Source organism: Rhodoferax sp., from assembly GCF_023700745.1.
Classification (GTDB): domain Bacteria; phylum Pseudomonadota; class Gammaproteobacteria; order Burkholderiales; family Burkholderiaceae_C; genus Rhodoferax.
On sequence record NZ_JAMPYG010000019.1, the window covers coordinates 1 to 56,475 of the forward strand.

At 58.4% G+C, this 56,475-nt stretch carries 57 protein-coding genes and 1 pseudogene (1 of these 58 only partly in view); 21 read left to right on the top strand and 37 right to left on the bottom strand.

The genetic code is table 11. The features are described from left to right. Positions 1-227: 227 nt before the first annotated feature. The 10 genes and pseudogenes from NDJ10_RS13175 to NDJ10_RS13220 all read left to right on the top strand — a co-directional run. Positions 228-440: pseudogene (locus NDJ10_RS13175) on the top strand (TRAP transporter small permease); the annotation flags it as partial. Beyond that, positions 437-1,720, top strand: coding sequence for a TRAP transporter large permease subunit (locus NDJ10_RS13180; RefSeq protein ID WP_296163017.1), 1,284 nt, complete (start codon positions 437-439; stop codon positions 1,718-1,720). The pseudogene NDJ10_RS13175 and the gene NDJ10_RS13180, both read left to right, overlap by 4 nt. A 65-nt stretch (positions 1,721-1,785) precedes the next feature. Beyond that, entirely contained in the window at positions 1,786-2,631 is an 846-nt protein-coding gene (locus tag NDJ10_RS13185; RefSeq protein WP_296163019.1) for a MaoC family dehydratase N-terminal domain-containing protein, read from the top strand. 9 nt (positions 2,632-2,640) lie between these two features. Next, entirely contained in the window at positions 2,641-3,822 is a 1,182-nt protein-coding gene (locus NDJ10_RS13190; protein WP_296163021.1) for a CaiB/BaiF CoA-transferase family protein, read from the top strand. Beyond that, positions 3,819-4,646, top strand: a complete 828-nt coding sequence (locus tag NDJ10_RS13195; RefSeq protein ID WP_296163023.1) for a CoA ester lyase — start codon at positions 3,819-3,821, stop codon at positions 4,644-4,646. Before NDJ10_RS13190 ends, NDJ10_RS13195 begins: the two co-directional genes overlap by 4 nt. A 23-nt stretch (positions 4,647-4,669) precedes the next feature. Next, a complete protein-coding gene (locus tag NDJ10_RS13200; protein WP_296163025.1) occupies positions 4,670-6,022 on the top strand; it encodes an adenylosuccinate lyase family protein in 1,353 nt (450 codons plus the stop codon). Between the two features lie 6 nt (positions 6,023-6,028). Beyond that, on the top strand, positions 6,029-7,489 hold the full coding sequence (gene tcuA / locus NDJ10_RS13205) for an FAD-dependent tricarballylate dehydrogenase TcuA (protein WP_296163027.1): 1,461 nt from the start codon (positions 6,029-6,031) through the stop codon (positions 7,487-7,489). Continuing rightward, on the top strand, positions 7,476-8,648 hold the full coding sequence (gene tcuB, locus NDJ10_RS13210; RefSeq protein WP_296163029.1) for a tricarballylate utilization 4Fe-4S protein TcuB: 1,173 nt from the start codon (positions 7,476-7,478) through the stop codon (positions 8,646-8,648). The genes tcuA and tcuB overlap by 14 nt, the downstream gene beginning before the upstream one ends. 1 nt (position 8,649) lies before the next feature. Beyond that, on the top strand, positions 8,650-10,683 hold the full coding sequence (locus tag NDJ10_RS13215; RefSeq protein WP_296163032.1) for a 4-oxalomesaconate tautomerase: 2,034 nt from the start codon (positions 8,650-8,652) through the stop codon (positions 10,681-10,683). Positions 10,684-10,931: 248 nt separating this feature from the next. Next, entirely contained in the window at positions 10,932-11,510 is a 579-nt protein-coding gene (locus NDJ10_RS13220; RefSeq protein ID WP_296163034.1) for an NnrU family protein, read from the top strand. A gap of 14 nt (positions 11,511-11,524) precedes the next feature. Here the strand turns inward: NDJ10_RS13220 and NDJ10_RS13225 are convergent, their stop codons facing one another. The 3 genes from NDJ10_RS13225 to NDJ10_RS13235 all read right to left on the bottom strand — a co-directional run bounded on the left by NDJ10_RS13225 (position 11,525) and on the right by NDJ10_RS13235 (position 13,217). Further along, on the bottom strand, positions 11,525-11,737 hold the full coding sequence (locus NDJ10_RS13225; protein WP_296163036.1) for a DUF2788 domain-containing protein: 213 nt from the start codon (positions 11,735-11,737) through the stop codon (positions 11,525-11,527). Positions 11,738-11,742: 5 nt separating this feature from the next. Next, positions 11,743-12,579, bottom strand: coding sequence for a DUF2189 domain-containing protein (locus NDJ10_RS13230; protein ID WP_296163038.1), 837 nt, complete (start codon positions 12,577-12,579; stop codon positions 11,743-11,745). A 95-nt stretch (positions 12,580-12,674) separates the two neighbouring features. Next, positions 12,675-13,217: a Spy/CpxP family protein refolding chaperone gene (locus NDJ10_RS13235; RefSeq protein WP_296163040.1), complete on the bottom strand. Its 543-nt coding sequence runs from the start codon at positions 13,215-13,217 to the stop codon at positions 12,675-12,677. Between the two features lie 186 nt (positions 13,218-13,403). On the opposite strand from NDJ10_RS13235, the gene NDJ10_RS13240 reads away from it, so the two are divergent. After that, positions 13,404-14,300 carry a recombination-associated protein RdgC gene (locus tag NDJ10_RS13240; protein WP_296163042.1) on the top strand — a complete coding sequence of 299 codons (897 nt, stop codon included), beginning with the start codon at positions 13,404-13,406 and terminating at the stop codon, positions 14,298-14,300. 1 nt (position 14,301) lies between these two features. On the opposite strand, the gene NDJ10_RS13245 is transcribed toward NDJ10_RS13240, so the two are convergent. Continuing rightward, positions 14,302-14,493 (bottom strand): DUF2892 domain-containing protein, encoded by a 192-nt coding sequence (locus tag NDJ10_RS13245; RefSeq protein WP_296163044.1) that lies wholly within the window; start codon positions 14,491-14,493, stop codon positions 14,302-14,304. Between the two features lie 54 nt (positions 14,494-14,547). Continuing rightward, complete coding sequence (locus NDJ10_RS13250) at positions 14,548-14,745, bottom strand: cation transporter (RefSeq protein ID WP_296163047.1); 198 nt, start codon at positions 14,743-14,745, stop codon at positions 14,548-14,550. A gap of 77 nt (positions 14,746-14,822) precedes the next feature. Here NDJ10_RS13250 and NDJ10_RS13255 point away from each other — a divergent pair, with 77 nt between their 5' ends. Next, a complete protein-coding gene (locus tag NDJ10_RS13255; RefSeq protein WP_296163049.1) occupies positions 14,823-17,039 on the top strand; it encodes a heavy metal translocating P-type ATPase in 2,217 nt (738 codons plus the stop codon). Positions 17,040-17,074: 35 nt separating this feature from the next. Here the strand turns inward: NDJ10_RS13255 and NDJ10_RS13260 are convergent, their stop codons facing one another. From NDJ10_RS13260 to NDJ10_RS13340, 17 genes are all read right to left on the bottom strand, one after another. Further along, positions 17,075-17,689, bottom strand: a complete 615-nt coding sequence (locus tag NDJ10_RS13260) for a c-type cytochrome (protein ID WP_296163052.1) — start codon at positions 17,687-17,689, stop codon at positions 17,075-17,077. A gap of 124 nt (positions 17,690-17,813) precedes the next feature. Then, on the bottom strand, positions 17,814-18,074 hold the full coding sequence (gene minE, locus NDJ10_RS13265) for a cell division topological specificity factor MinE (RefSeq protein ID WP_296163054.1): 261 nt from the start codon (positions 18,072-18,074) through the stop codon (positions 17,814-17,816). Positions 18,075-18,078: 4 nt separating this feature from the next. Beyond that, positions 18,079-18,894 carry a septum site-determining protein MinD gene (gene minD, locus NDJ10_RS13270; RefSeq protein WP_296163057.1) on the bottom strand — a complete coding sequence of 272 codons (816 nt, stop codon included), beginning with the start codon at positions 18,892-18,894 and terminating at the stop codon, positions 18,079-18,081. 24 nt (positions 18,895-18,918) lie between these two features. Then, positions 18,919-19,743 (bottom strand): septum site-determining protein MinC, encoded by an 825-nt coding sequence (gene minC, locus NDJ10_RS13275; protein ID WP_363318717.1) that lies wholly within the window; start codon positions 19,741-19,743, stop codon positions 18,919-18,921. A 418-nt stretch (positions 19,744-20,161) separates the two neighbouring features. Then, positions 20,162-21,508, bottom strand: a complete 1,347-nt coding sequence (gene ccmI / locus NDJ10_RS13280; protein WP_296163059.1) for a c-type cytochrome biogenesis protein CcmI — start codon at positions 21,506-21,508, stop codon at positions 20,162-20,164. Then, entirely contained in the window at positions 21,505-21,972 is a 468-nt protein-coding gene (locus NDJ10_RS13285) for a cytochrome c-type biogenesis protein (RefSeq protein WP_296163061.1), read from the bottom strand. The genes ccmI and NDJ10_RS13285 overlap by 4 nt, the downstream gene beginning before the upstream one ends. Further along, positions 21,969-22,493 (bottom strand): DsbE family thiol:disulfide interchange protein, encoded by a 525-nt coding sequence (locus NDJ10_RS13290; RefSeq protein ID WP_296163063.1) that lies wholly within the window; start codon positions 22,491-22,493, stop codon positions 21,969-21,971. Before NDJ10_RS13290 ends, NDJ10_RS13285 begins: the two co-directional genes overlap by 4 nt. Continuing rightward, positions 22,490-24,457: a heme lyase CcmF/NrfE family subunit gene (locus NDJ10_RS13295; RefSeq protein WP_296163065.1), complete on the bottom strand. Its 1,968-nt coding sequence runs from the start codon at positions 24,455-24,457 to the stop codon at positions 22,490-22,492. Before NDJ10_RS13295 ends, NDJ10_RS13290 begins: the two co-directional genes overlap by 4 nt. 46 nt (positions 24,458-24,503) lie before the next feature. Beyond that, positions 24,504-24,947, bottom strand: a complete 444-nt coding sequence (ccmE, locus tag NDJ10_RS13300; RefSeq protein ID WP_296163067.1) for a cytochrome c maturation protein CcmE — start codon at positions 24,945-24,947, stop codon at positions 24,504-24,506. 14 nt (positions 24,948-24,961) lie between these two features. Then, positions 24,962-25,135, bottom strand: coding sequence for a heme exporter protein CcmD (ccmD, locus tag NDJ10_RS13305; protein WP_363318719.1), 174 nt, complete (start codon positions 25,133-25,135; stop codon positions 24,962-24,964). After that, positions 25,122-25,859 carry a heme ABC transporter permease CcmC gene (ccmC, locus tag NDJ10_RS13310; protein ID WP_296163069.1) on the bottom strand — a complete coding sequence of 246 codons (738 nt, stop codon included), beginning with the start codon at positions 25,857-25,859 and terminating at the stop codon, positions 25,122-25,124. Before ccmC ends, ccmD begins: the two co-directional genes overlap by 14 nt. After that, entirely contained in the window at positions 25,856-26,551 is a 696-nt protein-coding gene (gene ccmB / locus NDJ10_RS13315; protein WP_296163071.1) for a heme exporter protein CcmB, read from the bottom strand. Before ccmB ends, ccmC begins: the two co-directional genes overlap by 4 nt. Continuing rightward, positions 26,548-27,183 carry a cytochrome c biogenesis heme-transporting ATPase CcmA gene (ccmA, locus tag NDJ10_RS13320; RefSeq protein ID WP_296163073.1) on the bottom strand — a complete coding sequence of 212 codons (636 nt, stop codon included), beginning with the start codon at positions 27,181-27,183 and terminating at the stop codon, positions 26,548-26,550. Before ccmA ends, ccmB begins: the two co-directional genes overlap by 4 nt. A gap of 68 nt (positions 27,184-27,251) precedes the next feature. Further along, positions 27,252-27,980: a rhodoquinone biosynthesis methyltransferase RquA gene (gene rquA / locus NDJ10_RS13325; protein ID WP_296163076.1), complete on the bottom strand. Its 729-nt coding sequence runs from the start codon at positions 27,978-27,980 to the stop codon at positions 27,252-27,254. A gap of 7 nt (positions 27,981-27,987) precedes the next feature. Continuing rightward, positions 27,988-28,257 carry a hypothetical protein gene (locus NDJ10_RS13330; RefSeq protein WP_296163079.1) on the bottom strand — a complete coding sequence of 90 codons (270 nt, stop codon included), beginning with the start codon at positions 28,255-28,257 and terminating at the stop codon, positions 27,988-27,990. A 76-nt stretch (positions 28,258-28,333) separates the two neighbouring features. Then, positions 28,334-28,942 (bottom strand): glutathione transferase GstA, encoded by a 609-nt coding sequence (gene gstA, locus NDJ10_RS13335; protein ID WP_296163081.1) that lies wholly within the window; start codon positions 28,940-28,942, stop codon positions 28,334-28,336. A 135-nt stretch (positions 28,943-29,077) separates the two neighbouring features. After that, positions 29,078-30,292, bottom strand: a complete 1,215-nt coding sequence (locus tag NDJ10_RS13340) for a 6-phosphofructokinase (RefSeq protein WP_296163084.1) — start codon at positions 30,290-30,292, stop codon at positions 29,078-29,080. A 173-nt stretch (positions 30,293-30,465) separates the two neighbouring features. Here NDJ10_RS13340 and mnmG point away from each other — a divergent pair, with 173 nt between their 5' ends. From mnmG to NDJ10_RS13370, 6 genes are all read left to right on the top strand, one after another. Further along, positions 30,466-32,508 carry a tRNA uridine-5-carboxymethylaminomethyl(34) synthesis enzyme MnmG gene (gene mnmG / locus NDJ10_RS13345; protein WP_296163087.1) on the top strand — a complete coding sequence of 681 codons (2,043 nt, stop codon included), beginning with the start codon at positions 30,466-30,468 and terminating at the stop codon, positions 32,506-32,508. Further along, positions 32,508-33,182, top strand: a complete 675-nt coding sequence (rsmG, locus tag NDJ10_RS13350; protein ID WP_296163089.1) for a 16S rRNA (guanine(527)-N(7))-methyltransferase RsmG — start codon at positions 32,508-32,510, stop codon at positions 33,180-33,182. Before mnmG ends, rsmG begins: the two co-directional genes overlap by 1 nt. Positions 33,183-33,212: 30 nt before the next feature. Then, the gene (locus NDJ10_RS13355) at positions 33,213-33,827 is read left to right on the top strand and encodes a LysE family transporter (RefSeq protein ID WP_296163091.1); all 615 of its coding nucleotides are present in this window, start codon (positions 33,213-33,215) and stop codon (positions 33,825-33,827) included. Between the two features lie 84 nt (positions 33,828-33,911). Then, positions 33,912-34,697: a ParA family protein gene (locus NDJ10_RS13360; RefSeq protein WP_296163093.1), complete on the top strand. Its 786-nt coding sequence runs from the start codon at positions 33,912-33,914 to the stop codon at positions 34,695-34,697. A 45-nt stretch (positions 34,698-34,742) separates the two neighbouring features. After that, positions 34,743-35,282 carry an alpha/beta hydrolase gene (locus NDJ10_RS13365; protein ID WP_296163139.1) on the top strand — a complete coding sequence of 180 codons (540 nt, stop codon included), beginning with the start codon at positions 34,743-34,745 and terminating at the stop codon, positions 35,280-35,282. Positions 35,283-35,295: 13 nt separating this feature from the next. Further along, positions 35,296-36,300 (top strand): ParB/RepB/Spo0J family partition protein, encoded by a 1,005-nt coding sequence (locus tag NDJ10_RS13370; RefSeq protein WP_296163094.1) that lies wholly within the window; start codon positions 35,296-35,298, stop codon positions 36,298-36,300. A 92-nt stretch (positions 36,301-36,392) separates the two neighbouring features. Here the strand turns inward: NDJ10_RS13370 and NDJ10_RS13375 are convergent, their stop codons facing one another. The 14 genes from NDJ10_RS13375 to NDJ10_RS13440 all read right to left on the bottom strand — a co-directional run bounded on the left by NDJ10_RS13375 (position 36,393) and on the right by NDJ10_RS13440 (position 51,510). Beyond that, positions 36,393-37,442 (bottom strand): Gfo/Idh/MocA family oxidoreductase, encoded by a 1,050-nt coding sequence (locus tag NDJ10_RS13375; RefSeq protein ID WP_296163096.1) that lies wholly within the window; start codon positions 37,440-37,442, stop codon positions 36,393-36,395. Between the two features lie 26 nt (positions 37,443-37,468). Continuing rightward, positions 37,469-38,401, bottom strand: a complete 933-nt coding sequence (locus NDJ10_RS13380; RefSeq protein WP_296163099.1) for a sugar kinase — start codon at positions 38,399-38,401, stop codon at positions 37,469-37,471. Positions 38,402-38,441: 40 nt separating this feature from the next. Beyond that, positions 38,442-39,242 carry a DNA-binding transcriptional regulator KdgR gene (gene kdgR, locus NDJ10_RS13385; protein ID WP_296163101.1) on the bottom strand — a complete coding sequence of 267 codons (801 nt, stop codon included), beginning with the start codon at positions 39,240-39,242 and terminating at the stop codon, positions 38,442-38,444. Positions 39,243-39,278: 36 nt separating this feature from the next. Beyond that, the gene (gene kduD / locus NDJ10_RS13390) at positions 39,279-40,040 is read right to left on the bottom strand and encodes a 2-dehydro-3-deoxy-D-gluconate 5-dehydrogenase KduD (protein ID WP_296163103.1); all 762 of its coding nucleotides are present in this window, start codon (positions 40,038-40,040) and stop codon (positions 39,279-39,281) included. Positions 40,041-40,058: 18 nt separating this feature from the next. Beyond that, positions 40,059-40,895, bottom strand: a complete 837-nt coding sequence (kduI, locus tag NDJ10_RS13395; protein WP_296163105.1) for a 5-dehydro-4-deoxy-D-glucuronate isomerase — start codon at positions 40,893-40,895, stop codon at positions 40,059-40,061. Between the two features lie 42 nt (positions 40,896-40,937). Further along, positions 40,938-41,273, bottom strand: a complete 336-nt coding sequence (locus tag NDJ10_RS13400) for a cupin domain-containing protein (protein ID WP_296163108.1) — start codon at positions 41,271-41,273, stop codon at positions 40,938-40,940. Between the two features lie 22 nt (positions 41,274-41,295). Then, positions 41,296-42,579 (bottom strand): TRAP transporter large permease, encoded by a 1,284-nt coding sequence (locus tag NDJ10_RS13405; RefSeq protein WP_296163111.1) that lies wholly within the window; start codon positions 42,577-42,579, stop codon positions 41,296-41,298. Further along, a complete protein-coding gene (locus NDJ10_RS13410; RefSeq protein WP_296163112.1) occupies positions 42,579-43,103 on the bottom strand; it encodes a TRAP transporter small permease in 525 nt (174 codons plus the stop codon). The genes NDJ10_RS13405 and NDJ10_RS13410 overlap by 1 nt, the downstream gene beginning before the upstream one ends. 64 nt (positions 43,104-43,167) lie before the next feature. Further along, positions 43,168-44,151, bottom strand: coding sequence for a TRAP transporter substrate-binding protein (locus tag NDJ10_RS13415; protein WP_296163114.1), 984 nt, complete (start codon positions 44,149-44,151; stop codon positions 43,168-43,170). Positions 44,152-44,258: 107 nt separating this feature from the next. Next, the gene (uxuA, locus tag NDJ10_RS13420) at positions 44,259-45,335 is read right to left on the bottom strand and encodes a mannonate dehydratase (protein WP_296163116.1); all 1,077 of its coding nucleotides are present in this window, start codon (positions 45,333-45,335) and stop codon (positions 44,259-44,261) included. Between the two features lie 39 nt (positions 45,336-45,374). Beyond that, positions 45,375-46,838: a mannitol dehydrogenase family protein gene (locus NDJ10_RS13425; protein ID WP_296163118.1), complete on the bottom strand. Its 1,464-nt coding sequence runs from the start codon at positions 46,836-46,838 to the stop codon at positions 45,375-45,377. Positions 46,839-46,854: 16 nt separating this feature from the next. Then, positions 46,855-48,276 (bottom strand): glucuronate isomerase, encoded by a 1,422-nt coding sequence (gene uxaC / locus NDJ10_RS13430; protein ID WP_296163120.1) that lies wholly within the window; start codon positions 48,274-48,276, stop codon positions 46,855-46,857. A 462-nt stretch (positions 48,277-48,738) separates the two neighbouring features. After that, on the bottom strand, positions 48,739-50,418 hold the full coding sequence (locus NDJ10_RS13435; RefSeq protein WP_296163122.1) for an alpha/beta hydrolase domain-containing protein: 1,680 nt from the start codon (positions 50,416-50,418) through the stop codon (positions 48,739-48,741). Positions 50,419-50,598: 180 nt separating this feature from the next. After that, positions 50,599-51,510: a LysR family transcriptional regulator gene (locus NDJ10_RS13440; protein ID WP_296163125.1), complete on the bottom strand. Its 912-nt coding sequence runs from the start codon at positions 51,508-51,510 to the stop codon at positions 50,599-50,601. A 203-nt stretch (positions 51,511-51,713) separates the two neighbouring features. On the opposite strand from NDJ10_RS13440, the gene NDJ10_RS13445 reads away from it, so the two are divergent. From NDJ10_RS13445 to NDJ10_RS13455, 3 genes are all read left to right on the top strand, one after another. Next, positions 51,714-53,228: an altronate dehydratase family protein gene (locus NDJ10_RS13445; protein WP_296163127.1), complete on the top strand. Its 1,515-nt coding sequence runs from the start codon at positions 51,714-51,716 to the stop codon at positions 53,226-53,228. 119 nt (positions 53,229-53,347) lie between these two features. Continuing rightward, positions 53,348-54,637, top strand: coding sequence for a glycerate kinase (locus NDJ10_RS13450; RefSeq protein ID WP_296163128.1), 1,290 nt, complete (start codon positions 53,348-53,350; stop codon positions 54,635-54,637). Continuing rightward, positions 54,637-55,029 carry a glutaredoxin domain-containing protein gene (locus tag NDJ10_RS13455; RefSeq protein ID WP_296163131.1) on the top strand — a complete coding sequence of 131 codons (393 nt, stop codon included), beginning with the start codon at positions 54,637-54,639 and terminating at the stop codon, positions 55,027-55,029. Before NDJ10_RS13450 ends, NDJ10_RS13455 begins: the two co-directional genes overlap by 1 nt. A 27-nt stretch (positions 55,030-55,056) precedes the next feature. On the opposite strand, the gene NDJ10_RS13460 is transcribed toward NDJ10_RS13455, so the two are convergent. Beyond that, positions 55,057-56,475, bottom strand: the 3' portion of a protein-coding gene (locus tag NDJ10_RS13460; RefSeq protein WP_296163141.1) for a transglycosylase domain-containing protein. 564 nt of this gene lie beyond the right edge of the window; only the last 1,419 of its 1,983 coding nucleotides appear in the window; its start codon lies off the right edge, out of view — the gene reads right to left on this strand; the stop codon is at positions 55,057-55,059.

The following is a 56,475-nucleotide window of genomic DNA, read 5'->3' on the forward strand; positions in this document are numbered from 1 at the left end:
CACCATGCGCCTGAGTTTGCTGAGGGTTCCCACGTCTATCACTCCTAATCACCCCTGCTCAAAAATGAAGCAAGAATTGTGGATAACGTGGCTCAGTTTTCGACTGGAATTCCTACTTTTTTGGCCCAACCTTCATTTGGAATCAACACGCTGTCATGCATGCGCTGGGTCTGGCCTCTGATGAGATGTTTCCCGGTCCGACCACCCCCGACCTTGAGTGGCAAACTTGGATCGTTTACTCGGCCATTCCGCTGGGGACGGCCCTGATGTGCTTCCGGTTTTTGCAGGTCGCCTACACCTTTGCCCGAACCGGCGAACTGCCGCACCACGACCACAGCCATGTAGATGGCTTGGACGACGTGGACGTCATCGATGAGTTTCATCCGCATGAGATATATACCGCTGGATCAGGCAAAGCCAATGGGAGCAACAAGTCATGAGTACCGCTGTCATTTTGTTTCTGCTTATCGCGCTCATGCTCACGGGCATGCCGATCTCCATCTCGCTGGGCCTTACTGTTCTTTCATTCCTCTACCTGTTTACCCAGGTGCCGATCGAGTCGGTGGCACTGAAATTGTTCACTGGCATTGAAAAGTTCGAGATCATGGCGATTCCGTTCTTCATTCTGGCGGGTAATTTCCTGACCCACGGGGGTGTGGCCCGGCGCATGATCCACTTTGCTACCTCGATGGTAGGCCATTTTTACGGTGGTCTGGGTCTGTCCGGGGTGGTGGCCTGTGCCTTGTTTGCAGCCATCTCAGGCTCCTCCCCGGCCACGGTGGTGGCGATTGGCTCAATCTTGCTGCCCGCCATGGTCAAGGCAGGTTACCCAATGAAGTTTGGTGCCGGTGTGGTCACCACCGCCGGTGGTCTGGGCATTCTGATTCCACCGTCGATCGCCATGATCATCTACGCCGTGGCCACCAATTCGTCGATTGGTGCGCTGTTCATGGCAGGTGTGATTCCGGGGCTGGTGCTGGCCTTCTTGCTCGGTGTCACCACCTGGTATGTAGCCCGCAAAAACAACTACCCACGCCAGCGCAAGGCCAGCTGGGTCGAGCGCTGGAAGGCGCTGCGCGAAGCGTTCTGGGGCGTGCTGCTGGTCTTCATCGTGATGGGCGGCATTTACTCGGGCGTGTTTACACCCACTGAGGCGGCAGCTGTAGCGGCGGTTTATGCGTTTGTGATTGCCATCTTTGTCTACAAGGACATGCAGCTCAAAGACGTGACCAAGGTTTTCGTGTCATCGGCCAACATGAGCGCGATGTTGCTCTACATCATCACCAACGCAGCGCTGTTTTCGTTCTTGATGTCGTACCAGCATGTACCCGAAGAAATGGCGGGCTGGATGTTGTCCCAGGGGCTGGGCCAGATTTCGTTCCTGCTGATCGCGAACCTGTTGCTGCTGGCAGCCGGCAATTTCATGGAGCCGTCATCGATCATCCTGATCCTGGCGCCAATTCTGTTCCCGATTGCGATCAAACTGGGCATCGATCCGATCCACTTCGGCATCATCATGACGGTGAATATGGAAATCGGCATGTGCCATCCCCCAGTGGGACTGAACCTTTATGTAGCTTCAGGCATCACCAAGATGGGCATTACCGAATTGACCGTCGCTGTGTGGCCATGGCTACTGACCATGCTGGCCTTCTTGGTACTCGTCACCTATTGGTCACCACTGACCTTGTGGCTGCCTAAAACGCTTGGAATGATGTGACAAAAGGGATTTATGTCCGAATTGCACAAGCTTCAGACGCCCCATTTTTTGGAAAAAAACCTCTGATGAAACTCACAAACTGGATTGGTCGCTCGGAAAGCGTGTGTGACACAGCCACCCCAACCCCCTACGCCGCACTCTCAGCCACCTTTGACCGCGAACCGACACATCCTGAAGTCGGCACACCGCTACCACCGCTTTGGCACTGGCTTTACTTTTTGCCCCTGTGCCGCCAATCGGGAATTGGGGCGGACGGCCATGCCAAGCGCGGTGGCTTCCTGCCTCCGGTGCCGCTACCACGGCGCATGTGGGCGGGTAGCCAGTTCACCTTTCACCAGCCATTGCGCATTGGCGACGCGCTGGAGCGCACCTCAACCATTGCCGACGTCTCTGAAAAAACCGGCCGCACCGGCAAACTGGTATTTGTCAAGGTGCGCCACGAAGTACGCCGTGAGCGTGAAGCCGATGTGGCGTTGACGGAGTTTCATGACATCGTATACCGCGAAGCCGCCCAATCCGCCGACATTGCCCCGCCACCCAAGGCAGCGCCAGCCAGCGCAGTGTGGGAAAAACGCTGGGTACCCGACGACGTGCTGCTGTTTCGCTACTCGGCGCTGACCTTCAACGGCCACCGCATTCACTATGACCGCAAGTACGTGACCGAGGTCGAAGGCTACCCCGGTCTGATCGTGCACGGCCCGATGGTGGCCACACTGCTGCTGGACCTGCTGCGCCACCAGATGCCCGATGCACAGGTGCTCAGCTACGAGTTCCGCGCCGTGCGTCCGGTATTTGACATCAACCACTTTTTTGTCTGCGGCGAACCGCAAGCCGATGGCAAGACCATCCATCTGTGGGCCAAAGACCATGAAGGTTGGCTGACCATGGATGCCACGGCCGTGATCGCCTGAGGAGTAAGTATGCAACCCCTCAAAGGCATCACCGTTGTGACTCTGGAGCACGCCATTGCGGCTCCGTTCGCCACCCGTCAGCTGGCGGATCTGGGTGCGCGTGTCATCAAGATCGAGCGCCCCGGCGTCGGCGACTTTGCCCGAGCTTACGACAACCGTGTGCGCGGCATCGCCTCGCACTTTGTCTGGACCAACCGCAGCAAGGAAAGCCTGACGCTTGATGTCAAACACCCCGAGGCACAAAAAATCCTCAAACGCATCATTGAGGAAGAGGCTGACGTGGTGGTGCAAAATCTGGCACCAGGTGCTGCTGCCCGTTTGGGCTTGTCGTATGAAGTGTTGAGCAAGGCCAAGCCCGGCATCATCGTCTGCGACATCTCGGGCTATGGCGACGATGGCCCCTACCGCGACAAAAAGGCCTACGACCTGCTGATTCAGAGCGAGGCCGGTTTTGTGTCTGTCACCGGCACCGAAGACACACCGTCCAAGGCCGGTCCGTCGATTGCCGACATTGCTGCTGGCATGTACGCCTACACCAACATCCTGGCCGCGCTGATGCATCGCCAGCAAACCGGTGAAGGCCAGCACATCGACATCTCCATGCTCGAAGCGTTGACCGAATGGATGGGATACCCGCTGTATTACAGCCTGGACGGCGCCGCACCCCCCAAACGCACCGGAGCCAGCCACGCCACCATTTACCCGTACGGTCCGTTCCCGGCCGGTGACGGCAAGACTGTGATGCTGGGTCTGCAAAACGAGCGTGAATGGAAAGCCTTTTGTGAACAGGTGTTGCAACAACCCGGGCTGGCCACGGACGAGCGGTTTGCCAGCAACCCCAAGCGCGTGGCGAATCGCACGGTGCTGTATGAACTGATCGTGCAGGCCTTTGCCTGCCTGAGCGTAACCCAAGTGGTGCAACGCCTGGAGGCGGCGCAGATCGCCAATGCCCAGGTCAACACCATGGCCGAGGTCTGGGCACACCCGCAACTCAAGGCGCGTGACCGATGGACCGCTGTGGATACGTCGGTGGGCAGTGTCCCCGCGCTGCTGCCACCAGGTTCCTGGATGAAGGGGCCACCGCGCATGGATGCCGTGCCCGCCTTGGGCCAGCACACAGAGTCCATTTTGTCGGACCTGGGCTACAGCACTGAACAGCTCACCGCACTGCGCGCCGAAGGGGTTGTGTGAGCCCCATCATCTACTTGTTTGTGCCCGGCAACCGCCCCGAGCGTTTCGCCAAAGCCCTGGCCAGCGGCGCTGACCGGGTGATTCTGGATTTGGAAGATGCCGTGGCACCCGATGACAAGGTAGCGGCGCGCACCCACATGGCTGGCTGGCTGAACACGCTGACACCGCCTGATCGGGATCGGCTGCTGGTACGTGTCAACGATGCCGCCAGCCCCTGGCATACGGACGATTTGCATTGGCTGCGTGGTTTGCCTCTGAGGGAAGTGATGCTCTCCAAATGTGAATCACCTGAGCAGGTTGACCAGGTCGCGGGACACCTGTCTGTCGGCGCCAGCGTGCTGCCGCTGATCGAAACGGTGCGCGGCGTTTTGGCCGCAGCAGCCATTGCCCGGGCTTCGAACGTGTCGCGGCTGGCGTTTGGCTCGCTGGACTACCTGCTTGATCTGGACCTGCCTGGACCCGGCTTTGCGCTGGATGCGGCCGCCTTGGCCATCGCCATGGCATCACGTGCCGAAAGCCTGCCGCCCCCGGTGGCCGGTGTCACGCCCGAGCTGGACGCGGACGCGGTGCAACGTGACCTGGCGCATGCCCGGGCTTTGGGTTATGGCGCCAAGATGTGTATCCATCCGATGCAAGTCGCCGTGGTGCGCAAGGCCTTCAAACCCGACGCGCAGACGCTCGCCTGGGCCCGGCGCGTGGTCGCCCAATGGCAGCAGTCCAACGGGGCGGGTGCGATCCAGGTCGACGGGAAGATGGTCGACAAACCGGTGCTGTTACGCGCCGAACGCATGCTGGCCTTAGCCGGTCAATCTCAATCTCTTTAACTTTGACAGACAGGGAAACCCCCATGGCCTCCACCATCATTGACTCCCGGATTTTTGGCGACATGTTCAGCGATGTCCGCATGCGCCAGGTCTGGTCGGACGAAAACCGCACCGCCAAATACCTCGACATCGAACGTGCCCTGGCCAAAGTCCAGGGTCAACTGGGCATCATCCCCCAGGAAGCCGCGGACGAAATCGTCCAACACTGTGAACTGTCCATGATCGACTGGGACAAACTCAAAGCCAAGACCGAGCAAATTGGTTACCCCATCATCGCGGTGGTGAATCAGATCAATGCCAACTGCCGCGACGGTCTGGGCGAATACTGCCACTGGGGTGCCACCACCCAGGACATCACCGACACCGCCGCCGTGCTGCAAATGCGTGAAGGCCTGGCGCTGGTCGAACAAGACTTGGCCGACATTTCGGATGCGCTGGCCACCTTGGCCAAAACCTACCGCGACACCCCCATCATTGGCCGCAGCAACTTGCAGCAGGCTACCCCCATCACCTTTGGCTACAAAATGGCCAGCATTCTGGCCGGCATCGAGCGCCACCGTGAGCGCCTGAGTCAGCTCAAGCCCCGTGTCCTGATGGGCGAGTTTGGCGGGGCCTCCGGCACACTGTCTTCGCTGGAACAAGGCGCCATGGAAACCCAAGCCGGCTTGATGAAAGAACTGGATCTGGCGCAGCCGCTGATCTCCTGGCACACCGTGCGCGACACCATTGCCGAGGTCGGTGCCTTCCTCGGCTTGGTCGGCGGCTCGCTCGGCAAGATTGCCATGGACGTGAAGCTGCTGATGCAAACCGAGGTGGGCGAGGTGTTCGAGCCCTATGCCCCCGGGCGTGGTTCGTCGTCAACCATGCCGCAAAAGCGCAACCCGATATCCTGCCTCTACATCCACGCCAACGTGTCGGTGGCACGCCAGCACGCCGCCGCGCTGATGGATGCCATGGTGGCCGACCATGAGCGCTCCACCGGCCCCTGGGAAATTGAATGGGTGTCGTTGCCGGAAATCTTTTGCCTGATGTCGGGCGCATTGAAGCAAACCAAGTTTGTGCTGCAGGGTCTGGAGGTGGACGCCGTGCGCATGCGCGCCAACATGGACATCACCAATGGCCTGGTCATGTCCGAGGCCGTGATGATGGGTCTGGGCCCGTACATTGGCCGCGAATATGCGCACGACCTGGTCTACGACCTGTGTCGCCAGGCCTTGCGGGAAAACCGCCCGCTGATCGACATTCTTGAAGCCCACCCGGAGATCAACAAACACGTGAGACGCGCGCAGCTTGAGACCATGTGCGACCCCATCAACCACCTGGGGCAGGCCGGTGTGATGGTGGACCGTGTGCTGGCCGCGCGCCAGGGAGCTTGACCCACCATGCCCACACCTGACAAGCAAACAACCGTTGACGTGTTGGTGATCGGCGGCGGCAATGCCGCCCTGTGCGCCGCGCTCATGGCGCGCGAGGCCGGTGCCAGTGTCTTGCTTCTGGAGTCCGCCCCGCGTGAATGGCGCGGCGGCAACTCGGCCCACACTCGCAACCTGCGTTGTATGCACGACGCGCCGCAAGACGTGCTGGTCGATGCCTACACCGAAGAAGAGTTCTGGCAAGACCTGCTGAAGGTCACCGGCGGCCTGACCAATGAGCAACTGGCCCGGCGTGTGATCCGCGACTCCAGCACCTGCCGCCCGTGGATGCGCAGCCATGGCGTGCACTTTCAGCCCTCGCTTTCAGGAGCGCTTCACACGGCACGCACCAATGCGTTTTTTATGGGCGGAGGCAAGGCACTGGTGAACGCCTACTTTCGCAGTGCGGAAAAGCTGGGTGTGCAGGTGCGCTACAACGCGCCGGTCAAGCGGATAGAGCTGGACAACGGCCACTTTGTTGCTGCCCATGTGGAGGCCAAAGGCCTGGATGGGCGCGTACGTTCTGAGCGCATCACGGCTCGCGCCTGTGTGCTGGCCGCTGGCGGCTTTGAGTCCAACCGCGAGTGGCTGCGTGAGGCCTGGGGCACCAACGAGCGCGGCGAAACCCCGTCTGACAACTTCCTGATCCGTGGCACCCAATTCAATCAGGGGGTGTTGCTACGTCACCTGCTCAATGACCATGGTGCCGATGCGATTGGTGACCCGACACAAGCCCACATGGTGGCCATTGATGCGCGCGCCCCGCTCTATGACGGTGGCATCTGCACCCGCATTGACTGCGTCTCGCTCGGTGTCGTGGTGAACCGGGAGGCCAGGCGCTTCTATGACGAGGGTGAAGACTTCTGGCCCAAGCGTTATGCCATCTGGGGCCGTTTGGTGGCTCAGCAGCCGGGGCAAATCGCCTATTCCATCATCGATGCCAAAGCCATCGGCCGCTTCATGCCACCGGTGTTTCCCGGGGTCAAGGCCAACACCCTGTCCGAGCTGGCCAGCCAACTCGGACTCGATGTCAACACCTTCATGCAAACGCTTAACGAGTACAACAACGCTTGCCAAGTGGGCACCTTCGACCACACTGCGCTGGACGACTGTCATACCGAACAGGTTTCACCCGCCAAAACCCATTGGGCGCGACCGATCGATACCGCTCCGTTTTACGCTTACGCACTGCGACCCGGCGTCACTTTCACCTATCTTGGCCTCAAAACCGATGAAACAGCCGCCGTGCGCTTCGGTGATGTGCCCAGCGACAACCTGTTTGTGGCGGGTGAAATGATGGCCGGTAATGTCCTGGGCAAGGGTTACACCGCCGGTGTCGGCATGTCGATTGGCACAGCATTTGGCCGGATTGCAGGCGTTGAAGCCGCACGCGCCGCAAAGCAACAGGGGGCGATCCATGCAAGCGCTTGACAGCCTGGTAAACGATGCCCGGCAACTGGCGGCGGGCCACGGAGCGGCATCACCCGCCGTGACCGAGGTGGCGAGGCAGATGCAAATCTGCAACGCCTGCCGCTACTGCGAGGGGTTTTGCGCGGTGTTCCCAGCCATGACCCGGCGGCTGGAATTTGGCCCGTCCGACATTCACTACATGGCAAATCTGTGCCATAACTGTGGCGCTTGTCTGCACGCCTGCCAGTACGCACCGCCACATGCATTTGCAGTCAATGTGCCGCAAGCCATGGCGCAAGTGCGTGGTGAAACCTACGTGGCCTATGCCTGGCCTGCGTCACTGGGCAAGCTTTACAAGCATAACGGCCTGACCGTATCACTCGCCCTGGCCGCTGCCCTGACTCTGTTTCTATTGTTGGCGCTGGCTTTGAACGGTAGCCTGTGGGGCGGGTCATTGCAGGGCGATTTTTACAACTTGTTCCCGCACAACCTGCTGGCAATGATGTTTGCACCGGTCTTTTTGTGGGCGGTAGTGGCGTTAGGAATCGGTGTCACGCGTTTCCTGCGCGACGTATCGCCAGCCACAACGGGGCAAGCCATTGCAGGTGGCGATGCCCTGCAAGCCACACAGGATGTGCTCAAACTCAAGTACCTGGACGGTGGCCATGGCGAGGGCTGCCACAACGAAGACGATGCGTACACGTTGTCACGCAGTCGGGCCCACCACCTGACCTTTTATGGCTTCATGCTGTGCTTTGCGGCGACGAGCCTGGCAACTATTTATCACTACGTCTTTGGCTGGCACGCGCCCTATGACCTGCCGAGTCTTCCCAAGTTGCTGGGCCTTGTTGGGGGTGTCAGTCTGCTGCTGGGCACGACGGGCCTGTTCAGGCTCAAGCTGAGCCGTCATCCATTACACGGCGACGAGGCGCAAAAACCGATGGACTATGGCTTTATCGCGCTGCTGTTTTTGACCAGCGCCACCGGTTTGCTGCTGTGGCTGGCGCGTGCAACACCCGCTTTGGCGCTGCTGCTGGCACTGCATCTGGGGGTGGTGATGGCCTTGTTTGCCACCTTGCCTTATGGCAAATTTGCGCACGGCATTTTTCGCGCCGCTTCATTGTTGCGTTACGCAGTAGAAAAACGCCAGCCCAGTTCCCTGGCACTGGGAGACGAATGACATGACGCTTTCAATCCCCTGTGTGCTGATGCGGGCCGGCACCTCGCGTGGCCCGTTCTTTCTGCGTGATTGGCTGCCCGACGGCGACGAGGCCAGGAACCAGGCGCTAATTGGTGCCATTGGCGCATCGGACCCGCTGCAACTCGACGGTTTAGGCGGTGGCAGCACGCTTAACAGCAAAGTGGCTATCGTGTCACGCTCCACCCAGCCTGACTGCGATCTGGACTATCTGTTTGCGCAAGTCGGCGTGGGTCACCAGTCGGTGGATACACGCCCCAACTGCGGCAACATGCTCTCGGGCGTGGCGCCCTTTGCCATTGACCAAGGTTTGATCCCGGCGCAGGACGGCCTCACCACGGTGCGGGTGTTCAACGTCAACACGGCATCGCGCATCGATGTGACTGTGTGCACACCCGGTGGCAAGGTCACCTACGAAGGGGATGCGCGCATTGATGGGGTGGCAGGTACCGCCGCACCTGTGTTGCTTAACTTTTTGGACGCTTGGGGTTCCGTGACAGGGCACCTGTTTCCGACCGGTCAACGCATTGATGTGATCGACGGACTGGCGTTGACTTGTATTGATGCAGCGATGCCATTGATGATCCTTCGCGCAACCGATCTTGGATTGAGTGGGCGGGAACGGCCAGCAGAGCTTGATGCCAACCAGGCGCTGCTGGCACGCCTTGAATCACTTCGCCTGCAAGCGGGTCTGCGCATGGGTTTGGGCGATGTGTCCGGCAGCGTGGTACCCAAGCCGGTTCTTGTCAGTGCGGGTGATGCGCTCAACAGCATCACCTCACGCTACTTCACACCCCATAAATGCCATGCGTCGCACGCGGTGACTGGCGCCATTGGCGTGGCAACAGCTTTTGCCTTGCCCGGCACGGTGGCCAGTGGGGCTAATATGAAACCGGGGCGCCATGGTTTGGTGGTGTTGCACCCGGCAGGTCAGATCGATGTCGAGGTCGTCCTGCAGGGCGAAGAAGAGGAAGCCGCCTTGCAAAGCGCAGCCTTGGTCCGCACCGTGCGCAAGATCATGCAGGGCGTGCTGCATTTGCCGGGCTATGTGTTCCCGCCAACCTCCACCGATACCTCAGAAGTCGTTGCAAGCCAGGGTCGTCGACAGTTTCCGCAAAAGGAAATTCGCATCATCGTGCCGACGAGTTCAGGCGGCGGCAACGATACCATGGCCCGTACGCTGACCCGCAAACTGGGCCCCGTTTTGGGTCAGGCGGTGGTGGTCGACAACCGCGCTGGCGCCAACGGCACCATCGCCAGCGAGTATGTGACGGCAGCGCAGCCGGATGGTCACACTTTGCTGTTCGGGTACATCGCGACTCATGGCATCAACCCCGCGCTGCAGAAGCTACGCTACGACCCGGTGGCCGACTTTGCGCCCATTGGGTTGATTGGTTATTCACCCACACTGTTGGTGGTACCCGCTGAACTGCCAGTTCACTCGGTGGAGGAACTGGTGCGCCTGCTGCGCACCTCCGCCACCCGCCTGAGCTACGCCTCGGCGGGTGAGGGCACGGTGCCACACTTTGCTGCCGAGCTATTCAAGCTGCAAACCGGAACACAACTGCAGCGCGTGGATTTCTCCGGCGCGGCACCAGCCATTGCCGACGTGGCCAGTGGTCTGGTGCAAGTGATGTTCCCTAGCCTGTTCACAGCACAGCCCTATCTGCGCAGCGGCAAACTCAAGGCGCTGGCCGTCGCGGGGGCCAGCCGCTTGCCCGCGCTGCCAGACCTGCCCACGCTGCTGGAAGCGGGTGTACCCGGGGTCGAGTTGACCCAGTGGTACGCGCTGTTTGCCCCGGCTAAAACACCCGCCTCGATAGTGCGGCAACTTAATTCGGCGCTGAACGCCGTACTGCAAGACCCTGAGATCGTCAGCCGCATGGAAGCCGACGGAGCCCGCGTGCAAACCTCGTCACCCGGCGAGCTGCACGACCTGCTGATGACTGAGAGCGAAAAGTGGCAGGAGGTAGTAATTAATGCTGGAATCAGGTCCGATACCGTTCAAGAAATTTAGAACAAATTGAACTTCAAGGTTGGGTTTTGAGCAGGCATCCAAGGAAACCAATCGTCAACAATGGGCAGCTATAAGTGTCGACGACGGACCGGTTTATGGCAAGTTCAAATGCTCAGCTTTTGTGGGTACAGACGCGTCGAGTCTGAATCGTTGCGGCCAATGACGTAAAGCTATTTACGACTTTATTTGGTCAGAATAGTGGCCATGGCCTGTGGTCAAATCACAGGCTTGTTTCATTCACGCTTCCTATGCTTTACCTGATCCTGGGGCTGTTGCTGTTTTTAGGCACACATTCCGTGCGGCTTGTGGCCGACGGCTGGCGCACCCGTACCCGTGCCAGGCTGGGAGCCCTGCGCTGGCGTGGACTGTACACGCTGCTGTCGTTGCTGGGATTTGTGCTGATCGTGTGGGGCTTCGGCCAGGCGCGACAAGCGCCAGTGCAGCTGTGGAGCCCGCCGCCGAGTTTGCGCCATCTGGCAATGCTGTTGACCTTGTTGAGTTTCGTGCTGTTGGCCGCCGCTTATGTACCGGGTAACCGCATCAAGGCACGTCTGCACCACCCGATGACGGCCGCCGTCATACTCTGGGCCTTGGCCCATTTGCTGACCAATGGCAGCCTGGCGCACGGGGTGCTTTTCGGCACGTTTCTGGTTTGGGCCCTGTTGGTGTTCATGGCGGCCCGCCAGCGCGATGCGCGTGACCGCACGCGCTATTCAAAGGGAACCACTGGCGCAACCGGGATCACTGTTGCGTTGGGGGCGGCGCTCTGGATCGGTTTCACGCTCTGGCTACACGGACTGCTGATTGGCGTGCGACCTTTCGGTTAGCCGCCCATCATCAACTACTTGATATCCATCAGCCACTGGATCATGTATTTGGCAATAAAGCCAACCATGCCAAACGCCAGCCCCAGCATCATCACAAAAAAGCCGAATTTTCCCGCTTTGGACTCCCAGGCCAGCTGGCCAATGATGAACAACATGTAGAGCATCAGGCCACCGACGCCAAAGCTCATGCCAAAAGCGGCGATTTGCTCTTCGGAAAAACCAAACATCAGTTTTATTCCCGTTCTGGCAAGGCTGACGCGTCCAGAAGATCACGGTAGGCATGCCAACTGGCGTGCCCGAGCAAGGGCACCAACAGCACCAGGCCAGTGAGGGCGGTGGCAAAACCCACGAAGGTCAGTACCATGAGGATCGCCCCCCAAAAAGCCATCGGTACCGGGTTGCCCAAGACCACCCGCCAGCTCGCGGCAATGGCCTGCCCGATGCCGACCTGACGGTCGAGTAGGAAGGGGATGGTGATCACCGTCGAGGCAAAAATGGGCGCCACCAGCGACCCCCCCAGCACCAGCCAGGCCTCGAACAGCCAACCCTCCCTGGCCAGCACCACCTGCTCAACAAAGACCAGCGGCGAGGTGATGGGCACAGGTGCCAGCCAGGTGATCAGGGCCGCTGAGACGAGCACCCAGACGGTGCCGCCCAGGGCCAGCAGCACGCCAAACCGCACCAGCTGCCATTGCGCCTCACCCCAGGGCTGAATCCGGCCATGCTTCCAGTTGAGCCAGGTTTCCAGCACCTTGGAAAAGCCGGCTTTTTCGCCGCGCTCAAGGCCACGACTCAAGGCATACAAACTGGTTACCAACACCGGGCCCACCAACAGGAATCCAGAAAATGCGCCGGCCAGGAACCAGAAACGCTCATGTGCCACCCACAGCATCAGAGCCCCGGCCAGGGCGATCGCCACGCCATGCAACACGCTGATCCAGCCGCAACGGGTCACGTCATGCCACGCCCTGACCAGCCAACGCAGGGGTTGGCCAGCATCAACGGTGCGAACGATGGCCCTGGCACTGGAGAAAGCAGGGTAGTTGGCGGGTGGCGGAGGGTTTGGCATGGCGAGTCAATCAATACAACAGGCCAATGTTGCCACAAGACCGCATCCCGCCGGGCTCTGGCCACCAAATACCAGGAGTCAAGCCCCGGACAGGATTACAGTTTCAGCTGCGTGGCTCTCATGCCGCCGCGAGGACCATGACCGTGTCTCTGGCCCATCATGACTTGCGCATCAAACACTTTTTGTTGGTCTGGCGTCAGTACCGCATAAAACGCCTTGGTGGCCTCGCCGCGTTTGTCCATGGCAGCGCTCATCTCGCCCAGATGCTGGGCGCGCAGTTCTTTCATTTTGTCAATGCGCTCGGGGGTCGTGAGCTTGGCCAAGTCAGGCATGGTTGCCATCAGGCCCGTCATGGCTGCTGTTGGCTTGTGGGAATCGACGAATGCTGTCCAGGCCGGTTCTTGCGCCGCGCTGAGCTTGAGCTGTACCTTCAGGGCAGCGTGTCGCTTGTCCATTAGCGCCGGTATTCTGGCCGGGTCCATCCTGCCGATGCCGCGGTGACTCATACCGTAGCCTTGCATGTACCCATGCGGTCCCATCGTGTCGCACGGAACACCACCCCCCGGGGCTTGCGAGTAGGCCAGCCCGGCCGCCAGCATCAAACCAGCAACCAGAGAGATCTTGAGATTGGTTTTCATCATCATGTCCTTCAGGTTAGAACCAATGACCAAACAGTGGCATCGGCGTGAAGGGAAGTGTGCTCCGCCCATGTATCCTGACCATGAGGATGCGTCAAAGCTTTGTAAAGTTTTATCCCGTGCGGCATCCGGATTTAATGGGATGATTGGCGCTTTCGCGTTTGTATTTATCTTAGAAGGTTAGCTGTGTTCAAGAATGTCATCATGTACCGCATCGCCGCGGGTTGGCGCGTGAGTGCCGAGGAAATTGAAGCCCGTTTGCAGGACAACCACTTTGTTGAATGTGGTGCCAGCCAGGAAAAATCGATGGGCTGGGTGGAACCGCGAGGCGAGGCCAACGGGCCGCTGCTGGAGGTGGTGGCAGGCCAGTGGATTTTGAGGCTCATGACCGAAACCCGCGCCCTGCCCGCCTCGGTGGTCAACCGCAAGGCCCAGGAGCGTGTGGCACAGATTGAAGCCAGTACAGGCCGCAAACCGGGCAAAAAGGAAACCCGTGACCTCAAGGACGATATTCGCCTGGAACTCCTGCCCATGGCTTTCACCAAACAGTCCAGTACCCGGGTCTGGATTGACCGGGAAGCACAACTGCTGGTGACGGATGCCGGCAGCCAGGCCCGCGCCGACGAACTGGTCACCCTGCTGGTGCAAAGCCTGCCCGGACTGGCTTTGAGCCTCATCAATACCCAGATGTCACCGAGCGCAGCCATGGCCGACTGGCTGGTCAGCCAGGAAGCGCCACAAGGCTTCAGCGTGGACCGGGAGTGCGAGCTCAAGGCCGCCGACGAGTCCAAGGCAGTGGTGCGCTACGCCCGTCACCGGCTCGATACCGATGAGGTCAAACAACACATTGAAGGCGGCAAAATGCCCACCCGACTGGCCCTGACCTGGAACGACCGCGTCTCGTTTGTGCTCACCGAAGGGCTGCAACTGAAAAAGCTGGCGTTTCTGGATGTCGTGTTTGAAGGTACCAGTACAGGCAAAGACGATGGCTTTGACGCCGATGTGGCCATTGCCACCGGCGAACTCCAGAAAGCGCTGCCAGCACTGCTGGAGGCGCTGGGTGGCGAGCCACCCCTGGCCTGATTTACTTTTTCGTCGTGCAGGTGTTCCAGCCAAAAATGGCGTAGGGCGGACACCAGCCAATGGCACCGGTGGCCAGCGGCAGCACACCAAGCCAACCCCAAGCGCCAATCGTGCCCGTAACCGTCAAACCAATTAGTACCAGGCCAATGGCAATACGCAAAATGCGGTCAATGCCGCCAACGTTTGATTTCATGACAACTCCTTGAAATGACGTTAAAAATACCGACCCGCAACCTGATTCAAGCCGTCAAGCCGCAACGGTGTAACCTTCTTCGGCAATCGCGCGGGCCAATGCTTCGCGCGGCTGCTCGGAGTCCACTTCGACACGGTTTTGAATGCGGTCGGCGTGCACCTCGGCCGTGCGGTCGAGCTGGCGCACAGCACGCACCACCGCTTTTTCACAATGTTCACAGGTCATGCCGGTTACGTTAAAAATCTGCTTCATCTCAATTTCCTCGAAAATACGGAAACAACAAAAACGCATATTGTGAACCTTGTCAGCAACCTCAGGCGCTACTTTTCATGACAACATCTCAACCCCTCCCTGATTCCCTGCGTATCGACCTTGGTATACACGGCATGACGTGCGCGTCATGCGTGGGCCGGGCTGAACGGGCGTTGAAAAAAGTAGTCGGTGTGCAAGAGGTCAGCGTCAATCTGGCGACCGAATCGGCGCGTGTGATCGTCTTGCCGTCTGAGCAAATCGAGGCCCGACTCCGACGGGCGGTGCGTGATGCCGGCTATGAACCGGTGGCTGCCAACGCCGCCATTGATGCGCCTACACCGTCAAACTGGTCCGGTTTTGCGCCTGTGGCAGTGGGCCTGGCGCTGTCATTGCCCTTGATGTTGCCCATGCTGGGTGATCTTTTGGGACAGCACTGGATGCTGCCAGCCTGGGTTCAGTTTGTGTTGGCCACGCCGGTGCAATTCGTTCTGGGGGCACGGTTTTACAAGGCAGGGTGGCATTCGCTCAAGGCGCTGAGTGGCAACATGGATCTGCTGGTGGCCATGGGTACCAGCGCGGGCTGGGCCCTTTCGGTCTGGCTCTGGCTCAGCGCTGCGTCTGGTGACATGCCGCACTTGTATTTTGAGGCCTCTGCCGTCGTGATCACTCTGGTGCTGCTGGGCAAATGGCTCGAAGCCAGGGCCAAGCGCCAGACCACTTCGGCCATCCGCGCACTGCATGCCTTGCGACCCGAAACAGCACACTTGCTGGGGATCGACGGCGAAGTTGACGTGCCCATTGATGAAGTGCTGGTGGGTGACGCGCTGGTGGTACGGCCGGGTGAGCGTTTTGCCGTGGACGGTCTGGTGCAGGAAGGGCAAAGCCAGGTGGATGAATCGATGCTTACCGGTGAACCCTTGCCGGTGTCCAAAACGCATAACGACAAAGTCACGGGTGGCACCCTCAATGGTGATGGCCGGGTGATTGTGAAAGTAACAGCCACCGGCGTCGATACGGTGCTGGCTGGCATCATCCGCCTGGTCGAGGATGCGCAGGCTGCCAAGGCTCCGATTCAGCGCCTAGTGGACAAGGTAAGCGCCGTGTTTGTGCCCGTGGTACTGGTGATTGCGCTGCTCACGCTGCTGGCTTGGTGGCTCAATGGCCAGGCATTCGAAGTGGCGGTGATCAACGCCGTCACGGTTCTGGTGATTGCCTGCCCCTGTGCCTTGGGGCTGGCCACACCCGCTGCCATCATGGCGGGAACAGGCGTTGCTGCCCAGCATGGCATTTTGATCAAGGACGCGCAAGCGCTGGAACTGGCGCACAAGGCCGATGTGGTGGTTTTTGACAAAACCGGCACGCTCACGCTGGGTCAGGCGCGACTGACAGACTTTGTTGTTCCCGAGCATGCGGATCGTAACGCCTTGATGACCCTTGCCGGCGCTTTGCAAAGCGGCAGTGGCCACCCGCTGGCCCGCGCCGTGGTCACGGCGGCCCTGGACCAGCAATTGATTTTGCCAACGGTAACGCAGTTGCAAAGTATGCCGGGCAAGGGCTTGCGTGGTCTGGTGAACGGCGGTGATTATTGGATTGGCAGTGTGCGCTGGATGCAAGAGCTGGGAGTACAACTCAATTCCCTGGAGCAACGCTTGCAGTCGCTGACGGCCCAGGGTGCCACGCTGGCGGTGATGGCACAACAAACACCTGCCGGCTTGCAAGCCTTGGCCCTGCTGGCTTTTGGCGATGAACCCAAAGCCGAAGCTAGCGCAGCAATAACCACTTTGCGTGCACGCGGCATCCGCGTCAAGATGCTGTCGGGTGATAACACGACGGCAGCGCTGGCCATGGCGCAACGCGTCGGCTTGCAGCCTGATGAAGTGATCAGCAATGTGTTGCCCGGCGACAAGGCGGCTCACATCACCACACTCAAAAAACAAGACCTCACGGTTGTGATGGTGGGTGACGGCGTCAACGACGCACCCGCCCTGGCGGCGGCTGATGTGGGCATGGCTATGGCGAATGTGGGAGGCGGTACCGATGTGGCCATGCACGCGGCAGGCATCACCCTGATGCGCGGTGACCTGGCGCTGGTGGCGGCTGCCCTGGATATTTCAGATCGCACCGTGTCAAAAATACGGCAAAACCTGTTTTGGGCCTTTATCTACAACGTGGCAGGCATTCCACTGGCCGCTTTCGGCTTTTTGAACCCGGTCATGGCCGGCGCTGCCATGGCGCTGAGCTCGGTTAGTGTCATGAGCAACGCGCTTTTGCTCAAACGTTGGAAGCCTGACTAAATCTTCATACAAGCATGGGCAAGTCAAGGAAAGGACTAATTCCCGGGTTTGTAAGTGGCGCTTTGAACCACCATATAAGTCACCGCGTTACGCAGATCGGTATCACTGAGCTGCGCCATGCCTGAGCGTGCTGGCATGGCTTTGTGACCGGAAATGGCAGAACGAACAAGACCATTCATACCCTTTTGTAAACGCGGTTTCCAGGCATTGAAATCATCGATGCGCGGTGCCCCCTCCTTGCCATCTCCATGACAATTGACGCAATGACTTTGCACCAGTTGTTCTCCTGTCATGCTGGTAGGTGACGCATAGGGCTTCTTCGGATCCACAGCTTTGCCAAAGCTCACCATGAAGGCAATCGCACGGCTTAGTTCAAGGTCGCTCAAATCCGGCTGCCCTGCGTGGGCTGGCATTTTTCCAATACCGGCTATGGCACTTTCTGTCAATTTGGCCAGTCCCTTTTTGGTATGTTGGGTCCAGGCAGCCACATCACCAATTTTCGGGGCACCGTCCTTGCCACTGGTGTGGCACGCTGCGCAGGTCTGCTCAACCACCGCACGACCCGTTCTTTCCTCAGCCATGGTGTTGGATACACCCAGCGTCAAAACAGCCAACGAAGCTACCACCAACCAATGATCACGAACTTGCATGAACACTCCTCGCTAGCTGTTCCCGAAACCAGCATTGTGATTTACGAGAATCAATTCTAGGCCATTCCCGCCAGGATACAACCCGCTACGGCCCTCCACATCAACGGCCGTAAAAATTAAGTACCTAGCGTGCGTCAGGCAACTCTATCTTGACTTCCAGCACTTCCAGGTTGTCCTGGCGCTCCAGATTGACCTTGATGTCGTCAGGATTGATCTTGATGTACTTACTGATGACGGCAATCAGTTCACGTTGCAGGTCAGGCAAATAATCTGGCGTGGCCGGACTGCGGCCATTACGCTCATGCGCCAGGATGATTTGCAGACGCTCTTTGGCAAGACTGGCAGTTTTCTTTTTCTCGCCCAGAAAAAATGAGAAAAATGACATGGACTCACTTCCCTCCAAACAGGCGTTTGAGCAAACCTTGCTTGGGTGGCTCGGTAAAACGCATGGCTTTGCTTTCACCTAGAAAGCGGTCGATCACGTCCTTGTAGGCTTCGGAAACGTCACTGCCTTCCATGTGAACAGCAGGCACGCCCTGGTTGGAAGCCTGCAGCACAGACTCACTCTCTGGAATCACACCGATAAGTTTGATGCGCAAAATATCCTGAATGTCTTGCAAGGACAGCATTTGCCCCTGGTTGACGCGCGCCGGGTTGTAGCGCGTGATCAATAAATGTTCCTTGATCGGATCAAGTCCCTGCATGGCGCGCCGGGTCTTGCTCGAAAGCATGCCCAAGATACGGTCAGAGTCGCGCACCGAGGAAACCTCGGGGTTGGTCACCACCAGGGCTTCATCGGCAAAATGCATGGCCATCAAGGCGCCGGTTTCAATGCCGGCGGGTGAATCACACACGATGAATTCAAAATCCATGGCAACCAGGTCTGACAGCACTTTTTCCACACCTTCCTGCGTCAGGGCATCCTTGTCACGGGTTTGGGATGCCGCCAGCACGTAGAGCTTGTCACACTGCTTGTCCTTGATCAGCGCCTGGTTCAAGTTGGCTTCGCCATGAATCACATTGATCAGGTCATACACCACACGACGCTCACAGCCCATGATCAGATCAAGGTTGCGCAAGCCCACATCAAAGTCAATGACGGCTGTCTTGTGACCACGCATGGCGAGACCGGTAGAAAAACTGGCACTGGTCGTGGTTTTGCCCACCCCTCCCTTGCCCGAAGTCACCACAATAATTTTTGCCATATGGAGAATATTCTTTCAAAAAAATTAGGAATTCAGGGCTTCGAAAAGCAGTTTATCCTGCCCATCGTTGCTCAAGCGAACCTGTGCCGGCTTGCCCTGAATGTCTTTGGAAAGCGGATTTTCGCTGGTACGGTAAACGCCCGCAATGGAGATCAATTCGGGCTCGAGACAAAGTGAAAAGATACGCGCCTGGGTGTTGCCACTGGCACCCGCCATGGCTTTGCCACGCAGGGGGGCATACACATGGATATTGCCATCTGCCACCACCTCGGCACCCATGTTGACCATGGCCAACACCACAAGATCAGCACCGCGTGCATAAATTTTCTGGCCCGATCGCAAAGGCTTGTCGATAACCAACGTTGCCGGGCCAGGGACTTCACGAATGGTCTCGCGCACCACGTCCCGAACAGGTCGTATCAATGGCCTGTCTGTATTCTTTCTCTCGACAGATTTTCCGCGTGGCGTATCTACAGGCACTTCAACCAAACCACAAGCCTTGGCCTCGGTAGCGACTGCTTGTGTGGCATTCCGAAAGGCGATGGGTTTGAGCCGACAACTTTGCAATGTCGTTAATAAATATGGCAAGGCTTGACTCAGCTTGTCAGATTCCAATTGCGAAAAGTCAAGCACCAAGGCGTCATGATCAAAAAAGTCAGGGCTTTGGCTATCCGGACCAAACTGGGTATTGAGATCCTCAATGAGGCGCGTGATATCTGCTGTTTTTAGCAGCAAGGCCACCAAAGGCAATTGCGCGCTCTTGATTTCAAAGGTATGTGCCACGTGGCCTGTAAAGAAAAAATGGTGAAAAAAGTTGGAAGGGCAAGGCATTAGCTTGCGAACGGCCAAATCTTACTTGATTCAACCAAAGAAAAGCTTGACGAATCGTTTTTTATTGTTTCTATGCACAGGATTTTAAAACTTCATAAAAACCATCAAAAATTTAGTCTTGTTGTCTTTAATTAATTTATATTTTAAAGTAGTCGTAGTAGATAGAGCCAGTCCATTTCCTTGGATAAGTGATCTTTTAACTTAAAAATCAACAGCTTAGATTGTATTTTTCATTGTGCAGCACAGTGATTTTTTGATGTACCCAATACTTGGATAAGTTATTTTTTTAAAAAAAATTGTGGATAACTTTCTTGTTGATAAACTTTTATCCACAAGTTTATACAAGTAACATTTTTGTATTTTTGATGTTCGCTTGAAATAAAAATGAGCAAAAAAAAAGCCCGGAAGATCCGGGCTTGACAAACGTGATTTGACTTTAGGGTTTGGCTTGAGAGCCCATTTTGAGCTGGGCATCGGCAATTTCTGCCTTGACGAGTTCAATGTCAGGTGAGTTGACTGGCAGGATAGACAAGACATTTTTCCAGTGGCCAATGGCTGCAGCGTAATTGCTGCTCTGGTAAGCCGCCTGGCCTGCCATCATCAGCGCCATGGGGTGTTTCGGTGCGATGGCCAGGGCCTTGTTGATCAGCTCACTTGGCTTGCCCTGCAGGCTTTTTGTGCGCATGGCGAGCGTGTCTGCATATTGAGTCAGTAGATCCGGGTCAGTATTGAGTAGTGTGCCCGTTTTCGCATAGGCTGCAGCGGCTTCGTCGAGCCGGTTCTGCATTTTGTAGGCACGCGCCAGTCGTGCCCAGCCAGCCAGGTCATCCGGGTTGTCTTTCAAGCGCGCAGCCAGCCGATCTACCATGTCGTTGATATTGTCCGCTGTCATACCGGCTGCCGCACCAGTTGGCACGGGTGGCAGGACGTTGCTGGCACCGGCAGACTGACCTCCTTTGGCACGCGCATCGTCAATGTTGGCTTGCACCTGTTGCGCGTCTGTCGAACCAGGTTGAAGCAGACCCAATAATTTTTCCCAGTAAGTTACAGCTTTCGGGTAGTCACTCCTTTGGTAGGCTGCGACACCTGCCATCATCAAACTCATGGGGTGCTCGGGGTTCAGACGAAGGGCTTCTTCAATCATCTGTTGTGGCTTGCCCTGAAGGTTGTTACCAGCCAGAACACCTAACAAATCAGCATGGTCAATCAGCAGATCTGGATCTGAATTGATGATATCCCCTGCTTTATCAAAAGCCTGCTTGGCTTCCTCAAAACGACCCATCGCCTTATAAGACCGCGCCAGCATGACCCAACCCTTTTGATCGTTGGGATTATCCTTGAGCCGCGCAGCCAGTTTTTCAACCATTTCCTTCATTTGGTGATCATTGCCGTTCGCCGTGGCGACAGGGTTCAGTGCATCGGGTGTGCCAATTTGCAGGTAGATACCTAATGCCAATAATGGCAAACTGAGTCCAACGGCAGCGGCTGTGCGTTTGGCGGTCCAGAATCCTGTCGTTTTTGCCTTTGGACTGGTGGCTTCAAAACTTTCCGTGTCATCAAGCAAGCGCAACTGCAATTCGTCCCGTGTGGTCTCGAAATCTTGCTGGCTGATGATGCCACGTGCCAGATCAATTTCCAGCGCCTGCAGTTGATCACGGTGAATGGCAGTGTTGAGCTTCTCGCTGGAAATGCTGTCTGAGGTGGGTTGACGAAGCAGTGGACGTAGCAGCCAAGCCACTACCAGCAGCGTTAACAGCGCTGAAATACCAATAAATACGTTCATTTGGAAGAATCAGTTTCTTGAAGAAGAGCTTGTGCTTTGGCGCGTTGAGCCGCGTCGAGGACTGGCGCATTTTTTTGGTTTTGAGAGCGTTTGATAATGTTGAACAGCAGCCAGACGGCACCAATCAACAGCAGCAGCGGCCCAAACCACAGAAGCCAGGTGGTGGGTTTGACTGGGGGACGGTAAAGCACAAAATCACCATAGCGGTTGACCAGGTAGTCCTTGATTTCAGCATCTGTCTTGCCATCTTTGATCAAAGTACGCACTTCACGGCGCAAATCCATGGCCAGGTCGGCACGGGAGCCGGCCAGGGACTCGTTTTGGCAAACCAGACAGCGTAATTCTTCGGCAATGATGATCAGGCGTTGCTCCACCACCGGATCTTCAGCTAATGGCGTTGCCTCGTTGGCGTGAACACCGATGGCGCATTGCAGCGCAAGAAAAAGAGTGATCAGGAGTTTCATATCTGAAGTTCCTTGATCAAGGGCACCAGTTTTTCACGCAAGGCTTCTTCCGTGAAAGGACCAATTTGTTTGTAGCGAATAATGCCTTGCTTGTCGATCAGGAAACTCTCGGGGACGCCATAGACACCAAAGTCAATGCCGATGCGCCCGTCTGCATCCACAATGGCGCGGGTATAAGGGTCACCGAAGCGGGCCAGCCACTGAATGCCGTCGGCTTCCTTGTCCTTGTAGTCCAGACCGATGATCGGTAGTGGATTGGTTTTAACGAATTCAACCAGCAGAGGGTGCTCCACGCGACAGGCGACACACCAGGAGGCCCAGGTGTTGAGCAGCCAGACCTGGCCCAGCATGTCCTTGTTGGAAAACATTTCACCCGGTTTGCCGAGCACCGGTGCGCTGAAGGCCGGGGCGGGTTTGCCAATCAGGGGTGAAGGAATTTCACGCGGATCGCGGGTCAGGCCAATTGCCAGAAATACCAGAAGAATGGCAAAAATACCCAAAGGAATGTACGCCTTTTTCATGCCACGGCACCTTTGATGTTGTTGATGTTCAATTTGGCAGCCACTTTTTTGCGATAGCGTTTGTCCAGCGCAGCCATGGCACCGCCGATGGCCATCAGGAAGCAGCCAAACCAGATCCAGGTGATGAATGGTTTGTGATAGACCCGCATGGCCCAGGCCGCTTTGCCCTCGCCTTCCAGGCGTTCACCCAGCGACACGTAGACGTCACGGGTTGGGCCAGTATCAATGGCCGCCTCTGTCATGGGCATGGTGGATGAGAAATAGGTTCGTTTTTCGGGGTGAAGCACACGCAAAACCTTGTCGCCTTTGATCAGCTCCACGCTGCCCCGGTCGGCGTTGTAATTGGGGCCGGGCACCTGGTTGATACCGGTCAGACGGAAGGTATAGCCACCCACGGAGACGGTATCGCCAATGGTCATGCGCACGTCTTTTTCGGTTTCATAGCCTTTGACCATGGTGATGCCGACCACGCACACGGCAATGCCGATGTGCGCTACGTGCATGCCCCAGTAAGAAATGGGGGTCGATTTCCAGTTGGCTGTGTCCTTGAGCTGGCGGTAAATCTGCACAAACGATGCCAGCACGATCCAGATCGACAGCGTCAGGCCCATGGCAACCAAGGCAGACCAGGGACCGGCAAGCAAGGGGGCCGTGCAGCCCAGGAGCACCGACACAATGGCAATGGGACGCAGTTTTTGGGTCAGGTTGGTGACGGTGTCGCTTTTCCAGCGGGCATAACTGCCGATGACCATGAACAACAGCACTGGCGTCATGATGGGGGCAAAGACGGCATTGAAGTAGGGTGGACCTACCGACAGTTTGCCGAGGTTCAGCGCGTCAATGAACAGGGGATAAAGCGTGCCCAGCAGTACAGCTGCAGCAGCCGTGGTCAACAACACATTGTTGACCAGCAAAAATGTTTCACGGGAAATCAGCGAGAAGGTACCACCAGTACGAACCTTGCCGGAACGTGCGGCAAACAGGACCAATGAGCCACCGACGACCACAGCCAAAAACAAGAGGATGAAGACGCCGCGTTTGGGGTCCGTGGCAAAAGCGTGGACCGAGGTCAACACCCCTGAGCGCACCAGGAAGGTACCAAGCAAACTCAGCGAGAACGCAATCAGGGACAGCATGATGGTCCAGCTTCTGAACAGGCCACGTTTTTCCGTAACGGCCAGCGAATGGATCAGCGCAGTGCTGACCAACCAGGGTAAAAATGAGGCGTTTTCAACTGGGTCCCAGAACCACCAGCCGCCCCAGCCCAGTTCGTAATAGGCCCACCATGATCCCAAGGCGATGCCAATGGTCAGGCAGATCCACGCAGCGGTTGCCCAGGGGCGTGTCCAGCGCGCCCAGGCCGCATCCAGTCGGCCATTGAGCAAGGCGGCAATAGAGAACGCAAACGGAATAGCCAGCCCGACATAACCCATGTAGAGCATGGGTGGGTGGAATACCAGCCCGGGGTCCTGCAACAAGGGGTTCAAGTCGCGGCCATCAGCCGGGATGTCGCTTAAGCGCACAAAAGGATTCGACGTGATCAACATGAAGAGCAGAAAACCGACGGCAATCAGGCCCAGTACACCCAGCACGCGGGACACCATGGCGTCTGGCAATTGACGCGAAAAGATGGACACGGCCATCATCCAGCTGCACAACATCAGCAGCCAGAGCAGTAGTGAGCCCTCGTGGCCACCCCAAACGGCCGAAACGCGGTACAGGTCGGGTAACTGGGAGTTGGAGTGCTGGGCCACGTACATCACCGAGAAGTCGTTGGTGTAGAACGCGTAGGTCAGGCACAAAAACGAAAAGCCCGTGAGCAACCAAAGGACCTGGGCGCCAGGCCTCGCCAGGGCGATCCAGTCGGCGCGGCCGGTTTGACCGCCCAACAGACTGAGGATGCCCAGTACGGCGGCAACCGGCAGCGCAAGAATCAATGCGAAATGTCCAAGTTCAGGGATCATGGTGCGTCTCGGTATATGAAAACAGGGGCTGGCAATAGCCAGAGTTTTACTTCAGTGTTTTGGTGGTTTTTTCGATTTCGGCCTGGTCCAGTGCATGTTGGGCCTCGGGTGGCATGTAGTTTTCATCATGTTTGGCCAGCACCTCTGAGGCGGTGAATTTTCCGTCGTTGCCGAGTTGCCCTTGCGCCACCACCCCTTTGCCTTCACGGAACAGATCAGGCAGGATGCCGGTGTAGGTGACAGGCACTTCCTTGAGGGTATCGCTGACAATGAATGAAACCGTCAGGTTGTCGCGTTTGACCGAACCTTCCTTGACGACGCCTCCCACCCGAAAGGTACGGTTTTGTGGCGCCTCACCTGCGCCCACCTGCGTCGGTGTGAAGAAAAAAACCAGGTTGCTTTGAAAAGCATTGAGGACAAAGTACGCAGCCAGCGCAATGGCTGCCAGGGCGCCAACAATCATGGCGGTTCGTTTGTGACGAGGTTTCATAGTCGTGGATAAGTTTAATTTTGGTGAGAGTCGTTTTCGTTCAAAAGGTTTCGCAGAAGCTCGCGTCGCTTGACGCGCACCTGCCAGATTTCAGCCACAACGACCAAGGCTGTAATACCAAAACTACCCCAAACATAGAAGGCGTAACCGCCCATGTTCAAAAAATCTGCCACGCTAAGCCACTGCATGTTTCACCCACTCCGTATGACGTTCCCGATCCAGAATAATGGTGCGCACCCGTACCAGTGCAATGGCAATGGTGTACATCCAGAAGGCCAGCACCATGATCAGCATGCCGGCCAGCATGGGTGTGGCCATGGAGGCGCCTTTCATCGACACCGAGGCACCCTGGTGCAAGGTGTTCCACCATTTGACCGAGAAATAAATGATGGGCACATTCACTGCACCGACCAGGGCCAGGATGGCACAGGCCTTGTCAGCCCGGCGCGGGTCGTCGATGCTGGCTTGCAGCGCCAGGAAACCCAGGTATAAAAACAGCAAAATCAGCTCGGAAGTCAACCTGGCGTCCCACACCCACCAGGCGCCCCACATCGGTTTGCCCCACAGGGCACCGGTAACCAGCGACAAAAAGGCAAACAATGCACCGGTCGGAGCCAAAGCCGAGGCCATCATGCCTGACAGGCGGGTATTGAAGGCCAACCCGAATCCCGCCCAGCCTGCCATCACCAGGTAGATGAACATGGACATCTGCGACGTCGGGACATGGACAAAAATGATGCGGTAGCCCTGGCCCTGCTGGGCATCCACGGGCGCGACAAAAAAAGAAATCCACAAACCTACCAGTGTCAGTACAGTGGCGAGGGCGGCAAACCAGGGCCACATTTTTCCCGCCAAATAATAAAAGTTCTGCGGTGAGGAGAACTTGAACCAATGAATCACGCGTGTTTTCATTCCAGGGAAATCCTCAAAGCGGCAGCCGTAGCCAGGGGAGAGAAAAAGAGCGAGAGCACCAGCAAGGCCGACATCAGCGACAAGTGGCCACCAATACCCAGGCCCGCAGCGTCGGCTTCAACCGCCCCCGCCCCGAAAATCAGAACCGGAATATACAGGGGCAAGATCAACAAAGACAGCAAAACCCCTGCTCCCCGTACGCCCAAGGTCAGCGCTGCACCAATGCTGCCAATCAGGCTCAAGGTGGGTGTGCCCAGCAACAGCGACAACATCAAGATGCCCAGCGCCCGGGTGTCCAGCCCAAATTGCAGGCCCAGCACCGGTGCCATCAAGACCAGAGGCAGGCCCGCCAATAAAAAATGGGCCAGCGCTTTGGCCAGTACCAGCAAAGCCAGTGGGGTGGTGGAAAGCGCCATTTGTTCGAGTGAGCCATCGGCGTAATCGGTGGCAAACATGCGCTGCAGTGACAACATGGCGGCCAACAGCGCGCTGACCCACAAGACACCGGGCGCCATGCGCAGCAGCAAGGCAGACTCAGGTCCGACGCCGAGCGGAAACAGACTGGCGATCACGACAAAAAACACCAGAGGGGTCAGTACCTCGCCCTTTTGCCGCATGCCCAGGGAAATTTCACGCTTGAGCACGGCCAACAGAACCAAGCCCAGTCCGACGGGTTTGATGGCGCGGCTCATGCTGCCTGCAACTCCAGCATTTGTGCCGGCACATTGCCAATCGGCACGCGCTGGTGACTGGTCAGCACCGCCAGCCCGCCATCTGAAAGGTGTTGGGCAATCAGGTCTGCCAACAAGCCGACACCAGCCTCATCCATGGCGACATAAGGTTCATCCAGCACCCACAGCCGGGCCGGGCTCAAAGCCAGCCGGGACAAGGCAACACGGCGTTTTTGCCCTTGGGACAGGTGGCGTACCAATTGCCGGCCGCGTCCGCGCAGGCCAAAGCGTGCCAGCACCGCCCGGGTTTCTGACTTGTCTGGAGAAATGCCACCCAGCGCTGTTGTGAAGGCCAGGTTTTCGTCAACCGTCATCGATTCCTGCAAGGCGTTCAAGTGACCCAGATAACAAAGGTCTTGTCGATAGGCCTCGACTTGGCTGTGTATGGAGGTGTTGTTCCAGAGGATGTCGCCGGCTTCAATCGAAGCCAGACCGCAGATCATGCGCAGCAGGCTGGTTTTACCGACGCCGTTGGCTCCCGCCACATACAACCAGTGGCCAGCTTCCAGATGGCAATCGACGTTTTTGAAGAGTTGCCGTCCACCCCTGGTACAAGCAAGCTTGGAAAAAGTCAGTGATGGTGTGGTATTCAAGAGCTGTGCGATCGCAGATAGAAAAGCCAGATTATCTTACGACACGTCGCACGCCCTTCAAAACGCAATTAGCGGGTGATCACTACTTTCTGGTATAAGCCACCAAAGTAAGTTTGCTTGTCAATGTTCAATTGTTGGCAATCTGACGGGAGCCAATCGGCAATTTGGCCATGCCACAAATCCATCGCAAACGGTTCAAGAGTGGTCAATATGGGCACCATGATGTAGCGGAAAGGGTTTAGGGTGTTGGGTTTGTGGTAATCGACAAACACAATCTTGCCACCAGGCTTGGTCACACGCAGTGCCTCGGCGATGGTCTTGCGGCGCACCTCGGCGGGTTGTTCATGAAGCAGAAAAAACACCACCACCGTGTCGTGACTGGCATCCTCAAACAGCATGGCAGACGAGTCTTGTTGCAATACCGTGACCTGTTTTTGTTGTCCCAGTTTGGCGTGCAGGTTGGTGATTTGTACGGGTGCCACGTCAATCACATTCAAATGCGCTTGTGGACCCAGACGGCGCACCATGTGTTCTGTGAAATTGCCATAGACACAGGCTACCTGCAGCACATCGCCATGAATGACATCGCCCATTTCTTGCAGTGCCAGATCACGCAGCCGGGAAAAGTTGCCCCACAATATCAGATTGACCAACCATTGACGCTCGAATACACGCACCGCGTTGGGATGCGTGTAGGCCCACCAATAGGTGGACTCCAGGTAGTGTGGAACGGCGACGGGGGCGACAGTGACAGTTGGGCTTTCGCTGGAGTCGGTTCTGGCTTTGTTGAGAATCATGATCGGATCAAAAGATAGCCGACACCGATAAACTGCTTTGGTGCCAGGAAGGAAATGAAATGGTGGTTCTGATGCTAACCGAAATGACAAAACGGGGCGGCAGGAGGCGCCTGCCGGCCTTTATCCGGCTGACGTTTGCTTTGGAGGCGAGCTTAAGCTGTAAAACGCAAAATAGTTGATCTAAATCAAAAGAAGAAGAGAAATATTTTTTGATCAGACGCCGGTTTGCAAGGCTCGATAGAGCGTGACCTGTCTTTCCAGAAACAGATGCTGTCATTGCGAACGCAATGACGCGGCACTGGCTGGATCAAAAGACACCCCCGGTTGCTTCTGGTTGTCTGAGCCATCAGGCCTTATGTGAGCAATCCCTCAGCGCGCAGTGCGTCCTGCACGGCAGGCCGCGCAGCAACACGGGCGATAAAAGCACTCAGGTTGTTTAAGCCGGAGATGTCAATTCCAACATGTTTGCCCCAACCCGCCACCACAAACAGGTAGGCATCTGCGACGGTGAAGGTGCTGCCCATCAGGTAGTCCTTACCAGTCAGCTCGCCATCGACCCAGTTCAAGCGTGAAATAAGCCGTGTCTTGGCGATTTCTTTGGCCTCGGCGGGCATGCCCGGTGCGAACAGTGGCGAGAAACCCTTGTGCAACTCGGTGCCAATGGTGTTGAGCCATTCCTGCAACTTGTAACGCTCCCAGGTGCCGTTGGCGGGGGCAAGTTGTTTATTTGGCACCAGATCAGCAAGGTACTGGACGATGGCCGGGCCTTCATGCAGGGTCCGGCCATCATCGAGCACCAGGAAAGGGACATAACCCAGCGGGTTGATGGTGTAGTAGTCTGTGCCATCCGCCAGGGTGTGTGTCTTGGTGGGGGCTGCAATGGCTTCAAAGGTCAGACCCGACTCTTTGAGCACAATGTGTGGTGACAGGGAGCAGGCGCCGGGGGAGTAATAAAGTTTCATGAAAAATCTGTGGAAAATGACATTGAATCGACGTGATCCGCCATGCTACCTTGAAGTTTGGCAGGCTTGCCGGACTGGGTTGAATTCACGGGATTGGTTGATGGTTTTGGTTGATAGGCCAGCCATGCAACTTGCTTATTTTTTGAGCACACGCTCAACCGGATGATGGCGCAACCGGAAAGCATCGGGCATACCGGACCCCAACAGGGGGCGCAGGTACATGCGGAACGCATCGGTGACATCGGTACCGCTGGCGGTGATGAATTCATCTTCCATGACACGGGTTTTGCCGGCCACGGCGTCCAGCGGCAGCAGTTCGTAATCCACCGAGTAGAAGCCGGTGCGTTTGATGGCAACCGAGCCATTGCGCCCGCCCCACATGGCAAATTGAACCGCTTTTTCGCCTACCTCACGGGCTTCGCGCTGGTCGACATCCGACACGCAGCCGATGAATGAGCGCTGCAGGTAGCCGAAGGTGTCGCCGCGTACGCGCTTGATCTTGAGCTTGGCCTTGATCTCTTCGCATAACAAATCTGCCAGCGCGCCGTTGCCTGAGAGCTGCACATTGCCATGGGCATCGTGTTCCATTTCCTTGGCCAGCAGCGCGGTGATCGGTGTGCCGCTGGCATCATGGATACCTTCTGACACCGCAATCACGCAACGGCCATGGCGTTCGTACATGGTTTTGACATCGATCAAAAACTGGTTCAGATCGAAGGTACGTTCTGGCAGGTAAATCAGATGGGGGCCGTCATCAGGGAATTTCTTCCCCAGGGCCGAGGCTGCCGTCAAAAAACCAGCATGGCGGCCCATCACCACACCCACATAGACACCCGGCAAGGCGGCGTTGTCCAGGTTGGCCCCGGCAAAAGCCTGCGCGACAAATCGAGCTGCCGACGGAAAGCCCGGGGTGTGGTCATTGCCCACCAGGTCGTTGTCGATGGTTTTCGGAATGTGGACGCAACGCAGATCGTAGTTGGCGGCTTGCGCTTCCTGGCTGACGATGCGCACGGTGTCGGATGAGTCGTTGCCGCCAATGTAGAAGAAGTGACCGATCTGGTGCGCTTGCAGCACCTTGAAGATTTCGTGGCAGTAAGCCGCATCGGGTTTGTCGCGGGTGGAGCCCAAAGCGCTGGAGGGTGTGTTGGCAACCAGTTCCAGGTTGTGGCTGGTTTCCTGGGTCAGGTCGACAAAGTCTTCGTCAATGATGCCGCGCACACCATGGTGTGCGCCATAAATGTGGCCGATCTGGCTGAAGCGGCGCGCCTCAAGCGCCACGCCCACCAGTGATTGGTTGATGACGGCGGTGGGGCCGCCGCCTTGGGCGACGAGTATTTTTCCGGAGGCCATAGGTTGAATCCTTCACAAGGGCTGTAAAAAACGAATTGTGCCTCTGAAGTAGGCTTGATTTACGTCCGCATGGCGCACAGAGCAGCTTTTCATGTGCACCGGTAAAATCAACCTTTTGCTTGCGCGCGCAGGGCCGGCGACCTGTGAGATTTGCCCCCTTTAGATTGACCACCATGCTATACCCACAAAATTTCGACGTGATTGTCGTCGGCGGCGGCCATGCCGGGACCGAGGCTGCGCTGGCCGCAGCACGCATGGGTTGCAAAACCCTGCTGCTGAGCCACAACATCGAGACGCTGGGTCAGATGAGTTGCAACCCCTCAATCGGCGGCATTGGCAAGGGGCATCTGGTGAAGGAAGTGGATGCGCTCGGCGGTGCCATGGCGGCGGCAACCGATGAAGCTGGCATTCAGTTCCGGATTCTCAATTCAAGCAAGGGCCCGGCGGTGCGCGCCACCCGCGCCCAGGCCGACCGTATTCTGTACAAGGCCGCCATTCGTCACAGGCTGGAAAATCAGCCCAATTTATGGCTGTTCCAGCAGGCCGTGGATGACCTGATGGTGGAGGGCGACCGGGTGGTCGGGGCGGTAACACAGGTGGGTATCCGCTTCAGATCAAGCGCGGTGGTGCTGACGGCCGGGACGTTTCTGGACGGCAAGATCCATGTCGGGCTCAACAACTATGCTGCCGGACGCGCCGGTGATCCGCCGGCGGTGTCGCTGAGCGCCCGCTTGAAAGAGCTCAAGCTGCCCCAGGGCCGGCTGAAGACCGGCACGCCACCGCGGCTCGACGGCCGCAGCATCGACTTCAGCAAATGCATCGAGCAACCCGGCGATGGCATGCCGGGTGGCATGAGCCCGCAGATGCCGGTGTTCAGTTTCATGGGGCGGCCCGAACAGCACCCGCAGCAGATGCCGTGCTGGATCACACACACCAACGAGCGCACCCATGACATCATCCGCAGCGGCTTTGATCGCAGCCCCATGTTCACCGGCAAGATCGAGGGTGTGGGGCCGCGCTATTGCCCCAGCGTGGAAGACAAGATCAACCGCTTTGCGGATAAAGACAGTCACCAGATTTTTCTGGAACCCGAAGGCCTGACCACCCACGAGTATTACCCCAATGGCATCAGCACCAGCTTGCCGTTTGACATTCAGTATGCCTTGGTGCGCTCCATGCCAGGACTTGAGAATGCCCACATTTTGCGGCCTGGGTATGCCATTGAATACGATTACTTCGACCCGACACAACTCAAAAGTTCGTTTGAAACCAAAGCCATTGGCGGCCTGTTTTTTGCCGGGCAAATCAACGGTACCACGGGTTACGAGGAGGCCGCGGCGCAGGGTTTGTTTGCCGGCATCAACGCGGCGCTGCAGGTGCGCGCCATGGGTAATGGCAATGCACAGGCCTGCGCGGCGGGGGTCATTGCCTTTGGTGGCGACATGTGGCTGCCCGGACGCGACGAAGCTTATCTTGGTGTGTTGGTCGATGATCTGATCACCAAAGGCGTGACCGAACCCTACCGCATGTTCACCAGTCGTGCCGAATTTCGGCTGCAACTGCGTGAAGACAACGCCGACGCACGTTTGACCGAAGTGGGTCGTCAATTGGGTTTGGTCGATGACGCGCGCTGGCAAGCCTTCAATCAGAAGCGTGAGGCGGTTTCACGTGAAACAGAGCGCCTGCGGTCGATCTGGATCAGTCCGAAAAACCTGGATGCTGCGGAGGCCCAACGGGTTTTGGGGAAGGCCATTGACCACGAATACAACCTGGCTGAACTGCTGCGCCGGCCTGATGTGACTTATGAATCCCTCATGTCGCTGAATGGTGGTAAGTATGCACTGGCTGAGTTGCCGGTGGGTGTTTCACGTGAAACAGGCGTGCTTTCCCCGGCGGCGGCGTTGGCGGCATCAGTGATCGACCAGGTTGAAATTGCCGCCAAATACTCGGGCTATATTGATCGCCAGAAAGACGATGTGGTGCGTGCTGCCCACTATGAAAAACTCAAGCTGCCACAGGACCTGGACTACATGCAGGTGCTGGCTTTGAGCATTGAGGCGCGGCAAAAGCTGAACCGACACAAACCGGAAACCCTGGGGCAGGCCTCGCGCATTTCAGGCATTACCCCGGCGACCATTTCATTGTTGACGATCCATTTGAAAAAGACCAAGTTCAAAGGCTTTGCAATCAATCCTTCTGGCAGCGAAGTGGTCTGATGCAAGCACTGGACGCCAAACTTCGGGCTGGTCTGACAGCGCTTGATCTGAGTCTGAGCGACGCGCAGATCGACAGCTTGCTGGCCTATCAGACGCTGATCGGGAAATGGAACAAGGTCTATAACCTGACGGCGGTGCGTGACCCGGGTGAAATGCTGACGTACCATCTGCTGGACAGTCTGGCTGTGATTGCGCCCTTGCGCCGGCAACTGGCGCAGATGTCCCCGCGTGTTGCGGGTACAGCACTGCGTTTGCTGGATGTGGGCTCCGGAGCAGGCTTGCCTGGCGTGGTAATTGCGATTTGCTGTCCGGACATTCGAGTGGACTGTGTCGATACCGTTGGCAAGAAAGCCGCATTTATCCAGCAGGCAGCCGTCACGCTCAAGTTGACCAACTTGCGTGGCTTGCATGCTCGCGTCGAGAGCCTGACTGATCAATACCAAGTCATCAGTTCGCGCGCTTTTGCATCTCTGGCTGATTTCACCAATTGGTCTGTGCAAGCCCTGGCGCCGCAGGGCGTATGGCTTGCCATGAAAGGCAGACACCCCGAGAACGAGCTGGCAGCACTGGCGTCAGGCGTTCAAGTGTTTCACGTGGAACACCTGAAAGTACCGGGTCTGGATGCCGAGCGTTGTTTAATCTGGATGAAAGCGGTCGTTCATCGCGACGCTTAATCGTCTGGCGGTCTATATCGGAGGGTGGAAATGTTTGGCATTTCAGATTACGGTGCATTCGTACTGGCTTTCATCGTGTTGTTGTTCATTCCCGGACCAGGCAATCTGGCCATCATTACTTCCACCACCAAGGGCGGCATCCTGGGGGGATTGGCAGCAACCCTGGGTTTGATGGTGGGTGACCAGGTGCTGATGTGGCTGGCTGTCGCGGGCGTTGCCGCGCTGCTCATGGCTTATCCGGCAGCCTTCAATGCGGTGCAGTGGCTGGGTGCGGCGTATCTGGCCTGGCTGGGCTTCAAGATGTTCACGGCCAAACCCGGTGCGCCTGCCATCATCCAGATCAAGCCACATCACTATTTTCAGCAAGCCCTGACCATTACCGTACTCAACCCGAAAGCCATCGTGTTTTACATGGCTTTCCTCCCATTGTTCATTGACCCGGTGGCGCATCGGGGCTGGCTGACCTTTGGCGTCATGGCGCTGACGGTGGCTGTGTTGGCCTTTATCTATTGTTTTGCAGTTGTGCTGCTGACGCATTTTTTGGCCGAACGCCTGCGCGCCAGTCCTTTGGTGTCTTCAACCTTGCAGAAGCTTGCTGGTGTTTGCCTTATCGGTTTTGGATTCAAACTGGCTTTGTCGCGCTGAATTTTCTGAATGTGGGCGCCATTACACTAACGGCCATGTTTCACGTGAATCATGCCCTTTACTTCACTACTTGGTAAGCATTCGATGGCCAAAATATTCTGTATTGCCAATCAAAAAGGCGGTGTGGGTAAAACCACCACCACGGTCAATTTGGCAGCAGGCTTGGCCAAGGTGGGACAGCGGGTGTTGATGGTTGACCTGGATCCGCAAGGCAATGCCACCATGGGCTCGGGGGTAGACAAGCGCAAGCTGGAATTGACGGTATACGACGTGCTACTGGAGTCGGCCTCGGTGGCAGAAGCCAGGGTTCAAAGCAGCAAACTGGTTGATGCCGGCTGTGGTTATGACATCCTGGGGGCCAACCGCGAGCTGGCTGGCGCCGAGGTTGAAATGGTGGAGCTGGAGCGCCGGGAAAAACGCCTGAAAATTGCGCTTGCCCAGGTTGAGCAAGACTACGACTTCATTTTGATTGATTGCCCGCCCAGCCTGTCCATGCTGACGCTCAATGGATTGTGTTGCGCCCATGGTGTGATCGTGCCGATGCAGTGCGAATACTTTGCCCTGGAAGGCCTGGCCGACCTGGTCAATACAATCAAGCAGGTACACGCCAATCTGAACAAAGAGCTGGCCATCATTGGTCTGCTGCGCGTCATGTTTGATGCCCGCATCACTTTGCAGCAGCAGGTGAGCGAGCAACTCAAGGCGCGTTTTGCCGACAAGGTGTTCAATACCGTGATTCCGCGCAATGTGCGTTTGGCCGAAGCCCCCAGCTACGGTGTGCCCGGGGTGGTGTTTGACTTGCCGAGCAAAGGTGCGCAGGCTTTTCTGGCATTTGCCCGGGAAATGGTGGAGCGCATTGAAAAAACCTAGATTCTTGATTCTCCCAAACTGTTGTTTGCTATTAAATTCATAGTGATTCAATCTTCCCATATCCTGATCCTTCCAGGCTGGCAGGGCTCTGGCCCGCAGCACTGGCAAAGCCTGTGGCAGGTGCAGTTTGGGTACCAGCGCGTGGCGCAACACGACTGGCTGCGGCCGTTGCGTGGTGACTGGATCGCCCGGCTCGAAGACGTGGTGTTGTCTACCGATGCGCCCACCGTACTGGTGGCGCACAGCTTGGGCTGTGTATTGGTGGCCGCGTGGGCGGCACACAGCCACAATGCACATCGTGTCAAGGCGGCGATGCTGGTGGCGCCAGGCGATGTCGAGCAGGAAGCGTTGCGCCCGGTACTGGCCAGTTGGTCACCGATTCCGCGACAAAGCTTGCCCTTCAAAAGCACGCTGGTGGCGAGTCAGGACGACCCCTTTTGCAGCTTTCAACGCGCCCGGGGATTCGCGGCTGCCTGGGGCTCAAGGCTTGTGGATGCCGGCACGGCGGGTCATATCAATGCCGACTCCGGCCTGGGGGACTGGCCGCAAGGTCAGATGTTGCTGAACGAATTGATTCACAGTTAAATAAAGGCTTGTCATGGTCACAAAAAAACTCAAGGGCTTGGGCCGCGGTCTGGAAGCCTTGTTGGGCCCCACGGTCGCGGAGTCTTTCACCGCCGACGGTGCTGAATTTTCTTCCGCAAACACGGGCTCGCCGCCCACCTTGTTGCTGAGCGATCTGGTGCCGGGCCAGTACCAGCCGCGCACCCGCATGGACGAAGGCGCACTGTACGAGCTGGCGGAATCCATCAAGGCGCAGGGCATCATGCAACCGATCCTGGTGCGTCGTTTGAGTGACGCTGATGCTGAACTCAAGCGCAGTCAGCAGCTGCCAGATTTCACCGGTGGTACCAGTGGTGGTGGCGTGGTGCGCCCGGTGTATGAAATCATTGCCGGCGAACGCCGTTTCCGGGCGGCCAAACTGGCCGGTCTGGACAGCGTGCCGGTACTGGTACGCGATGTGCCCAATGAGTCTGCTGCTGCGATGGCACTTATCGAGAATATCCAGCGCGAAGACCTCAATCCACTCGAGGAAGCGCAGGGCGTGCAGCGCCTGATCAAGGAGTTTGGCCTGACGCATGAGACCGCGGCGCAGGCCGTGGGCCGCTCGCGTAGCGCCACCAGCAACTTGCTGCGGCTGCTGAATCTGGCCGAACCGGTGCAGACCATGTTGATGGCTGGCGATATCGACATGGGCCATGCCAGATCCTTGCTGGCGCTGGACAAAGCGACCCAGATTACCGCAGCCAATCAGATAGCCGCCAAAAAATTGTCGGTGCGCGAGGCTGAGAGTCTGGTCAGAAAGATCAGCGCCGAGTTTTCACTGGTGGCGACCAAGCCCAAAAAGGACAAGTCGCGCGATCTGAAACGGGTGGAAGAAGAGCTTTCAGACCTGTTCATGGCTGCCGTGGAAGTGCGGGTCAAAAAGCGGGTCAAACGTGCCGGGCGGCTGGAGGAAATGGGCGAGCTCAGCATCCAGTTTGGCTCACTTGACGAGCTCAATGGCTTGATCGATAAACTGCGTGGGTCTGGGTCACGCTAAATCTCTAGCGCCGATCCGGGTCAACAGGTCGGCGGCATGCACGCCACGGCGTCAAGGCGGTTATGAAGCACCGCAATTTGCTGATTGGTTTCTCAAGGTGTCAGCGACTGCAAAACAACCGGCGTGCCTGTGCGGGACGAGGCCATGATGGCCTCAATGACCTGCTGCGCCGCCAGGGCGGAGCGCCCGGTCACGGCAGGTTTCCGGCCATGGCGCACGGCGTCAATGAAATCTTTTAATACGGTGCGGTGTGCGGCATGGTCGAAGGCCATGGGATCGGCCCCGCCGCCGCTGCCTTGCCCGCCACCGACGGTCAGGGTTTGACCGTTCATGAATGCCACTTGCAGCACCCCGGCCTCAAGGCTGGCGCTGCCCAGCGTGCCGTTGAGCTCAAGGCGCTCTGGAAAGCCAGGGTAAGCCGCCGTGGTTGCTTGCACCGTTGCCATGGCGCCATTGGCGTAGTGCAGCAGGGCGCAAGCGCAGTCTTCGCCCTCCAGGGTGTGCACCGGGCTAGTGCTGGCCAGCCCCATGACCCGCACGGGCAGGCCGGTGTAACTGAGCAGCAGGTCCAGCGTGTGGATGGCCTGTGTGATTAGCACACCGCCGCCATCTCGGGCCAGGGTGCCGCGTCCGGGCTGGTCGTAATAACTCTGGGGCCGCCACCAGCGCACGCTGGCCGAGGCGCTGATCAGCTGCCCCAATGCACCGGCATTGATCAAGCCGTGCAATCGGGTGGCCGCCTGGCGCAAGCGGTGCTGCAACATCACGGCCAGCAACACCCCGTGGTTGTCGCACACCCGGACCAGCGCTTGAGCCCGTTCCAGGTCGATCTCCAGGGGTTTTTCCACAAGCACATGTTTACCGGCCTGCGCCAGCCGTTGCACCAGTTCAAGGTGGCTGTTTGGCGGGGTCAATACCAGCACGGCCCGCACGCTGGCATCTTCCAGGATGTCTTCCAGCCGGGTGGTCTTCATGGCGCCCTGGGGGAGCGGTGTTGTCGCCAGTCGGCTGGCATCGCGGGTATGCACCCAAACCACTTCAGCCTCAGCGTTCAGATCTTGCAGACTTTTGAAATGCGGGCCTGAGCCCAGCCCGGCCCCAATCACGGCCAGCCGCAAACGGCTTGTGGGGGTGACTGACATGACAGCCATTCAGCGCACCAAAGCCGCTAGAGCAAGTCGGCCATGGCATCCAGCGGGATGATGGCGCCATGGTGTCCAATGACACGGGCCGCCAGACGGTTACCAAACTGGGTCGCGTCTTCTGGTGTGTCGCCGCGCAAGCGTCGACTCAGGTAGCCCGCAGCAAAAGAGTCACCTGCCGCCGTGGTGTCGACCACGTTCGTCACGGTCTGGGTGGGCACACTGTGCCATGGGCCACTGCCCGACCGAACCAGGGTGGGCGCTGCGCCCCGCTTGATCACTATTTCGGGCACATCCAGTGCTTGTGCGGCAGCCACAGCGCGCTCCAGCGAGGCAAAACCAAACAGCGCCAGATGGTCGTCGGCGGTGATCAGCGCGGTGTCAGCCACCGCAAAGGCGCGGCTAAAACAGTCGCGCGCCAGGGCGATGTCTGGCCACAGGCTGGGTCGGTAGTTGTTGTCAAACACCACCGTGGCACCACGCGTTCGCAGCGTCTGGGCAAAAGCCAGCAGCCTATTTTGCCCGTCAGCCGGCAAGATGGCCAGGCTGATGCCGGAGAAGTAAAACGCATCCCACTGGTCGTTTTGCGCCTCAAGCGGGGTTTCTGCGACATCGAAATAGGCTTTGGCGGCGCTGTTGTCACGCCAAAAGCTGAAGCGACGCTCACCCTGGGCGTCAACCTGGATCTGGTACAGGCCTGGCATCCGGCCCGGGATATGACGCACCAGGTCCAGGGCCAGTCCGTCTTGCGCCCAGCGGCGCTCTAGTTCAAGACTCAGGGCATCGTCGCCCAATGCGGTGGCGTACCAGGACTTGATGGCGCCACCACCGCAGCGTGACAGGTAAACCGCGGTATTGAAGGTGTCACCGCCATAACTTTGCTGCATGGCACCAAAGGCCGTGCCATTGAGTTCCAGCATACATTCACCAAAAAAGGCGACTTTGATTGGATTTTTCACAGTAAATCAGTTTTCTACACACATTTTTAATGCACGTCGATCATTCGTCCAGCGGGAAATGGGTACAGCCCAGGCGAGCCGAGATGTCGCGACTCGCATCGCGCAGCAGGGCGACCACTTCTTGTGCCCGCGCGGGGTCGTAGCGAAAGATCGGGAAAGAAATGCTCATGCCCGCCACCGGGCGGTTCAGCCGGTCAAAAATCGGCACCCCCACACAACGCACGTGGTCTTCAAACTCTTCACGGTCTTCACCGAAGCCTTGCGCCTTCACCTGCTTCAGTTCCTGTTCGTAGGCCTGCCTGTCCGCAATGGTGGTTTGGCGAAATGGCTTGAACTCGGCTCCCTGCAAAACGTGGTCCCGATGCTCTGGGGTGTCCCACGCCATCAGCACTTTGCCAATGGCAGTGCAATGCAAGGGTGCGCGGCGCCCGATTCTGGAATACATGCCCAGGGCGTGGCTGGAGTCGACTTTGTGGAGGTAAATGATTTCGCTGTCGATCAGGGTGCCCAGGTGCACGGTTTCGCCGGTTTTATCTGCCAGCGTTTGCATGTGGTTTTTGGCCAGGTCCACCAGCTCCGGGTATTGCAAGGCCTTGGTCCCCAGCTCGTAGACCTTCATGGTCAGCGCGTAGCGCTCGCTGTCGGCCTCCTGGCGAACATAGCCAAGCGTGATCATGGTTTGCAAAAACCGGTAGACCGTGGCTTTGGGCATGGCCAGGCGCATGGACAGGTCCGAGATGCCGGATTCGCTGCGGTCGCCCAGGGCTTGCAACAAGCCAAAAGTCTTCAAAACAGCGGCAACCGACTCAGGTTGTTTGCCAGCCAAAGAGTCATCATCCATTTTTATTCCCTCAATCCCTTAATCCCTGAAGACGGGCTAGCGCGCGAGCCAGCCACCGTCCACGGCCAGCGTGTGACCATGAATGTAGTTGGAGGCTGAAGACGCAAGAAACACCACGGGGCCGGCCATGTCCTCGGGCACGCCCCAGCGGTTGGCCGGGATGCGCGCCAGAATGGCGGCGTTGCGGTCGGCGTCGGCCTGCAAGGCGGCGGTGTTGTCGGTGGCCATGTACCCGGGTGCAATGGCGTTGACATTGATCCCGCGCGTGGCCCACTCGTTGGCCAGTGCGCGTGTGATGCCGAGAATGCCACTTTTTGAGGCTGTGTACGATGGCACCCGTATGCCGCCCTGAAAGGACAACATCGAGGCGATATTGATGATCTTGCCGCCGCCGCCTTGGCGAATGAATTGCCGTGCCACCGCCTGGCTCAGGAAAAAGACGTTTTTCAGGTTCAGGTTCATCACATCGTCCCAGTCCTTTTCACTGAAATCAATGGCATCGGTGCGGCGTATGGTGCCTGCGTTGTTGACCAGAATGTCGATCTTGCCAGTGAGCGTCAGGGACTGCGTCACCAAGTCTTCCAGACCACTGGTTTCTGCAAGATTGGCACGCAGATCCAAAAAGCGCCGACCCAGGGACGCAACGATGTCACGGGTCTGGTCTGGGGCACTGCTGTTGATGCCAACGATATCGGCCCCGGCCTGCGCCAGGGCAATGGCCATGCCTTGACCCAGCCCCTTGTTGCAGCCAGTGACGAGGGCGGTGCGCCCCAGGAGTTGAAAGTTGTCAAGCGACATGGTGGGTGCTTTCGTGGTTTAGCGCAAGGTGGTCATGGGCACGTGGTCCATGTCCTTGAACACCTGGTTTTCGCCAACCATGCCCCAGATGAAGGTGTAGGCCTGGGTGCCGACACCGCTGTGGATCGACCAGCTCGGGTTGATCACCGCCTGCTCGTTGCGCACCACGATGTGACGCGTTTGGGTCGGCTCACCCATCATGTGGAAAACCGTGGCGTCGGCGTTCATGTCAAAGTAGAAATACACCTCCATCCGGCGGTCATGGGTGTGGCAGGGCATGGTGTTCCACACGTTGCCAGGCTCCAGTTGCGTCATGCCCATCGACAGCTGACACGTTGGCAGTACATCGGGTACCAAAAACTTGTAAATGGTGCGCCGGTTGCTGGTGGCGGGCGAGCCCAGGGTCTCCGGGGAGGCCTGGGCAAGCGTGACCTTGCGATGCGGGTAGGCAGTGTGTGCGGGGGCGCAGTTGAAATAGAGTTTGGCGGGCTGGTCGGCGTTGACGCTGAAAAACTCCAGAGCTTGCGCGCCCTGGCCGATGTAGAGCGCTTCGCGCGAGGCCACTTCGAAGGTCTCGCCATCGACCACCACGCGGGCGGCGCCGCCAATATTGATCAGACCCAGTTCGCGGCGTTGTAGAAAGAAGTCGGTGCCGGTGTGGCGCCCGAGGTCGGTGGAAAACGACACGCCGGCCGTGACCGGCATGATGCCGCCGACGATGATGCGGTCAATCTGGCTATAGGTCAGGGTGACCTGATCGGGCAGAAACAGGTCTTGCACCAGAAAATGGCGGCGCAATCCTTCGGTATCGAGGTTGCGCATGTGTTCGCTGTGAATCGGTTGACGGATTTCCATGATGGCTCCAGGGTCGGTTGATGGTCAAAAAGTTGTCTGCATTCAGCTCGGCAGGTAGTCGTCGCGGCGCGGTGAAAACTGGTCCAGCAGCATGCTGTCCTGTTCCAGTGCCACCACGCCATGGGTGGTGTGATGCGGCGCAATAAACGCATCACCCAGCCGCAGCACGCGAACTTCACCATTGATATTGGCTTCAAAAGAACCCGCCACCACATAAGCAATCTGGTCATGGACCTCGTGCGCATGGGGCGTGCCAACCGCGCCCTTGTCAAACTGCATGATCACCGACATGAGTTGCGGCGTGTGGCCAACAATCTTGCGCCGCAGGCCGCCACCCAGGTCGGTCCAAGGGGTGGCAGTGCTATCAAAGTAGTTCATGGATTCGTCTTTCAAGTCTGGCTCACTTCAGCAGCAGGTTGGGCAGCCACAGGGAAATTGCGGGGATGTAAGTCACCGCCATCAGCACGGCAAACAGCGCCAAAAAGAACGGGTACAAGGCCTTCACCACGGTCTCGATGGGTAGTTTGGCCACCGCCGCACCCACAAACAGCACCCCACCCACCGGGGGGGTGATCAGACCCATGGCCAGGTTCAGCATCATGATCATGCCGAAGTGCACCGGGTCCACGCCCAGAGTGGTCACGATGGGCAGCAGGATCGGCGTCATGATCAAAATCAGCGGCGCCATGTCCATCAGCGTGCCCAGCAACAGCAGCAGGATGTTGATCATCAGCAGCACCATGTACTTGTCATTCGAGACACTGGTGAACAACTCGGTGATCTGCTGCGGAATCTGCATCAGGGTCATGATGTAGCCAAAGCTGGCGGCAAAGCCGATCAGGATCATCACAATGGCCAGGGTCTTGACGGTACGGTGCACCAGCTTGGGCAATTCGCTCCATTTGTAGTCGCGGTAGACAAACATGGTGACCGAAAACGCCCAGAGCACTGCCACAGCTGCCGACTCGGTGGCCGTGAAGACGCCTGACAAGATGCCACCCAGAATGATGAAGATGGTCATCAAACCCCAGAGCGCATCGACCACAATCTTCAGCGCCTCTTTCATCGGGATCACGCGGCCTTTGGGGAAATCTTTCTTTTTGGCGATGAACAGGCACATGATGGCCAGCGTCAGCCCCAAAATCAAACCAGGCAGCACGCCCGCCAGGAACAACGCTGCAATCGACACCGAGCCACCGGCCGCCAGCGAGTAAATCACGGCATTGTGGCTGGGAGGAATCAGAATCGCCTGCACCGAGCCGCTGATGGTGACCGCTGTGGCAAAGTCACGCGGGTAGCCTTTTTTCTCCATCTCCGGGATCAACACCGAGCCAATCGAGGCCGTGTCGGCCATCGACGAGCCAGAGATCGCGCCAAAAAAGGTGGAGGCCAGAATGTTCACGATGGACAGCCCGCCGCGCACAAATCCCACCAGCACGCTGGCAAAGGCCACCAGCCGGTGCGCCATGCCACCTTCGGCCATGATGGCACCTGCCAGCACAAAAAATGGAATCGCCAACAGCGAAAACTTGTTCACCCCGCCAGCGATGGCAATCATGATGGCATCGGGCGGAATGTCGATGTACCAGCCACCAATCAGGGCCGACAGGCCCATGGCATAGGCCACCGGCATGCCCATCAAAATCAGGACCATGAACGAGCCCAGCAATACAAGTGCGTCCATCAGACCACCTCTTCTTTCTTTTCGTGGTCAAACGTCACCACAGCGCGCTTGTCCTGATGACCAAAAAACATGTCTTCCAGCACAAAAATCAGGGTGGTGAGGCCACCCAGGGGCACCGGCAAATAGGTCACCCCCACCGGCATCCAGGGCAATTGCCCGATGACCTGGTTCATGGTTTCCAGACACAGCTTGGTGCCATACACCAGGGTAAACAAGGCCACGACCAGCATTAGCACGTCGATCAGGCCGGCCAGCGGGCGTTGCAGTTTTTTAGGCAGCCGTTCTGTCACCATGGCGACCGCAATGTGCCCCTGGGCGCGGTAGGCCGCCGAGGCGCCAAAAAAAGTGAACACCACCATCAGCATCACGGCCACGGGTTCGGGCCAGGGTGAGCCTGTGCCCAGCACATAGCGGGTAAATATGCCCCAGGGGACGATCAGCGACATGATCAGGACCGAGATACCTGAGGTCCAGATACAGGTCAGATAAATGATGTCGTTGAAGTGCAGAATTTTGTTTTTCATGGCAATGCCTGACAGTGTTCACCAGGCCCGCTGCGCCTGCAGCGGGCCTGGATAGCGCAAAGATTTACTTGACGTCGCCGATGCGTTTCATCAGGTCGGCAAACTTGGCACCGTATTTCGCACGCACCGGAGCGGTAGCTTCAAAAAACAGCTTTTGGTCCACGGGAACAAACTCGATGCCAGCGGCTTTCAGCTTGGCAGAGTAGTCAGCCACGCTCTTGTCCCACAACACGCGTTGGTCAAGCTGGGCTTCACGGGCCACTTTTTTCACCACGGCCTTGTCGGCATCCGAGAGCTTGTCCCAAGTCACTTTGGACATCACCAGAATTTCAGGAATGATCAGGTGGTTGGTCTGTGCGTAGTACTTGGTTCCAGCGGTGTAATGGTTGGACGTAAACAGGCTGGGCGGGTTGTTTTCAGCGCCGTCGATCACACCGGTCTGCAAGGCACTGAAGACCTCGCCGTAACCCATGGAGATACCGTTACCGCCCATGGCGTTCATGGTGTCCACAAACAGCGGGTTGCCCATCATGCGCACCTTGAGACCCTTGAGGTCGGCTGGGGTTTGCACTTTTTTCTTGGTGTACAGGCTGCGGGCACCGCCGTCCATCCAGGCCAGACCCACCATGCGGCCTGCACTGTTGCTGACCTTGTCCAGCAGTTCCTGGCCAATGGGCCCATCAATCACCGCCCGCATGTGGGGAATGTCACGGAACACGAAGGGCATGTTGAACACGTCCACCTCGGGCACGATGGGGCCAATCACGCCCAGAGAAATGCGGGCCATCTGGATGGCACCGATCTGCACCTGCTCGACCACGGCTTTTTCTTCACCCAGCACGGCGCCGGGGAACATTTGTATCTTGAGGCGGCCGCTGGTGGCTGCATCAAGCCGCTTGCCCATGTTCTCCACGGCAACCACCGTGGGGTAACCCGCGGGATGCGTGTCCGAGGACTTGAGCACCATATTTTGGGCGCTTGCGGTGATACTGGCCGACAGTGCTACGACGGCAACTGCGGCAGCGAGAAGGCTTCGGCGAAAGGTCATGGTGATCTCCTTAATTGACCAGGTTGAAAAACTGACAGGGACAGGGAAAAACATCGGCTCCAAAAAGCCGACAAACGGGGAACTTGATACGTTGAATCAAGGCGGCATCAGCCGGCTTGATGCGTCTTGGCCTCGGGGCGGGCAGGCGCATATTTGCTGACCGCCTCCCACAAGCCGTTGAGGTACACGGCACCTAAAGCGCGGTCATAGAGCCCATAGCCGGGCTTGCCGGTTTCGCCCCAGATCATGCGGCCGTGGTCGGGACGCACATAGCCTTCAAAGCCGACGTCATGGTAGGCCTTCACAATCTCGGCCATGTCCAGCGAGCCGTCGCAGGAATTGTGGGTGGACTCGTAAAACGTGCCATCTTCTTCGACCTTGACATTGCGCAGGTGACCGAAGTGGATGCGACCCTGGCCGCCGAACTCGCGCACCAGCGACGGGATGTTGTTGCACAGGTCGGCGCCCAAAGAGCCCGAGCACAGGGTCAGGCCGTTGGCTGTCGAGTCGACTATTTTCACCAGGCGCGCCAGGTCGTCGCGGTTCTTCACAATGCGCGGCAAGCCGAAGATGGGGCGGGGTGGGTCGTCCGGGTGCATGGCCATCTTGACGCCCGCTTCTTCGGCCACCGGAATGATGGCTTTCAAAAAGTATTCCAGGTTGGCCCACAAGTTGTCTTCGCCCACGGCTTTGTACTCGTCCAGCAGGCTCCTGAGTTCGTCGGCCTTGTAGCTGGCGTCCCAGCCGGGCAGTGCAATGCCTTTTTCAGGGTCGATCTCGGCCACTGCCTGGGCATCAAAGGCCAGCGTGAACGAGCCGTCGGGCAGCTCCTTGGCCATCTCGGTGCGGGTCCAGTCAAACACCGGCATGAAGTTGTAGCAGATCACCTTCACGCCCACGGCCGCGCAGTTGCGGATGTTTTGCTGGAAGTTGGCAATCAAGCGGTCGCGCGAGGGCTTGCCGAGCTTGATGTCCTCGTGCATGGGCACACTTTCGACCACTTCAAACTTCAGGCCGGCACCCTCGATGCGGTCGCGCAGCGCCTGCAGTTTGTCCAACGGCCAGACCTCGCCCACCGGCACGTCGTAAATGGCAGAAACAATGCCATACATGCCCGGAATCTGGCGGATGTATTCCAGTTTCACGGGGTCGGATTCGCCATACCAGCGGAAAGTCATTTTCATTGCGGTGAACTCCAGGGTTTCGGGTTGTGAAAAGGCCGGTCAAAGGGTGAGCGGGAGCGCTGCAGCCACTTCCGGGTGGGCGGCCAACTGGCGCAAGCCGTTCAGTACTTCCGCTTTGAAACGGGCGTTGGTTTTTAAATCAGAACCAAAGATCTTGTGGATACCAAGCAAGTTGTCAATGATGGCTGTGCTGTCATTGCTTGCGCCGGCTTGCGCCAGGATGTCGTTCGACAGGGGGTCGTTGAGTACCGCGCCCGGTGTGTGTGCGGTCTTGACGGCAAAGAGCATCCAGGCAGCAATGGCCGTGGCCAGCGCTGGCGATGGCAGGTCGGCGGCAAGGCGCTCGCGTAGGGTGGAAAGCATGCGCTGCGGCAGCTTTTGCGAGCCGTCCATGGCAATTTGCGCGGTGCGGTGTTTCAGCGCCGGGTTGCAAAAGCGCAGCTTGAGCTGCTCGACATAGTCCGCCGGATCAACCCCGGCCGGGGCCTTGAGCACCCCGCGCACTTCCACCCACAGTGCGTCCAGCAGGCCGGTGATCAAGGGCAACTGCATGGCGTCAGCCACGGTTTCGCGCCCGGTAAGCTGGCCCAGATAAGCCAGGGTGGAATGCGCGCCGTTCAGGCAACGCAATTTCATGTCTTCCCAGGCCTCGATCTCGTTGGAAAACACCGCACCGCCCAGGGTCCAGTCGGGTCGGCCCATGGTGAAGTTGTCCTCAATGACCCATTGCACAAATTGCTCGGTCACGATCGGCCAGGCATCTTGCAAACCCAATTGGGCGTTGACGTAGGCCCGGTCAGCGTCGGTGGTGGCGGGCGTGATGCGGTCCACCATGCTGCACGGGAAGCTCACACGGGCTTCGATCCAGTTGGCCAGTTCGCTGTCAACTTCACGGGCAAAGGCCAGCACCGCCGCCTTGGCGGTTTTGCCGTTACTGGGCAGGTTGTCACAGCTCAAGACGGTGAACGGGGGGATGGCGTTGGCCTTGCGGTGCCTGAGCGCCTGCACGATCAGGCCCAGAATGGTGCGGGGTGTGGCGGGGTTCGCCAGATCGGCCTGGATGGCTGGGGCCTGCAACTGCAGCTTGCCGCTGGCTGGGTCCAGGTAATAGCCTTTTTCGGTGACGGTCAGGCTTACGATGCGGGTGCCGGGGGCACACATGCGCTCAAGTACCTGAGCCAGGTCGGCCGCGCCGCCCAGTACTTCGACGATTGAGCCGATCACGTGCAATTTCTCGGAACCAGCCGCCCGCTCCACCAGCGTGTACAGCCCGTCTTGCGGCGCGAGCGCGTCTTTGGTGCCGGTGGTCATCAGGCCGGCACCCACAATGCCCCAGGCCAGATCACCGGAGGCCAGCACGGCGTCGGTCATGACGGCCTGGTGGGCGCGGTGAAAAGCGCCCACGCCCAAATGCACGATGGCGGGCACCACTTGGCTGCGCTCATAGAGGGGCCGTTGCACCGTGGCCGGCAATTGATTCAGGTTTTGGTTGCAGAGTTGCATGCGGGGTGCTTTCGTCTTAATCGGTCACGCCGGGAATGGCGAAGTAGTTCTTGGCATTGCGGTAGCTGATGTCCTGCACCATGTTGCCAAAGGTGTCGAAGTCGGGCGGGATTTCGCCGTTTTCCATCCAGCCACCCACCAGCGCGCACAACACCCGGCGGAAATACTCGTGCCGCGGGAACGACAAAAAGCTGCGCGAATCGGTCAGCATGCCAACAAAGCGTGACAACAGCCCCAGGTTGCCCAGACTCACCATTTGTTGGCGCATGCCTTCAATGTGGTCGTTGAACCACCAGGCCGAACCCATCTGGATCTTGCCGGGGCTGGAGCCGTCCTGGAAACAACCCATGACCGTGCCCAACACTTCCAGATCGTTCGGGTTGAGCGAATACAAAATGGTTTTGGGCAGCATGTTGTCGCTTTGCAGCGCATTCATGAAGGCGGCGAGTTTGGCCGCAATCTGTTCGTCATTAACGGCGTCATAGCCGGTGTCGGGGCCAAGTTTGGCAAACATGGCCGAGTTGAGGTTGCGCACGGCGGCCAGATGAAGTTGCATGGCCCAGCCGCGCTGGGCGTTCATGCGGCCAACTGCCAGCAGCACGGCGGTCTTGTAGGCGTCGGCCTCGCCGGTGGTCAGCGCGGTGCCGGCCAGCAGCTTGGCAAAAATGGCTTCTATCGCCTGCGCGCTGACGAAGGTGGCAAACGGTGCGGTCAGGCCATGGTCAGAAGCGCGGCAACCCAAATCATGGAACACCGCGTGGCGGGCGTCGAGCGCCGTGACCAGCGCGGCGTAGGAACCGATCGACACGTTGGCGGCGGCACCCAACCGCTCGATATAGGTTTTCCAGACCGACAGGTCGTCGGTGGCCAGGGCGCGGTCAGGGCGGAAACTGGGCACCATCACGGGTTCACCCGGTTGACGCACCGCAGCGTAGGCGATATGGTGCGCCAGTGAATCCGCCGGGTCGTCGGTGGTGCCTACAGCGCGCACCTTCATGCGCATCAGTAGCGAGCGGGCACCGAACTCGGGTGTGACGATCTGGGCATTGCAGGCTTCCCAGATGGCTGGGGCGGTTTTTTCCGACAGGGCGTCATGGATGCCGAAATAGCGCTGCAGCTCCAGATGCGTCCAGTGGTACAGCGGGTTGCCGACCAACCGCGGCACGGTTCTGGCCCAGGCCAGAAAAGTCTGGTAATCGGGTTCGTGGCCGGTGATGTCGGCCTCGGGGACGCCGTTGGAGCGCATGGCGCGCCATTTGTAGTGGTCACCGCCCAGCCAGGCATGGGCTATGTTGCTGAAGGTGGCGTTGCTGGCAATGTCGGCTGGGGGCAGATGGCAGTGGTAGTCAAGGATCGGCATCGCCGCCGCGTAGTCATGAAACAGCCGCCTGGAGCTGCTGTCAGGCAAGAGGAAATCGGCGTTCATAAAAGGCTTCATGGGAGTCTGCTCCGTCTCTTTTGGATGGCTGCCACTACGATGAGCGACAGTTGGTGTGATCGATAGGTGCGGACTCTACACTAAATAAAAAAATAATTCAATAAATTTGAAACAATGTTTTGTTTATTTGTGTGCCGCATTCACAACGCAGATTAACCTATCCGCGAACCAGCTGTACCCGGTCTGATACGGCTGGCTCGCAATGCCGGCATCTGTTCATGGTCAATACCACTTGCAGATGGGTTGGCGTGTCTGCCCGCTGCGCGTTGTCAGCGCGCAGCGGGCCGGTTCAGTAGCTCAGGCCGCGACCAAACTTGTAGAGCGCGCCGGAAACGGTCGAGTCGAACAAGGCAGCCACAGCTACAGGAGCCCACGATCAAGGCCATGTCGTTCGCGTTGGCCAAAAGGATTTTTCGTGCAAGCCTTCTGCCGTGCTGGAGGGCGAGCCGTTCTGTGTACCAATCAGTTACACGGGGTAGTGGCCCATGAGACGGCGGGGTTGATTTCCGATGGTTGCGAAGCCAGCCGTGCGCCAAGAGTCTTCACTTTGTCGGCATCATGCTTGACTATGTAGGCTCCACTGAGCAGTGCATCTGCCGCAGCATTGAAGCGGGCCAAGTATTTGGTGCAGCTACCGTCGTAAAGCACATTGATCGTCGTATCAGGGAACCTGATCATGGAGCCCCAGTCAAGGGCAGTACCACCGGTCGCCGTCTTGCCCATGCCGAGGTACTGATAAAGCGGAACGTCGATCAGCGGAGAACGCAGCCCACCGAGCGCATTGCCAAGCTGGTCACGCAACGGATCGTACACATCATTGCCCTTGGCATCTTTCGTGATCGAGTACCACATCCAGTTGGTTTGGGCTGCAGGTGCGGGTGTCCCCTTGGCTGCCCAGGCGTGCAGGTTCTCCAATGCGCCGGTGACAAAGTCGTCGAGGTGGAGTGCCGGTTCTTCATGGCCGGTGAAATAGGCCTTTGGCGCGCGGCCCGTGCCGTCCGCTTTGGCCTTGGCTATCTCGGTATTGATCGGAATGATTGGCGAGGTCGGGTCGGCGTGTGGGGCACCGGCTACTTCATAGAAGCGGAATTTGTCGGTCGCGCTGTTAGCGTCGGCACGGCGGGAATACGGCGGGAAGACAGGGAAACCGCCACCCCCGCCGCCGCCGGCAAAGCGACTCTCGGCTTCAGACATCAGCACAATCTGCGGGACGCTGGTAACTTGGTATAGCTTCTTTGGCACGCTGACAGACGGCACGCCGGACTCGCTTCGAAGTGGCATCGCGCCCGGACCGACCAAGTTCAGGTAGCCGTCAAACAGCGGCTTGCCATCCGGACCAGCCTTTTCCAGCCGGTCGGTGAACGCGGTGAGGTAGGTGTTCATGTAAAAACCGGACTGAGATTGTCCGCCCAAATAGACAAACTGCGGCTTGAGGCTGCCAAGGATGCCACCGGTTCCTGGCTTACGAAGCTGAGTGCCAAGCTGACTCAGCATGTCCCAGAACAGGCCGTCTTCATTCTTGCCGTCAACCTGCCAATTGATATCGGCATAGCGTGTCGGGTCGAATTTCTTCAGCGCATCGGCAGTCAAGCTCTTCGACGTGATGCCAACATAAGCGTCACCGGACAACATCATATGGTTCCAACTGCGGCGCCAGGTGTCTTCGAGGTCCACACCACTCGAGGCGTTCAAGATGTCGATGAAAACGCGACCGGAAAACTTGGCCGGATCGGATGGATAACGCACCAGCAATCGGGTGGCATAGGAATGGCCTGAAGAGCTCACCACTGCGCGCTCGTCGGCGCCGAGATCATAGACGTTGGCTTTGCCAGATTGGAAGAATTCCTTTTCTGTGTAGCCGTAGTCCTTCTTGATATCAATTGGCTTGGATCCAGTTTGGTCATAATCTACACCAACCGAGCAAAGCATGGTGCTGAACGGATGGCTCGTTGTCGGACAGGCTGCCGGCTCGGGGTAGACAAAGGCAACTTCTCTCACGGAAGGCAGGGCTTGGATCGCGCTCAGAACCTGGTCCGCAACCGCTGGTTCAGTGCCGTCGCCGCCACCGCAAGCGCCAAGTATCAAGGTCGCGCCTACCGCAATGGCCACGGCAGTTTTTCTGGTTTTCAGCATCGGATGCATTTTTCGTCTCCAAATTTTGTAATAGATTGGACGTCCTGCGCACCGGGTTGGCTTGTGCCAACTGGTTCGCAGGACGGGTTTTTGACAAGTGGGAAGAGGCCCAACCGTTGATGTCAGGCTGGTTTTCACCGCGATGTCGAAAAAATTCTAGGCGGCGGTGTTTGCTGCAGTCCAATGTTGTTAGGGCATGTTTAGATACTCTAAAAGTATCGGATGCTGACGCTTGAAGTCATGAATGCAATTGAGCAAGGCCACGAGCAGCGGCGATTTTTCGTCCTTGCGGTAGACGCAATGCAGGTCAACGGTGGAGGCGATGTCAGGCGCTAGGGGTCGAAACACTACGTCGGGCAAATTCAGGTTAAGGACCGACTCTGGCACCAGCGCACTGCCAAACCCCCCGGACACCATGACCACGGCCGAGATCATGTCGGCCGCCTTGTGAACGATCAAAGGACTGAAATTTTGCAAGCGAAATAACTCCTGGTTGGCGAATAAGACACTCTGGTCTTGCTCGCCGATGAGTGGTTCGACCTTCAGGTCGGCCAAAGTGATGCTGGACTTTTGTGCCAGCGGATTACGCTGATTCAATGCAATCCATAACGACTCCTGGCTGATTAGCTCCGACTGCAGTTCTGGCACCGGACGGAAGTAACGGTCAAACGCAATCATGATCCGCCCTTGCTGCAAGGCTTCGAGCTGACGGTCTTTGGCCGCGTTATGCAGTACCACCTTGACATGCGGGCAGGCTTGAGAAAATGAACTCAGGATACGGGGGATGATGTCGAGCATGGCCGAGCCAAAAATGCCGATGTCGATTCGCCCTTCCTTGCCAGCTGCCACGCGCCTGATCTGCTCGGTCGCCAGTTCAACGTGGGCGGTGATGTTTTTAGCGTGCACCAGCAGTGCGGTACCGGCCTGGGTGAGTTCCACCCCCGAGCTGGTGCGTCTGAACAACTGCACGCCCAGCTCATCTTCGAGTGACTGGATGTGCCGGGTCAAGGGTGGCTGCGTGATGTGAAGGCGCTCTGCCGCCCGGCCGATATTGCGCTCTTCTGCGGTCACGATAAAAAACTTGAGTCGACGGATATCCACGCTGAACCTCTGTTTGAAATAATTTTTCAGTACCGACCTGGCAAACAACATGGGCTGGGCCGAAGTTGCCAGAATAACGGCTAGGTTGATAAAAATGAAAATAGGTTTCAAAAAATATTAAATGCCGTTTGCTTTTGTCGTATATTCGCTCAATTTGCTGCTGACCTGCTGGGGTTTGTGCCCAGCGCTTTGAGGAAAATGACATGGCCCAATCACCTTTCATCCGTTTACACGCCAACGACGACGTGCTGATCACCACCCGGCAATTGTTGCCTGGCACCACGCTTGGCGCTGACAACCCGGTGGTGGCTGACATGGTGCCACCGGGCCATAAACTGGCAGTGCACCAGATCAAGTCGGGTGCCGCCGTGCGTCGCTACAACCAGATCATCGGTTTCGCCACCACCGATATCAGCGCAGGCCAACACGTCCATTCGCACAACCTGGGCATGGGTGAGTTCGAGCGCGACTACGGCATTGGCCACGGCGTGCATGATCTGCCCAAGGTGGCGCATCCGGCCACCTTCATGGGCTACAAACGTCCGAACGGCAAGGTGGGCACGCGCAATTACATTGCGGTGATGGCCTCGGTGAATTGTTCGGCCACCGTGGTGCGCGCCATTGCCAGGCATTTCGACCCGGAGCGTCTGGCGGCCTTTCCCAATATCGACGGCGTCATTGCGCTGCCACACCCGCTGGGTTGCGGCATGGGCGTGGTCAGTGAAGGCATGGACATTTTGCGCCGCACCCTGGTGGGCTACGCCCGGCACCCCAACTTCGCCGGCGTGCTGTTTGTCGGTCTGGGCTGCGAGCAAAACCAGATTGCGCCGTTGATCGCGCAAGTCGGTGCCCACGAGCCTGGCATGTTGCAACAGGTGGTGATGCAGGCCGAAGGCGGGACCGCCGCGGCGATCAAGAAAGGCATCGCCTTGGTCACGGCCATGCTGGAGCGTGCCAACGCCTGCCAGCGCGAGCCAGCCCCGATCAGCCAGTTGATTGTGGGCATGAACTGCGGTGGCTCCGACGGTTATTCCGGCATCACTGCCAACCCGGCACTGGGTGGCGCGTCCGACATGCTGGTGGCGCAGGGGGGCACCACCATCCTTTCGGAAACCCCGGAAATTTACGGTGCCGAACATCTGCTGACACGCCGTGCCGCCAGCGCGGAGATTGCGCACAAGCTGATTGGGCGTATCGCATGGTGGAAGGACTACACCACGCGCAACGGTAATCAGATGGACAACAACCCCTCGGTAGGCAACAAGGCGGGTGGATTGACCACCATCCTGGAGAAATCCCTGGGCGCCGTGGCCAAAAGCGGAACCAGCACCCTGAATGGTGTTTATCTGTACGCTGAACCAGTGCAGGCCAAAGGCTTTGTCTATATGGACACACCGGGCTACGACCCGGTGTCAGCCACAGGCCAGGCGGCGGGCGGGGCCCAGATCATCTGTTTCACCACGGGACGTGGCTCGGCGTTTGGCTGCGCCGGGGTGCCCACCATCAAACTGGCCACCAACAACGCCTTGTTTGAACGCATGCGTGACGACATGGACGTGAACTGCGGCGACTTGCTGACCGGCACGGCCATGCCGGAGATCAGCCAGCGCATTTTTGACGCGATCATCCGCCACGCCTCTGGCGAGAAGGTGCGCAGCGAGGTGCTGGGCTATGGCAATGACGAGTTCCTGCCTTGGCAAGTGGGTGCGGTGATGTGAGCGGTGCCGCTTTGCGGCACGATCGTGGATTGCTTCACGTCGTTCGCGACAACGGAAACCTGTCGCCATGTCAGGCCGTTCCAAGCACAATCCGGTTTTCCGTTTTTTGAGAGTCGTCCATGACCGATCCCAACGCCAAGCTGCCTGAGCCCCGCGCCCTGCTGCGCCGCCTGTTCGATGCGGCCGTGGCGGCCGCCCAGCCTGCGCTGTGCCTGCCGCCGCATCTGCCGCCTCCCCCGAAAGGGCGCACCATCGTGATTGGCGCCGGCAAAGCCTCAGCCGCCATGGCGCTGGCACTTGAGGCCCATTGGCCAGGGCCGCTGGAAGGCCTGGTGGTCACGCGCTACGGATACCAGCAGCCCTGCAAGCGCATCGAAATCGTGCAGGCGTCGCACCCGGTGCCCGATGCCGCCGGCCTGGCCGCTTCAAAACGGATTGCCGCTTTGGTGACCGGCCTGACGGCCGACGACTTGGTGATTGCGCTAATATCCGGCGGCGGCTCGTCCTTGCTGGTGGCACCAGGCGAGGGCCTGACGCTGGCTGACAAGCAGGCGGTGAACAGCGCACTGCTGGCCAGTGGTGCCACCATTTCCGAGATGAACTGCGTGCGCCGCCACCTGTCTAGCCTCAAGGGCGGTCGCCTGGGCGCCCTCTGCCACCCGGCGCAGTTGCTCACGCTGCTGATTTCCGACGTGCCGGGCGATGCACCGATGGACATCGCCTCGGGTCCCACCGTGACGGATTCGACCAGCTGCGCCGAGGCGCTGGAGATCATTGCGCGTTACCGTATTGAGGTCCCGGCACCGGTGCGTGCGCTGCTGGAAAGCGGCCGTGGCGAAACCGTCAAGCCCGGTGACGCGCGTCTGCAAAACAGCGCGGTGCGCATGATCACGGCACCGCAAATCGCGCTGCAGGCCGCCGCCGGGGTGGCCCGCGCGGCAGGCGTCACCCCCTACATCTTGGGCGACGGCCTGGAGGGCGAGGCGCGCGACGTGGCCAAGGTGCTGGCCGGCATCACACGCCAGGTGGCGCAGCACGGCCAGCCGTTCCAGCGGCCCTGTGTGTTGCTCAGCGGCGGCGAGACCACGGTCACGATTCGTGACCCGCAAGGCACCGGCCGGGGTGGCCGCAATGTGGAGTTCCTGCTGGCTTTGGCGGTGGCGCTGGGCGACCTGGCAGGCGTGCACGCGCTGGCGGGTGACACCGACGGTGTGGACGGCATCGAGGAAATTGCCGGCGCCCTGCTCACCCCGGACACCATCGCCCGGGCCTGGGCGCAAGACATGAATCCGCGCACTTATCTGAACAACAACGACGCCCACAGCTTCTTTCAAAAGCTGGGCGATTCGGTGCTGACCGGCCCGACGTTGACCAATGTGAATGACTTCCGGGCGATTATGATCACCTGATGAAATTTATCATCAGAAGCTTTTTCAGAACCCTGCGCATCGTGCTCGGTCCCTTCATGCAGCTGTGGGAGTTTGTGACCCGGCCCAAGGGTCTGGTGCGCGCGCCCGAGCTGCAGCAGGCCGTCAACCAGCAGTGCCAGGGCCTGGTGTTGTACCAGTTCACCACCTGTCCGTTTTGCATCAGGGTACGTCAGGAAACGCGGCGTCTGTCCCTGCCCATCGAGCGCCGCGATGCGCAACACCATTTGCAAAACCGGGACGAGCTGTTTCAGGGCGCCGGCACCGTCAAGGTGCCCTGCCTCAGGATCACCGACGCCAGTGGTCAAAGCCAGTGGCTGTTCGAGTCCGGCGCCATCATCAGCTACCTGCAGGGGCGGTTTGCCACGGCTTGAACCAAAAGCGCAGCCGCGGTTGCGGCTTCAGTCCTTCAACAAGTCCATCAGGCTGTCCAGGGCGTTGTTCACGATGTCAGTGACCGCGTTGCCCGGGAACAGTGGTTCGGGCGGCGGGGCTGGCCGGGGGCGCGGGATGTCGAATTCGACTTGCCCGTCCAGCCAGCGGTTGCGAAACGCCTGCTGAAACACCTCGCCGACCATGGGCAAGGCGCTGCGCGCGCCCTGACCCCAGGAGCCCATCGTGACGCTGTTGTCGTTGAAACCGACGCGGGCCCCTGCCACCAGTTGCGGGTTCATCATGATGAACCAGCCATCGGTGTTGTCCTGGGTGGTGCCGGTCTTGCCGGCCACGTCGGCCTGGATGCCATAGCGGTAGCGAATGGCTGAGCCCGTGCCTTCGTCAATCACGCCGCGCATCACGTTCACCAGGGTCAGTGCTTGCGCGCGAGGCATGGCTGGTTTGCTTTCGGCAAGCGGCGCGAACTGCTCCAGCACCTGGCCGTTGCGGTCTTCCACGCGCAGCACCAGGCTCGGCGCAAAGTAGCTGCCACCGTTGGCCAGCGTGCCGTAAGCGGTGACCATTTCGATCAAGGTGACCGGGCTGGTGCCCAGTGCCAGTGAGGGCACCAGGTCGAGCTTGCTCTGGCGCACACCCATGGCCTCGGCCAATGCGCCAACCTGTTTGGGCCCCACTTTTTGCATCAGCTGGGCGGTGATGGTGTTTTTGGAATAGACCAATCCGTTGCGCAGGCTGGTGGGCTGGTAGCTGGGCGGCGTGGCATCCGTGGGGGTCCAGACCTCGCTGCCTGGCGACGAGATCGCCACCGGCTGGTCCATGAAGGTGTCCGACGGGCTCATGCCCTGCATGAAGGCCGCGCCATAAACGAAAGGCTTGAAGGTCGAGCCGGGCTGGCGCCGCGCCTGGCTCACATGGTCAAACTGTTCCTGGGCAAAGTCGCGGCTGCCCACCCAGGCCCTTACCGCGCCATCGCGCGGGTCCAGCGCCAGAAAACCGGCCTGCAGCACCGCAGGTTCCTGCCCGGCCTTGCGCCTCCCGTTGGCCAGGGTTTGCAGGTAATTCAGTTGCCGTGTTACGGCCTGATTCGCCGCCTTTTGCAAGCGGGCGTCCAGCGTGGTGTAAACCCGCAGACCGTCGGATTGCAGGTCAATATCACGGCGGTCAGCCCAGTCGATCAGCCATTTGCGCAGGTACTGGGCCACGTGGGGTGCCGGCCCGGGGGCTTCAACCTGGCGTTCAAAGTCGAGTCTCAGGGGTCGCTTGGACAAGGACTTGAGACGGGCCGCGTCGAGCTTGCCGTTTTTGGCCATTTGCTCCAGCACCAGGTTGCGACGTTGTTTGGCGCGCTCGGGGTTTTGTACCGGGTTGTAATAGCTCGTCCCTTTGAGCATGCCGATCAGGGTGGCGCTTTCCAGCACGTCAAG

Coding starts and splice junctions, on each gene's coding strand:
- NDJ10_RS13180 (WP_296163017.1), top strand. CDS start 437: ATGAGTACCGCTGTCATTTTGTTTCTGCTTATCGCGCTCATGCTCACG.
- NDJ10_RS13185 (WP_296163019.1), top strand. CDS start 1,786: ATGAAACTCACAAACTGGATTGGTCGCTCGGAAAGCGTGTGTGACACA.
- NDJ10_RS13190 (WP_296163021.1), top strand. CDS start 2,641: ATGCAACCCCTCAAAGGCATCACCGTTGTGACTCTGGAGCACGCCATT.
- NDJ10_RS13200 (WP_296163025.1), top strand. CDS start 4,670: ATGGCCTCCACCATCATTGACTCCCGGATTTTTGGCGACATGTTCAGC.
- tcuA (WP_296163027.1), top strand. CDS start 6,029: ATGCCCACACCTGACAAGCAAACAACCGTTGACGTGTTGGTGATCGGC.
- tcuB (WP_296163029.1), top strand. CDS start 7,476: ATGCAAGCGCTTGACAGCCTGGTAAACGATGCCCGGCAACTGGCGGCG.
- NDJ10_RS13215 (WP_296163032.1), top strand. CDS start 8,650: ATGACGCTTTCAATCCCCTGTGTGCTGATGCGGGCCGGCACCTCGCGT.
- NDJ10_RS13220 (WP_296163034.1), top strand. CDS start 10,932: ATGCTTTACCTGATCCTGGGGCTGTTGCTGTTTTTAGGCACACATTCC.
- NDJ10_RS13225 (WP_296163036.1), bottom strand. CDS start 11,737: ATGTTTGGTTTTTCCGAAGAGCAAATCGCCGCTTTTGGCATGAGCTTT.
- NDJ10_RS13230 (WP_296163038.1), bottom strand. CDS start 12,579: ATGCCAAACCCTCCGCCACCCGCCAACTACCCTGCTTTCTCCAGTGCC.
- NDJ10_RS13235 (WP_296163040.1), bottom strand. CDS start 13,217: ATGAAAACCAATCTCAAGATCTCTCTGGTTGCTGGTTTGATGCTGGCG.
- NDJ10_RS13245 (WP_296163044.1), bottom strand. CDS start 14,493: ATGAAATCAAACGTTGGCGGCATTGACCGCATTTTGCGTATTGCCATT.
- NDJ10_RS13250 (WP_296163047.1), bottom strand. CDS start 14,745: ATGAAGCAGATTTTTAACGTAACCGGCATGACCTGTGAACATTGTGAA.
- NDJ10_RS13255 (WP_296163049.1), top strand. CDS start 14,823: ATGACAACATCTCAACCCCTCCCTGATTCCCTGCGTATCGACCTTGGT.
- NDJ10_RS13260 (WP_296163052.1), bottom strand. CDS start 17,689: ATGCAAGTTCGTGATCATTGGTTGGTGGTAGCTTCGTTGGCTGTTTTG.
- minE (WP_296163054.1), bottom strand. CDS start 18,074: ATGTCATTTTTCTCATTTTTTCTGGGCGAGAAAAAGAAAACTGCCAGT.
- minD (WP_296163057.1), bottom strand. CDS start 18,894: ATGGCAAAAATTATTGTGGTGACTTCGGGCAAGGGAGGGGTGGGCAAA.
- ccmI (WP_296163059.1), bottom strand. CDS start 21,508: ATGAACGTATTTATTGGTATTTCAGCGCTGTTAACGCTGCTGGTAGTG.
- NDJ10_RS13285 (WP_296163061.1), bottom strand. CDS start 21,972: ATGAAACTCCTGATCACTCTTTTTCTTGCGCTGCAATGCGCCATCGGT.
- NDJ10_RS13290 (WP_296163063.1), bottom strand. CDS start 22,493: ATGAAAAAGGCGTACATTCCTTTGGGTATTTTTGCCATTCTTCTGGTA.
- NDJ10_RS13295 (WP_296163065.1), bottom strand. CDS start 24,457: ATGATCCCTGAACTTGGACATTTCGCATTGATTCTTGCGCTGCCGGTT.
- ccmE (WP_296163067.1), bottom strand. CDS start 24,947: ATGAAACCTCGTCACAAACGAACCGCCATGATTGTTGGCGCCCTGGCA.
- ccmD (WP_363318719.1), bottom strand. CDS start 25,135: ATGCAGTGGCTTAGCGTGGCAGATTTTTTGAACATGGGCGGTTACGCC.
- ccmC (WP_296163069.1), bottom strand. CDS start 25,859: ATGAAAACACGCGTGATTCATTGGTTCAAGTTCTCCTCACCGCAGAAC.
- ccmB (WP_296163071.1), bottom strand. CDS start 26,551: ATGAGCCGCGCCATCAAACCCGTCGGACTGGGCTTGGTTCTGTTGGCC.
- rquA (WP_296163076.1), bottom strand. CDS start 27,980: ATGATTCTCAACAAAGCCAGAACCGACTCCAGCGAAAGCCCAACTGTC.
- NDJ10_RS13330 (WP_296163079.1), bottom strand. CDS start 28,257: ATGACAGCATCTGTTTCTGGAAAGACAGGTCACGCTCTATCGAGCCTT.
- gstA (WP_296163081.1), bottom strand. CDS start 28,942: ATGAAACTTTATTACTCCCCCGGCGCCTGCTCCCTGTCACCACACATT.
- NDJ10_RS13340 (WP_296163084.1), bottom strand. CDS start 30,292: ATGGCCTCCGGAAAAATACTCGTCGCCCAAGGCGGCGGCCCCACCGCC.
- mnmG (WP_296163087.1), top strand. CDS start 30,466: ATGCTATACCCACAAAATTTCGACGTGATTGTCGTCGGCGGCGGCCAT.
- rsmG (WP_296163089.1), top strand. CDS start 32,508: ATGCAAGCACTGGACGCCAAACTTCGGGCTGGTCTGACAGCGCTTGAT.
- NDJ10_RS13355 (WP_296163091.1), top strand. CDS start 33,213: ATGTTTGGCATTTCAGATTACGGTGCATTCGTACTGGCTTTCATCGTG.
- NDJ10_RS13360 (WP_296163093.1), top strand. CDS start 33,912: ATGGCCAAAATATTCTGTATTGCCAATCAAAAAGGCGGTGTGGGTAAA.
- NDJ10_RS13370 (WP_296163094.1), top strand. CDS start 35,296: ATGGTCACAAAAAAACTCAAGGGCTTGGGCCGCGGTCTGGAAGCCTTG.
- NDJ10_RS13375 (WP_296163096.1), bottom strand. CDS start 37,442: ATGTCAGTCACCCCCACAAGCCGTTTGCGGCTGGCCGTGATTGGGGCC.
- kdgR (WP_296163101.1), bottom strand. CDS start 39,242: ATGGATGATGACTCTTTGGCTGGCAAACAACCTGAGTCGGTTGCCGCT.
- kduD (WP_296163103.1), bottom strand. CDS start 40,040: ATGTCGCTTGACAACTTTCAACTCCTGGGGCGCACCGCCCTCGTCACT.
- kduI (WP_296163105.1), bottom strand. CDS start 40,895: ATGGAAATCCGTCAACCGATTCACAGCGAACACATGCGCAACCTCGAT.
- NDJ10_RS13400 (WP_296163108.1), bottom strand. CDS start 41,273: ATGAACTACTTTGATAGCACTGCCACCCCTTGGACCGACCTGGGTGGC.
- NDJ10_RS13405 (WP_296163111.1), bottom strand. CDS start 42,579: ATGGACGCACTTGTATTGCTGGGCTCGTTCATGGTCCTGATTTTGATG.
- NDJ10_RS13410 (WP_296163112.1), bottom strand. CDS start 43,103: ATGAAAAACAAAATTCTGCACTTCAACGACATCATTTATCTGACCTGT.
- NDJ10_RS13415 (WP_296163114.1), bottom strand. CDS start 44,151: ATGACCTTTCGCCGAAGCCTTCTCGCTGCCGCAGTTGCCGTCGTAGCA.
- uxuA (WP_296163116.1), bottom strand. CDS start 45,335: ATGAAAATGACTTTCCGCTGGTATGGCGAATCCGACCCCGTGAAACTG.
- NDJ10_RS13425 (WP_296163118.1), bottom strand. CDS start 46,838: ATGCAACTCTGCAACCAAAACCTGAATCAATTGCCGGCCACGGTGCAA.
- uxaC (WP_296163120.1), bottom strand. CDS start 48,276: ATGAAGCCTTTTATGAACGCCGATTTCCTCTTGCCTGACAGCAGCTCC.
- NDJ10_RS13435 (WP_296163122.1), bottom strand. CDS start 50,418: ATGCATCCGATGCTGAAAACCAGAAAAACTGCCGTGGCCATTGCGGTA.
- NDJ10_RS13445 (WP_296163127.1), top strand. CDS start 51,714: ATGGCCCAATCACCTTTCATCCGTTTACACGCCAACGACGACGTGCTG.
- NDJ10_RS13450 (WP_296163128.1), top strand. CDS start 53,348: ATGACCGATCCCAACGCCAAGCTGCCTGAGCCCCGCGCCCTGCTGCGC.
- NDJ10_RS13455 (WP_296163131.1), top strand. CDS start 54,637: ATGAAATTTATCATCAGAAGCTTTTTCAGAACCCTGCGCATCGTGCTC.